Genomic DNA, 57,671 nt, shown 5'->3' with positions numbered 1-57,671 from the left:
ACCGCGAACAGTACCCAGCCGACCACGAGCCCGGACCAGGCGTGCAGCCATGCCATCGACTGCCGGAACGTCGCCTTCATCCAGCCCCTCCGTGCAATGCCCAGACGAGGCCGCCGAGCGCAAGGGCCGGCAGCAGCAGGCCGAGCGCGGCGGTCGCAAGGTGGCGGACTCCGAACGTCCACAGCACCGCCGCGGCATAGACAGCGAAGCTCAGCATCGTCGCTGTCGACGCGGCGTCGGCCCGGCCCATCGGCAGGGCGAGCGCCAGCGCCGCGGTGGCGAGGCCTGCCAGACCATAGCCGCCAAAGACCGCCAGGGCGATCCGGGCCGCGATCGTGAGCCGGGCGCTGACCGTCACCGGAAAGCGGTTCGCCGCGAAGCGGAGACCGACGGGCGCCTCACCACTTGTAGCTCGCGCTCGCGATCACCCGGCGCGCGTCGCCGTAGTAGCACCCGCTGCCGGTCGAGATGCAGGACGCCACGTAGTGCCGATCGGCCACGTTGGTGGCGTTGATCGCGAAGCGCCAGCCGTCGCGCACGTAGTGCACCTGTGCGTCGAACAATACGACCTCCGGGACGGTGAAGTAGTTGTCGACCGAGGCGTAGGACATGCCGATGTAGCGCACGCCGCCGCCGAAGCCGAAGCCGGCCAGAGGTCCGGTCGGGATCGTGTAGTCCGCGAACGCCGAGGCCAGGGTCTGCGGGGTGTTGACCGGGGTCTTGCCGATCCTGGCGGCCGAACCGTCCGCGACCGTCCTCAGGTCGTAGCTCGTGAACGACGCGGTGACGTTGAAGTCGGGCGTGACGTTGGCCTGCAACCCCAGCTCGACGCCGCGCGAGCGCACCGCGCCGATCTGGATCGTGTTGTTGATGTTGGTCGGGTCCGTCGTCGACACGTTCGTGCGGATCAGATCGAACACCGCGGCTGTAGCGAGGAGTTGCGAGCCCGGAGGCTGGTACTTCACGCCGGCCTCGTACTGATCTCCGGTCTCCGGCTTGAACGGCTGGCTGAAGAAGTCCGTCCCGATCACCGGATTGAAGAACGTCGCGTAACTCAGGTAGGGGGCGAGCCCGAAGTCGAAGTCGTAGACGATGCCGTAGCGCTGGGTCGCCGCGTTGGCGCGCTGCTCGGTGGTCCGGCTCGTCAGCTTGTTGAGGACGTCGTTCTCGGTGAAGTCGCCCCGGCCGCTGGCGATGATGCTGAGCTCCGGGGTGATGTGAATCTGATCCTGAGCGTAGATGCCGAGCTGTTGGAAGGAGGTGCCCGTGACGTTGAAGGGCGTCGGGATCGGGGTGGGCACCCCGTAGACCGGTGCGAGGAAGTTGATGCGCAGCGCCGGAAGGTTCGCGGTGGTCGAGCTGCGTGCGCTAGTGCCGTCGAGCTGGGCCTGCTTGTAGTCAAGGCCGAACAGCATCGTGTGGCGGAACAGTCCGGTGTCGAAGTGGGCTTCGAGTTGGTTGTCGACGTTGAACAGGTTCTCGCGGCCGGCGGATTGTGAGCGGTAGCGGTTGAGCACTGTCTGGTTCGTGCCGGCGACGTAGCTGCCGGAGATCAGGGTGTTGTCGTAGCTCTCGGTGAACGAGTAGCGCAGGTTCTGCCGGAAGGTGAACACCTCGTCGAAGACGTGCTCGAACTGGTAGCCGCCGTAGGCCTGCGTGCGTCGGAAGCGGTTGGCCTGCGGATCGTTGATGTTGACGTTGAGCGGGATGCGTAGGCCGAGTGCCTGTGGACGCACCGTGCCGACGTAGGGCAGGAAGCCACCGATGCGGCCGGTCTCGTCGTGCTGGAAGCTCGTCAGGACCGTGAACGTGGTCGCCCCGTCCGGCTTGTAGGTGAACGAAGGGGCGATGTAGCCGCGGTTATCGTCGGTGCCGTCGAGTTGGGTGCCACCGTTGCGGCCGAGGGCGGTGAGCCGATAGAACCAGTGCCCCTCCGCGTCGGCGGGACCGCCGACGTCGAAGGCGAGATACTTCTGCCCGTAGGAGCCGCCGCCTGCCTCGACATAGCGCAGTTCCTCCAACGGCGGCCGCTTGCTGATCAGGTTGACGAGGCCGCCCGGGCCGCCTTGTCCGAATAGGACGGCCGCCGGCCCGCGTAGGACCTCGATCCGCTCAAGCCCAAACGGGTCGACCTGAAACGTCCCGTTGCCGTACTGCAGGAGCTGCAGCCCGTTGAGGTAGAGCCCAGTGTCCTGCGCGGTGAAGCCGCGGATCAGGTAGAAGTCGATCCGGCTGCCTGGGCCGTAGGTGCCACCGTAGACGCCCGGCACATACTTCAGTGCCTCGGGCACGGTGAGGGCCCGCTGCGCGTCGAGCTGCTGGCGCCCGATGACGGTGATCGACTGCGGTGTCTCGATGAGCGGCGTATTGGTCTTGGTGGCGGTCAGTGATCGGGTTGGCACGAAACCGTCGATGGGGCCGAGCGGATCCTCCTGGCGGCGTCCGCCACCGCCTTGGCCGGTGACGCTCAACTCCTCCAGTACGACTCCGGCTTGTGCGGTCTGATCGGCGGGGTTGCGCGCCCGCGGGCGCGGCGGGGTCGCGTCCTGCGCCTGGGCGGCACTGATGGCGATTGGCCTGAACGGAAGGGCTTGGATCAGGATGCCGAGCGAGACGCCCGCGAGGGTGAGAGCACGCACGGTGCCTCGTTGTGCCTGATCTCGACGCATGAACACCGTGTCTCTCTCGCGCTGCGGGCAGCCGCCCGCGTTCGCCGGAAGGACGCCCGGCGGGGATGCAGATCGCAGATTAGAAAGAAGCTAAACTACTGTTTTGCTTGACGTTTCTGTCGCAGGGATAGGCGCGATCAGGAACGCGTGCAAGGCCAGGAATGGCAGGGGGTGTGGGTCGTGGCCGAAACAGCACAGCTGCTTTGCGGCACTCACGCGTGGGAGGTGTTGCCTTAGGGCGCGGCACCGTGCGTCTTACGATCGGCTACGGGTCGAGGAGTCCTGTCGCGACGATGCTGGTGGAGCGATCGTCGCCACGCCGCACCGTCGCGGCGACGCCGTACACCTCCGCCAGCGTCGCCGCAGTGACGGCTCGTTCCGGCGGCCCGTCGGCGGCCACGCCCCCGCCATGGATCAGGACGACGCGATCGGCCCACATCGCAGCGAGGCTGAAGTCGTGCAGCACTGCCACCACGATCAGGCCGTACGCGGCGAGGCTGCGCAGGACCGTGAGGACAGCGTGATGGTGGCGCAGGTCCAGCGTGCTGAGCGGTTCGTCGAGGAGTAGCAGCCGCGGGCGCCGGACGAGCGTCTGGGCCAAGCTCGTCAACTGGCGCTGTCCGCCCAACAGCCGATCGAGCCGGGTCCGGGCGAGCGCCGTGAGGTCGAGCCGATCGAGGACGGCCGCCGCTTGGACGGGCGCTGGCGCGCCGTGCGCCGGCCTGCCCGCCCAGGCGGCGTGGACGACGGCCTCCATCACGGTGATGCGACGCGCGCTTAGCCATCGAGGATCGCACTGACGGCGTCCGCTTCATCTGCACCTGTGCCGGGAAGCGGACCAACTGCTTTCGGCCAGATCTAGAAGTATGAGTATGCGCGACCGTACGGGGTATTAAGAGGCCCTGTAGTCACTTCCACCGCAGAGCCCTTTGGTTGCGAGTTCGAACTCGAAGCCAGGGCTCGCGCTTCATGTATGAACCCGGCTACGACTTGCCGATGCCCGATCGTAGAGGGCGAAGGTAGCTCGCATGCCCGACACCCACCCGCTGATCCAGCGTCCAGGCCTGCGGGGAGCGCGACCGCTCGCCGGGCTGCCCAGTTCGCCGCTCGCCTACGCCCTGCTCGCCCTGGCCTTGACGGCGGTCGGGTGGAACTTCGTGGCTGGCGGCACCGCCCGTCGCGAACGGCTGCACCACAGGGAACTGATCGGCCACAGCGAGCGCCTGCTCTCGACGATGAAGGATCTTGAGACCGGCATGCGCGGCTACGCGCTCACCGGCAAGCCCGAGTACCTCGAGCCCTATGCCGATGCGCTAAATCGCATCCCCGGTGAAAGCGCTTTCCTCGACACCCTCGACGGTGGCTCATTCGATCCTGCGACAGCGGCACTCGCCCCCGTGCGCAAGCTGATCGGCGATGAGACGGTGTTCTCCGACCGGGTCGTGATCGCGCGGCGTGACCAGGGGTTCGACAGCGCAGAAGCCCTGATCGAGACCGGCGCGGGCAAGCGCCTGATGGATGCGATCCGTGCCGCCACCGCGACGGCCAACCGATCCGCCGCGGAGGCGTCGGCGGAGAACGACCGTCGCGACAGCTTGCGCTACACCGCTCTGACGGCGTTCAGCCTGCTTTGCGCGACCCTCGCGATCGTGCTGCTGGTCCGCCTCACGATAGTACGCCGCCGCGAGAGCCAACGCAGCAGCGGGCTGTTCGAGGGCGTGCTCGCCAATGCCCCGGTCGGGCTGGGCTTCCTCGACGGCGGGTTTAACATCCGTCACATGAACCGCGCCCTGGCGACGATGAGCGAGCGCGGCTTCGGTGCGGATCTCGGCGTACCGATCTGGACGCTTCTCCCTAAGCTGGAAGATCAGCTCACCCCGCTGCTGGAGGCGGCGCGCGACCACGGCCTCGTCAGCGCTGACGTGCCGGTCAGCGTGGCGAGCGAGAGCGCGCCGGGCGGGATGCGCCACTTCCGCATGAGCTTCTACCCGCTGTGCCAGGATGAAGGGTCGGCTGTGGCCACCGGCGTCGGCCTCGTCGTGGCGGACGTAACTACGGCCGTCCTGTCCGAGGCCCAGGTCCGAGCGGGCGAAGCGCTGCTGCGGAGCGTTCTCGACACACTGCCGGTGGGCGTGCTCATCGCCGACGCGCCGTCCGGACGGATCACCGGCCACAACGCCCGCGCCGAGACGATCCTCGGGCACGGGGTGCTGCCCGCGCAACCCGGCGAGGAACCGGCCCGCTGGGTCGGCTTCCACGAGAATGGCCGGCCGGTCGAGCCGAGCGAGTGGCCGCTGATCCAGGTGGTGCGCGCCGGCGAGCCACAGTCCGAGCTGGAGGTCGACTATCAGCGCGGCGACGGTGCCCGCGCCTGGGTCGGCTTCGCCGGCGCGCCGATGCGGGATGCCGAAGGCGCGCTCATCGGCGCTGTCGTGGTGGTGTCCGACATCGACGCGCGCAAGCGCTCCGAGCACGTCCTCGCGGCGGCGAAGGACGCCGCCGAGGAGGCCAACCGCGCCAAGTCCGAGTTTCTGGCGAACATGAGCCACGAGCTGCGCACCCCGCTGTCGGCGGTGATCGGCTACTCGGAGATGCTGCAGGAGGAGATGGAGGACGCCGGCCAGGCGGACCTGCTGCCCGATATGAAGAAGATCGAGGCGAACGCGCGCCACTTGCTCGGGCTGATCAACGACGTGCTCGATCTGTCGAAGATCGAGGCCGAGCGCATGGAGGTGTACCCGGAAAGTATCGACGTCGCCGCGACCGTGCGCGACGTCGCCGCCACGGTGGAAGCCCTGGTGGAGAAGAAGGGCAACGCCCTGGTCCTCGACATCGCGGACGGGCTCGGCGGTGCGTACACGGACGCGACCAAGCTGCGCCAGTGCCTGATCAACCTGCTGAGCAACGCGGCAAAGTTCACGGAAGGCGGGGAAATTACGCTGTCGGCACGCCGGCAGACGGACGCCGAGGGTGATCGGCTGGTGTTCGCGGTGGCCGACACCGGCATCGGCATGAGCGAGGAGCAGGCGTCACGCTTGTTCCAGCGCTTCAGTCAGGCCGACGCCTCGACCACGCGGCGCTTCGGCGGCACGGGGCTCGGGTTGGCGATCACCCGGGCGTTCGCGCACATGCTCGGCGGCGACATCGCGGTCGAGAGCCGTCAGGGGGAAGGTACGACCTTCACCCTGACGCTGCTGGCGAGCGTGGTCGAGGGCGAGGAGAGACAGGCGCAGGCGAGATCCCCGCGGGCGCCGCAACCCTCGGCCGAGTCGATAGCCGGCAGCGAGGTCTTGGTCATCGACGACGATCAAGCCACCCGTGACCTGCTCGCCCGCTTCCTGGCCAAGGAAGGCTTCCACGTCGCAACGGCGGCTGATGGAATGGCAGGGCTCGAGCAGGCGCGCACGCGGCGTCCGCGCGCGATCCTGCTGGACGTAACCATGCCGCGCATGGATGGATGGGCCGTGCTGCGCACCCTGCGCGCCGACCCGGAGCTCGGCGATCTGCCGGTGATCATGGTCACGGTGCTCGACGAGCAGAACCTCGCGTTCTCGCTCGGGGCGACCGACTACCTGCAGAAGCCGGTCGACTGGGTACAATTGAAGGAAGCGATGGAGCGGTTCCGGCCGAAGGCCCATGACGGGCCGGTGCTGGTCGTGGACGACGACGGCGACCTGCGCGCGTTGATGGCATCCCAGCTCACCCGGGACGGCTGGCAGGTGGTCACGGCGGCGGACGGCCGAGCGGGCCTGGCGGCGGTCGGCGAGCACCGGCCGCGGTTGATCCTGCTCGATTTGATGATGCCGGAACTCGACGGCTTCGGCTTCCTGCGCCTGCTGCGCACCCGCCCGGAGTGGTACGACATTCCCGTGGTGGTTCTGACGGCCAAGGACGTCACGGCGGACGACTTCCGCCAGCTGGCCGGGCAGGCCGACCGCGTGGTGCAGAAGGCCGGGCTGTCCTTCTCCGACCTCTCGGCGCTCCTGACGACGCTCTACGGAGCCGATCCCGCCGAGCATCAACACGGTGGGCTGGGATCTGATCAGGCCGACGGATCCGGGATGACGACGTCGTCCGAGTGATCAGCCCGTCGACGCATGTGCTAGATCAAAGATGCGGGTCGTCGGCCGCTCGGAGCCTGCCCGCCGCGATGGCCGTCCGGAACGCCTGATAGTCCGCCTCGTTCCGGTCACCGTAGGCCATCGCCCAATCGGCGAGGGCCTCCCGCAGGTCGGCGCGGCCATCGTGGCCGCAATAGCCCGCGATCGCCGCCGCATCCCCGGTCCGCGCATGGGCCTTGGCCAGTAGGGCGCCGTAGGCGTGCGAGAAGTACTGGAGCGACCGGCCGGTCATTCGCACGACCGGGATCTCGCCCTTCATGTTCTTCATCTGGCGCACGTAGAACGGCCGGCCCTGGATCTTCGTCCAGCCCAGCAGCGGATCGCCCACCGCCTGTAGCAGGCGCTGGCCGTAGATCACGCGCTCGCCCTCGTGGTCGGCGTAGGGCTTGGGCATGCCGCGTAGATACGGCGCGTGGGCCGGTCGCACAGCTTCCTTCACCTGGAGGAAGAGCGCGTCCTGGTCCGAGTTGCCGCACAGGAGCGCGACGTAGGCCCGAGTGCCGACGCTGCCGACGCCGACGACGCGATGTGCGACGTCGACCACGTGGTAGCGGCTGAGCATGAACCGCCGCTCGCGTGGCAGCGTCTCGGAATAACGCTCCAGGCCGGTGGTGACGGCCTCGCGCGTCGCCTCGTCGACGCGGACGAGGATCGGCGGCTCCTCGCGGAAGCGCCAGCCGCCGTCCGTGCGCCGCTCGCCCACCCGATCGAGCAAGCTGGTGTTGTTCTTCCGCCGCGCCTTCTCGACGGCCTTGCGCACCACGGCCTGCGAACGCGCGTCGATCTCGATGCCGGCGAAGGCGAGGTCCTCGGCGCGCGCCGCGCGCTGCCAGACGTCGAGCGAACCGCGCGGGGCGAGGTCGTTCATCGTGTGCTGGTAACCAGCCACCGCGCTCAGTACCGCCTGCCGCCGTTCGGCCGGCGGTACGTCGGCATCCCGCGCGGCGACCTCGATGCTCACGCACAGGCGCTTCAGGTCCCACTCCCATGGCCCGACCGTGACCTCGTCGAAGTCGTTGAGGTCGAGCACCACCTCGCCCTGGGGTGAGCCAAACAGGCCGAAGTTGGAGATATGGGCATCGCCGTTCATCACCACGTCGATCGCGCCGCGCGCTCCCTGTGCGAGATCCCAGGCCATGACCTAAGCGGCCCCGCGCAGGAAGGCGAACGGCGAGGACGCCATGCGGGCGACCCGCACCGGGATTAGGTGCGACTGTCGCCCGTCGTGGGCCGCTTCGATCAGCGCGACCGGGTCGGGACGGTCGCGGGCGAGATCGAGCACGGCATGAGCCGAATGCGGTAGATCCAGGCGCAGGATCTTGCCGGCGGCGCGACGTTTCTCCCACGGCTCCACGCCCGAGCGCAGGTCGATGTGCGGGAAGTCCGCCAGGGGCTCTAGGACCGCCTCCTCGGCAGCTCCGATCAGCGCCTCATGCTCATCGGCCGCCGCCGATGAGGTATCCGTGGACTGCGCTGACCGTTCCATCGACCTCGTCCGACCGCCTCAGACGACACCAACGACCTGGCCGAGGAATAAACCCTTCCGCTCAACGTGGACTTAACCGCACACCGCACCCACCGCACCCACCGCACCCACCGCATCCTCAGCCACTATCGCCCAGCACCTCGCCCGCAGGGTTGCAGCCAAGCGGCGTGGCTGGGCGACGAAGGCCCCGCTCTCGTTCGCAACTATGACTATCCCTTCCCCATCATCACCCTGCGGCTCGAACTCAACGCGCGGTCTCAGCGTCGCGTGATCGCGATGGCGCAACGATTCTAGGGCAGCTGCCTAGATGGGATGAATGAAGATAAACTAGTCGCCAGCTGTAACCCTCGGCGGCCGCATAGAATCTTCAGTGGCATCAACCTGCGATGCTTACTATTCGCAACCGAAGCCTCACACGCCGTTGCGCTAAGTTTGCCGATGCGAGGTGTGCGGTGGCCGGTCCGCGGCTGTGACCTCGCTGCAACTGGTCCGCCGTATCCACCGAAGTTGGGGTCTAACCGTCTTGTCCATCCTGTGTCTCAACCGTATCCGTTGAGCAGAAAAGCAAAGTAAAACAGCAGTTTATAACAATTTCAAACAACAAGGCAGCCACGTCGCATCTCTCTGCGGCGAATGAGGGAGGCTGCCTGGATCGGGCTCGGGGCTATGAAGATGATCGGCTTTCACCGCACCATGGTGCGTACACTCGCCCTCGCGGGCGTTTCGCTCGCGGTTCTCAGCCTCGCCGTAGAACAAGCCTCCGCGCAAGAGGCGAACACGCCCCGTCGTGGCGTCTCGGCGAACGCAGGCAGCGTGCAGCTCGACGAGCTGAGCGTCGAGAGCCGCGGCGCCGGTGAGCGCTATGGGCCGGTCTCGTCCGGACAACCGGGACCCGGCCGGCCCGAGAACCCGAACGGGCCGATCGACGGCTTCGTCGCCAAGCGCTCCGTGACCGCTCTAAAAACCAACACGCCGCTGATCGAGACGCCGCAGTCGATCACCGTTGTGGGGCGCCAGCAGCTCGACGCCCAGAACGCGCAGAACCTATCCCAGGCGACGCAGTACGTCGCCGGCACCTACGCCAGCCCGTTCGGCTACGACACGCGCCTGGACTACTTCCTCCTGCGCGGTTTCGTGGCGAGCGACTACGGTCTCTACTTGAACGGCCTGCAGACGCTGAACTATGGTTTCGGCTACTTCCGCTACGACACCTTCGGGCTGGAGCGCGTCGAGGTGCTGCGCGGACCTGCGGCGGTGCTGTTCGGCGCCGGTCCGATCGGCGGCATCATCAACCAGGTCAGCAAGCGCCCGACGGAGGACCCGTTCGGCTACGTCGAGGTCGGCGGCGGCTCGTATGGTCAGAAGTACGCCGCCTTCGACGTCGGCGGCCCGGTCGACAAGGAGGGACACTACTTCTATCGCTTGACCGGCTACGGCCGCAACGGTGGCACGCAGATCGACGGCCTGCAGGACAACAGCTACTTCATCGCGCCCGCCTTCACCTACAAGCCGGACGGGGCGACGACCTTCACGGTCCTGACCGCATTCCAGCATGACACGACCGGCGTGTCGGCGAACTTCCTGCCTTACGCCGGCACGGTTCGCCCCCAGGCGCTCGGTCTGCGTATCCTGCGCTCGACCAACGTAGGGGATCGCGATTTCAACACCTTCCAGCGCGATCAGGCGTTCCTCGGATACCAGTTCGAGCACGTCTTCAACGACACGTGGTCGTTCCGTCAGAACCTGCGCTACTCGTTCGGCGACAGCTATCAGAACTCGTACATCGGCAATGGCTACGCCTTCGGCGACGCAACGCAGACCCAGCTCGCCCGCTACCAGTTTCTCGTGAAGGACCGGGTTAACATCTTCCAGGTCGACAACCAGGCAGAGGCGCGCTTCTTCGACGGCTTCTTCCGCCATGACCTCCTCATGGGCGTGGACTACAAGGATTACCGCCTAAGTGACAATCAGGGCACGAACTTCGGCGCGAACCCGTTCTACTCCGCGCCGGACCTCAACATCCTGGCCCCTGCGTACGGTGGTCCCGCCGGTACGCCAGGGCCCTACCAGGTCAACTTCGACACCTTTAAGCAGCTCGGCCTCTACGGGCAGGATCAGATCAAGCTCACCGACCAACTGACCCTGTTGGTCGGTGTTCGCCAGGACTTCGCCGAGAACCGGATCAACGACAAGCTCACCAATGGCGCTCGGAACGACGGTCGCAATGATACCGCGACCACCTACCGTACGGCGCTGATCTACAACTTCGACTTCGGCCTTGCGCCGTACGTCAGCTACTCGACCTCATTCCAGCCTCTGATCGGCACCGACATCAACAACCGAACCTTCAGGCCCGAGACGGGTGACCAGATCGAGGGTGGCGTCAAGTTCGAGCCGCCGGGCCAGGGCTACTTCGTTACCTTGGCCGGCTTCGACATCCGCCGCCAGAACGTGCTGACGGCGAACCCAACCAACCCACAGTTCCAGTCGCAGCTCGGCGAGGTGCGCTCGACCGGCTTCGAGGCGCAGCTCACCGCCACCGTGTTCAGCGGCCTCAACGTGTCCGCCTCGTACACGATCTACGGTTTGACCAACGAGAAGAACGGTGATCCCACCCTCATCGGCAAGGTCCCGGTGAACACCCCGGAGAACTTCGCCAACGTGTTCTTCGACTACACCTTCCCGACAGGCGAGCTGCGCGGCTTCGGGTTCGGCGGCGGCGCGCGTTACATCGGTCGGTCCTTCGCGGACCAGGCCAATCTCTTCCACGTGCCAGAATACGTGCTGTTCGACGCGCAGGTTCACTACAACTGGGATCGCTGGCGTTTCCAGGTAAACGCGACGAACCTCGCTGATCGGCGCTTCGTCTCGTCATGTCAGACGGTCAACGCCTGCTTCTACGGTCAGGCGAGACAGGTGCTGGCAAGCATCAGTTATAAGTGGTGAGTAGACACGCATGCAGGTCGGCTGCAGTGCGTTGAGCCTGCGGCGCACCACTCAATCGGTGGTGTGTCGGCCGTCAGGTGGTCGCTCCCGGGGGCGCCATTTGCGGTCGATCCTCAGGCCACGCCGGCGTGGGCGTGATCGCGCCATCGCCACGGGATCGAGGGCGCGGGCTTCATCGGTCCATCCGGCATCGGACAGCTCCCTCAGCATGGCCGACCAGAAAGGTCGATGGCGCCATTGACTGAAACGCCGATAGACGGAGCCGCGCGGACCGTACACTGCCGGGCAATCTGGCCAGCGGCATCCTGTCAGCGATACATAGATGATGCCAGACATGGTGTGACGATCGTCGAGGTGCTCGGCGACTGAGTTAGGCATATAGGGGGCAATGACAGCCCACTGCGCGTCGCTGAGCCAGAACAGATTTTCCTGATCGACCATACGACGTAGGCTATCCGCGACGCTCTCCGCCCTTTAGAATGACCCCAATGAGATCGCAAGGCTTTCGGCGACCACTTGACGGGGGAGACACCAGCCGGTCTAATTCAATTTTCTGACGTGCCAGCAAAAGCACTCTCATTAGATATTATTTATCTTCACGTCCTTACGCCCGGTAAATTATTCAACTGGGGCGTATTGGCAGTAAAATTACAATCACTGATCAATTGAGAAATGAAAACAATGGCTGAGTCAGATGAAAAATGTTAAATCAAAATTTCTACCTCAAGTCAAGAATACGTTCCTACTGAAACCGTTGCTTTAAAAAACCGCAAACGTCGATTTGGGCGAATGGGCTGGGTTGGCAAGAAGCCGTCCGCTTTGGTAATGTTCTACTCAGAAGCAGCCATTCTGCTTCCGGCCAAGAGCTACCAAAGCCAGCCCGCCGTACTGCCTGGAAGCAGACCTTTCGGCCTTCTGGAATGGGTCCTGGCTGTGTCAAAACCCCGATAGTGGTAGCTTTCCTCTGCACGAGCGGAGGACGGCATGGGACGGTTTGTTGTCGGTGCCGAGCGCGATCAGACGACGCTGTTTCCGCCTTGCCTGGAAGACTGGATCGCTGAGGACAACCCTGTCCGTGTTGTCGATGCCTTCGTGGAGGCCCTGGAACTCGGCGCGCTCGGCTTTGCGGGCGTCGATGCGGCACGGACGGGTCGACCGGGCTACCATCCGGCCGCCCTGCTGAAGCTCTACGTCTACGGCTATCTCAACCGGGTCCCATCGAGCCGACGGCTGGAGCGCGAGGCGGGCCGCAACGTCGAGGTCATGTGGCTGACCGGCCAGCTGTCGCCCGATCATAAGACCATTGCCGAGTTCCGTCGGCAGAACGGCTCCGCCATCGGACGCGTCTGTGCCCGCTTTGTCGCCTTGTGCCGCACGATGGGCCTTCTGACGGGGACGTGCGTCGCGATCGACGGCTCGAAGTTCAAGGCGGTCAACAATCGCGACCGCAACTTCACGCAAGGCAAGCTCGACCGGCGTCGCCAGCAGATCGAGGAGAGCGTGTCACGCTACCTCTCGCAGCTCGACACGGCCGATCGTCAGGACCCCACGCCGGAACTGGCAGCCAAGGTGGAGCGGCTGAAGGAGAAGATCGCTCGACTCGGGCAGGAGATGGAGCGGCTGGCGGGGTTGGAGGAGCAGATGAAGGCGGCGCCCGACCGGCAGGTCTCGCTGACCGATCCCGATGCGCGATCGATGGCCACCAGCGGGCGTGGCTTGGGCGTGGTGGGCTATAACGTCCAGGTGGCGGTCGAGACCGAGCATCATCTGATCGTCGCACACGCGGTCACCAATGCCGGCTCGGACCGGGCGCAGCTCAGCGGCATGGCCGCACGGGCCAAAGAGGCTCTGGAGGCGGACACGCTCGATGCGGTGGCCGACCGGGGTTACTATTCGAGTGAACAGATCCTGGCCTGCGAACGCGCCGGCATCACCGTGACGCTGCCCCGGCCGATGACCTCGGGCGCGAAGGCGGCCGGGCGCTTCGGTAAGGAAGACTTCTTCTACCGTCGCCAAGACAACACCTACCTGTGTCCAGCGGGTCAGACGCTGTCCTATCGGCACACCTCGGTCGAGAATGGTTTGACGCTGCATCGTTACTGGACGAACGTCTGCCCGACCTGCCCGATGAAGGCGGACTGCACGACGGGCAAGGAGCGCCGGGTGACACGGTGGGAGCACGAGGACGTGCTGGAGGCCGTGCAGCGCCGGTTGGACGGCGATCCGCTGGCCATGCGGGTCCGGCGCGAGACGGTCGAGCACCCCTTTGGCACGCTGAAGGCGCGGATGGGGGCGACGCACTTCCTGACCAAGACCCTGCCGCGCGTCTCGACGGAGATGGCACTCCAGGTCCTGGCCTACAATCTGACGCGTGTTCTCAACATCCTGGGAAGCCGGAAGCTCTTGGCAGCCATCCCCGCCTGAGCAAGAGCCTTGGATCGCTCACTGAGGGACTGAAAAGCCGTCCAACAGCGCCTTCAACGCAAACGGATTGTCGCTCGACCACAAAAGCTCGCTCCAAGCGATGGAACGCCCATTCTCGCAAGAGTGGGGGGCACCCGAGCACAAAGCCCATTCCCGGCGTTTTGACACGGCCTGGGTCGTGAGCAGACTCTGGGCTTCACGCTGGGAAGATATGCAGCATCGTGCCGATCACGCCGAGCACACCCATACCGATCAGTGCCGCCGTGATGTATAGCCGCATCCAGCTCTCACTTTTGGTGGACGCACGACCGTCGTCGTCTGGATCTTCAAACCAATCTGTCACGTAGTTCTATCATATCTGGCAAGTTGATGAGCGGCCTATGTAAGCTGCGCGACGATGAGATGACCTTGGTATCTTCCTTCAACTTGCCTGTGGCCTTCGAGCGATCTGCTCGATCGGCTACGACGAGTTCGTCAGCGACATGACGACGTGCATAAAGCTCGCGAGACCCGCGCTCCGCACCGGGTGGAAGGGCTTGGCCTGAGCTTCGCAGTATCGTTTCAGGTGAAGGCTCGCCTCGTGGCTGACACAGCTCACGGGGAACACCGCTAGATCCGCTTGCCCAACCAGCCCCGCCAGGAGGCACAGGTTGTCCTCGATGCCGCCGTCGTGGTTGAGCAGCCTGCCGCCCTTAGCCTCCACAAAGCGGCGGAGATTGGCCACCTGACGCTGCCGACCGCCAACATAGAGGATGATCCGCCCGTCGAGCCGTCCTGATGCTCGGCCATCGGCAGTATCTATTCTCGGCTCATCCAGCGCCGCTTCGAGGGCAGCCAGTTCCCTTTCTGCGGCTGAGCGGCGGGCTATTTCCGCGGCGAGATCAGCGCTGAGGCGTTCGGCTGCGCCAGCCAGCACTGCAAGCCGCTCCTCCAACGCAGTCGCATGCGCAGTCTCCCGGGCCAGCCGCACCTCAAGGCCGCGCGTGGACGGCGGCTCGACAGCCGTAGTCGCCGGGATGAGGCGCTCAGTTTCGATCGCCTGGGTGCGCTTCCCGAGATCGTCGCGCTCGCGCATGAGCGCCATGATGCGCTCGTCCCGTGCTGCGAGCGCTTCATCACGTCGTCCCAACTCATCTTCGAGATGGCGCAGGCGGCGGATGTCGGCCCGGTTCGACTGACCGACGAGGTGGGAGAGCATATGCACCTCCCCAAAGATATCCTGCACCAGGGGCCAATCGGTCGCTGGATGGGTAATCGCCGCCCAGTAAGCGCCTGGGATCTCGCCGCGCTCCAGGGAGACTTTCCATAAGGCCCGTACCGCATCGGCTGTGCGGGCCTCGTCGAAGCGTTCGATCTCGCGCTCGTGCCGCCGGTCCAGCGTCTTCTGCAGCAGTCGACCACCGCCATCCTTGCGGCCGGCGATCTGGACGATCTCGCCGTGCAGCCGGTGCTCGCTGATCGTCCGCGCGTCAGCACGGCCGAGTTTGGCCAGGATCGCGCGAGCCTCGGCGTTGGTCAGGCAGGTGCCGACGATCGAGCAGTGCAGGTTCTCGGCAAGCTCCCAGATCCGATCGCGCGGCTTGTCAGCCGGGTCGACGGCGGGCGGCACGAATGGTGGGTGGCCGGCTGCCGCGAGAGCGCGCAGGGCAGGACCGTCGAGGTAGGCGTGGGGCGGCATCGGCGTCTCGGCAGGCGCTATATCCGTTCAGATACAGCACTCTGTCCAAAAACAACCGGCTTGCCTAGAGGGAGGCCGTGGGTGGCTCGTCGTTCGCGTTCCGTTCAGAGGCGACAATCCGGTCGAGGAATGGGGCTGCAACTCGATCAGCGGCACGCTCGATCGCGCGGTAGTGCGCGACCAGATCCGCTCCGAGGGTCGACAGGCGCGCGCCGCCTCCCGCCTTGCCACCGATCTGAGCCTCGACCACCGGCCGTCCGAAACCGCTGTTCATCGCCTCGACCAGCATCCAAGCCCGGCGGTAGGACATACCGAGCGCCCGCCCGGCGGCGGATATCGAGCCGTGCTCGGCGATCATCTCCAGGAGCTGCACCTTACCCGGACCGATGCGGTTGCCGGGTGCAACGTCGATACGGATGCTCAGGCTTGCCATCGGACCTTCTCAGACGCTCCAGCTTCGTCACAACGCGGCTTGAACGCGATCGTGCTGGGCAAGATCGAGCCCCTTTCCGACGCTGTATCTGGTTGTATATAGCCGGGTGACGGGACGGGTGCTTGCCCAGCCCCTGTCCATGCGCTCCTCGTTCTTCCAGGTCCAGACTATGTTCCAGTGCACCGGCTACGCTGCCCAGAGCGCCGAAACGCCGCTCGCGCCCTTCAGCTTCGAGCGTCGTGATCCTGGCGCATCCGACATCGAGATCGAGATCGTCTATTGCGGCGTCTGTCACTCAGACCTGCACACGGTCCGCGATGAGTGGGGCGGTACGCTCTACCCAAGCGTGCCCGGTCACGAGATCGTCGGTCGGGTCACCCGGGTCGGTGCCGAGGTCAAGACTTTCAAACCAGGCGATCTGGCGGGCGTCGGATGCATGGTCGCCTCCTGCCGCGAGTGCTCCAGCTGTCGCGAAGGCCTAGAGCAGTACTGCGAGCCGGGCTTTACCGGCACCTACAACGGTCCCGAGTCGCAGACCGGCGGCCATACCTTCGGGGGCTATTCGAGCCACATCGTCGTCGACAGTCACTTCGTCCTGCGCATCCCGGAAAACCTCGATCTCGCCGGCGTCGCCCCGCTGCTGTGTGCCGGCATCACGACCTACTCGCCGCTGCGCCACTGGAAAGTCGGGCCGGGTCAGAAGGTCGGTATCGTGGGTCTTGGCGGACTCGGGCACATGGGCCTGAAGCTCGCTCACGCCATGGGTGCGCAGGTGACGCTGTTCACGACCTCGCCGGGGAAGGAAGCCGACGCCAAGCGGCTCGGGGCCGACGCGGTGGTGATCTCCAAGGATGCCGACGCCATGGCCGCCCAGGGCGAGAGCTTCGACTTCATCCTCGATACGGTCGCGGCCGAGCACGACATCAACGCCTACCTCGCCCTGCTCAAGCGTGACGCCACGCTGGTTCAGGTCGGGGCGCCCGAGAAACCCCTGCCGATGCAGGTGTTCAGCGTGATCTGGCGGCGGCGCAACTTCGCCGGATCCCTGATCGGCGGCATCGCTGAGACGCAGGAAATGCTCGATTTCTGCTCCGAACATGGCATCACCTCGGACATCGAGATGATCCCGATCGACCAGATCGAGACCGCCTACGCCCGCATGCTCAAGAGCGACGTGAAATACCGCTTCGTCATCGATATGGCATCGCTTCCGAAAGCGGCTTGAGCCATCCCCAGCCCGACATCCACCGCAGCCCCCTCAAGGACCGTATCCGCATGCGCAGCCTGATCCGCTCCGGCCTCGTTGCCGCCCTGCTCCTCGCTGCCGGCGTGGCGCAGGCGGCCGACACCGCGACCGTGTTTGCTGCCGCGAGCCTCAAGAATGCCCTGGACGATGCTGGCAAGGCGTTCAGCGCGCAGACCGGCGTCGAACTCAAGGCGAGCTATGCAGCGTCATCGGCGCTCGCCCGCCAGATCGAGGCGGGTGCGCCTGCTGACCTGTTCGCCTCGGCCGACCTCGAATGGATGGACTACCTCGCCAAGAAGAACCTCATCCGTCCGAACACCCGAGTGAGCCTACTCGGCAACCGCCTGGTCCTGATCGCGCCACGCGATGCGAAGGAGAGCGCAGTCGCCTTCACCCCGGAGGCGTTCTCAGCAGCGCTGGGTCCGGATGGTCGGCTCGCCACGGGCGAGGTCAATTCGGTGCCGATCGGCAAGTACGCCAAGGTCGCCTTCGAGAAGCTCGGCCTCTGGAGCGCGGTCCAGCCTCGCCTCGCACCGAGCGACAACGTGCGCGCTGCCCTGTTGCTGGTCTCGCGCGGCGAGGTCCCGCTCGGTGTCGTCTACGAAAGCGATGCCCGCTCCGATCCTGGCGTGAAGGTCGTAGGCGTATTCCCAGCGGACAGCCACCCGCCGGTCGTGTACCCGTTCGCCGTCACCACGGACGCGAAGGGCGAGGGTGCGCAGCGCTTTCTGGACTACCTCCAGAGCGCGGCGGCTAAGCCCTTCTTCGAGGCCCAGGGCTTCAGCGTCATCGAGGGCGGCAAGCAGTGACCGGTCCCGTATCGGGCTCAGTAGGAAGGCGAATCTCGTGAAGATCAGCGCACGCAACGTCATCAAGGGCACGGTGGTCTCGGTCGACAAGGGCGCCACCACGGCGCACGTCAAAATCGAGATCAGCCCCGGCCAAGTGGTCACCTCCTCCATCACCAACGAGGCGGTCGACAGCTTGAAGCTCGTGGTCGGTGGCCAGGCCTACGCGGTGGTGAAGGCCTCCGACGTCATGATCGCGGTCGACTGACGATGATCATCTCCCGCGCTATCCTCACTGCCGGACTGGTAGCCATCTTGGTCACTTCGGCTACGGCCGAGGACGCACCGGCCTGTGCGAGCTTCGCATGGTCGATAGCGCGGGAGCAGACCGCATTCGCTGCGCCGAGCCTGTCCACCCTGGCGTCCGGATCGGCTTTGTCGAGCGAGGCTGGCGCGGCGCAGCTGACCCTGAAGCCTGCTGCGGAGATCGCGCTACCCGTCCCGTCCGAGAGACCGGCGAAGCCCGATACGTTCTCAGGCTTCGTGACGGCCACGGTACCGGCTGCGGGTACCTATCAGGTGACGCTCTCGGACGAGGCCTGGATCGATGTCAGCCAGGATGGCCGGTCGACCCTGAAGCCTGCGGCCCACAGCGGCAAGACGGGCTGCCCGGGCGTGCGTAAGAGCGTGCGTTTCGCTCTCGATGCCGGCCCGGTGACGATCGAGATCAGCCGCGCAGCAGGCCCACAGATCAAGTTCGACCTCCTCAAAGCCGAGTAGCCATGCGATGGCGCAACGAATCCTTCACGGTTCGCTGATCGGTCCGAGTTCGTGGCGGGCGAGGATCGCCTGACCTTTCTCGGAGACGAGGAAAAGCGCGAGCCGCATTGCGTCCGGATTGTCGGTCAGCGGCGCCATGCCGTAGGTCGCCGGCACGGATAGGTTCGGCGGCAGTTGGATTAGGCTGAGGCCTGGAGCCTCCTTCATCGTGCCGCTTTGGCCGCTGCAGTAGTACAACAGGGCGTCGGCGTTGTTGCCCAGAAACACCGTCGCGCTGGGGCTACGCCCGGCCACCGGTACCATCGTGTTCGGCGAACCGAGTAGCTTCAACGCCTTTCTGTCCAGCGTCGCCTTGGCACCGGGGTGGACGGCCTCGGCCAGGTCGAACACGGCTTGAGCGTAGTCGCCGCCTGGATCAGCGCCGGGCGTCGAGGTCGCTAGGCGCAGATTGGGCATGAGCAGGCGGTCGAGGAGATTGTCGGGGGTCAGGCCGAGGTCGGCACGGGCGAGTACGCACAGCTTGTTGCGGGCAAACGGCACGACGGCTTTCGCCTTGCCAGCCTCCGCGAGTCGGCGCGGCCCAGCGAGATCGGCCGAGAGGTAGAGATCCGCCGTCTCGCCACCTTCGAGACGTTGGCGCAGCAGCCCTGCAGGTCCGAAGGTCGGGGCGGCCACCGCTTCGGCAGGCATGCCGGCGGCGGCGATCACGTCCTTGAGCGCAGCCACCAGACTACCGGCGGCGTAGACCCGCACTGGTTCCGCTCGTGCAGCGGACACGTGCACCAGAGCCAGGGCACCGAGGAGTGCAGCGCGGCTGAGGAGGCGGGTGGGAAGCGAATAGCGCGCGAGGGACAACAGCAGCTCCAGATGATGCGGCGTCGTTATGTCCGAACGGATATAGCCGAGATATGACCAACGTCATCCCCGCAGTGAAGGCGCGCGCGCGACCACCGGCTCAGCCCTCAGTTTCGAAATCACCCGGCTGCGGTGGGGCTATCGGCGTGAACAGGGTCCGGTCAGGCTTGAGGTCGAGGAGCGGCGTCCCATCGAGGCAGTCGAGGCCGCGTACCGTCAGGATGTTGCCCTCGATCGCGACGAGCGTGGCAATCGATGTGCCTATCGGGTTCGGTCGCACCGGCGAGCGCAACGCGAAGGTGCCCCGCGTCGTGCAATCGTTGGCCGGGCTCTGGTGCACGAGGTCACGTCGGGACGCATTGAGCCAGTACAACACCTCGATCCGAGCGAAGGCCTCCAGTCCGTCAAGAGCTGCAACCCAAGGCTCGAACACTTCGATGCGGCAGGATGGACCGTCCAGACGACCTTGCCGTGGGCAAGCGAGACGATCGGTCCAGGGCGTGTGGATACGGCCGATGTAGACCAATCCAGCATCATCGGCCGCGGGCGCGGCGACTGCAACTTCGCCGGCTCTGATTTCATTGAGGCGCACCATGGAAAGCCTTCTCCCATGGACGCCCGACCCAGGCCACTGGGCTAACGCCAGCACCGCAACGCCAAACTACACTGGCGGGATGTCCGATTGCGAGATCCTCGGCCATGGGCCGGCGCTCGCGGTGTCCAGCTCCCTCGCAACGCACCGACCCTCACACGACCGCCCCGCCAAGGCTTCACGTGTGGGTGGCAGGGAACTAGCCTGCGCCCGCCTGTCGTCACGTACTCACCCCGCTGCACGCCGTGCAGTGTCGCGAACGCTTCGGGCGCGCAGGCAGGAGAGGTGGCCTTCATAGCCATTCCACGCGGGTGTCATCCACAGGCAGCCATCAGCAAGGCCGGAACTCGCCGATGCCGCCGTCGTTGACCCCTCAGATTGGATCTGTTCTAATTCGCAACAGAGCGGGTCGACCGTCAGATAGGAGCACCGATATGGCCAGCGCGCACTGCGACAGCTGCAAGTTCTTCGACGAGCACCAGGGCAATGGCGCCGCCGCACAGGGCGATGCCGGTCTGTGCCGTTTCAACCCGCCTGTGAGCCAGCCGGCGCCGGAGTCGAAGGGGCTGTGGCCGGTGGTCTCGTCCGAGGACTGGTGTGGACACTTCACCGCAGAGATGACTGCGGCCGAGTAAACCGTTCTCGTCGCATCCCCCAGGGGAAAGCAGGGCCAGCCTCCGGGCTGGCCTTTTTTATTGCCGTATTGTCATGGCTGCGGATCGGCAGAGCCGATCGGAGGCTCAGTACGAGGCGGGATTTCACACCGGCTAGCGTCCATTCAGACCGCCAAGGTCCAGCGCAGCCGTTCCAATAAGCAAGCTCCATTGAAACTCAACGCTAAGTAGCGTGAGCGACCATGTCGGCAATTCGACCGGATTTCCGACGGGTCGTCCCAACCTTCAGGAGCCCGACCAGACCAGCTCACATTTTGTCGTGAAAATATGTCGGACTTTCAAACGCCGGTAAAACGCTCGGTCAGGCGTGTATGTCTTCTTCGAGCCACGGTTTGCCAGAAACCGGACGGGCAGCTTTCGGACGGCATCAGCCGCGTTGGCAGGCGCCGGTGAACGGCCGGGTTGGGTGGTTTTCTGCCGGTCGGCTTTCGAGCGACAACGCATATGAGCGGACCAAGACTGGCGCCCTCTCCAAGGAAAAGCCCTACAAAGACTGATGAGCAAGGCTGCGCCGCTTGCCTCCCCCGAGGCCCGGATCAGGAAGAAGGGAAAGCGTACGGCTTACCTGATCGCCGTCTATCAGAAACGCCAGCCTGTGCGCGTCTACGCCGTCATGGATGTGTCTGCGGCCCTCGCTGTCGCGCAGGTCACCGCCTTCGCGACTGACGCTATAAAGGTCGAGATTGTCGGTAGCCTGTCGCGCAATCTTGCGCGGCAATTCGGTCTCGCGCCCGGTCAGATCCGCTTGGTCTGATCGCCTCGGAGCGTTCTACGAGAGTACAAAGCCGGAAAGAGCGTAGACCAACGCCCCCACGAGGGCCGCGGCGGGCATCGTGATCACCCAGGCCACGACGATGCCCTGCGCTACGTTCCATCGCACCGCCGAGACCCTGCGCGCTGCGCCCACACCGATGATCGCTCCCGTGATGGTGTGAGTGGTCGAGACCGGGATCCCGAATGCCGTCGCGGCGAAGAGAGTGAGCGCTCCCCCGGTTTCGGCGCAGAAGCCCTGCATGGGCGACAGCCGCGTGATCTTCGAACCCATCGTGTGCACGATGCGCCAGCCGCCGAGCAGCGTGCCCAGCGCCATTGCGGACTGGCAGGACAGGACCACCCAGAGCGGCACGTGGAACGCGCCACTCTCCTGCCCATGGGCGTAGAGCAGCACGGCGATGATCCCCATGGTCTTCTGCGCATCGTTGCCGCCATGACCGAGGGAGTAGAGCGAGGCGGAGACGAACTGCAGCTTGCGGAACGTTCCATCGACCGCGGACGGCGTGGACCGGACGAACAGCCAGGACACGATCAGCACGAGAAGCAGCGCCAGCACGAAGCCGAGGGCGGGCGACAGAACGATGGCCGCACTCGTTGTGAGGACCCCCGGCCAGACCACCGCCCCGAGACCCGCCTTGGCGATGCCGGCACCGAGCAACCCGCCGATGAGCGCGTGCGAGCTAGAGGACGGGATGCCGAGATACCACGTCAGCAGGTTCCACGTTATGGCGCCGCCGAGTGCCCCGAGGATGACCCGGTCGTCCACCACCGCGACATCCACGATGCCGGAGCCCACCGTCCCGGCCACGTGCAACCCGAAAACGAGGAAGGCGATGAAGTTGAAGAAGGCCGCCCAGAAGACGGCGTAGCGGGGGGCGAGCACCCGCGTCGAGACGATGGTCGCGATGGAGTTCGCCGCGTCGTGCAGGCCGTTCAGGAAATCGAAGAACAGCGCGACGGCGATGAGACAGATCAGGATTGTCACGGCGGCGGCTCAGACGTGCTCGACCACGATGCTACTGATCTGGTTCGCGACGTCCTCGAACCGGTCCATGACCTTTTCGAGATGGTCGTAGAGTTCGGACCCCACCACGAAGGCCATTGGATCCTGGCGGGAGGCCCGGAACAAGGCCTTGAGGCCCGCTTCCTGCAGATCGTCCGCGCGGTCCTCCAACTGGATGACACGCTCGGTCAGGGCGTTGAGGGCGGTGGCGTTCTCGTTGAGCGAGCGCAGCTTCGGCAAGGCCTCGGCGACCACTGAAGCGGCCTCTTGGATGACGACGCCCATCTCACGCATCTCGGGCTCGAAGCGCGTGACCTCGAAGAGGCGGACCGCCTTGGCCATCTTGAGCATCTGGTCGATGGCGTCGTCGAGGGAGCCGACGAGTTCCTGGATGTCGCTGCGGTCGAACGGCGTGATGAAGGTGCGGCGCACCGCCTGGAGCGCTTCCTGCGTGATGGCGTCGGCCTTGTCCTCATGCGCGGCGATGGCTTCGCAGGCCAGTGCGAGATCCTGTGTGCCGTCCAGCAAACTCCGAAGCGCCGCCGCACCATCGACCAGTGTCACAGCATGTCGTTCGAAGAGATCGAAGAACCGATCCTCCTTCGGCATCAGCGCGCGGAACCAACCCAGCATGCCGCGCTCTCGTCGACGGAGGGAAACGCAAAACCTTAGCCGGAATAATAATTGTGTCCGAGGACAGTTCCGCGACGGTTGCGCTGGCGACGGATTATTCGGCTGGGTCGTACCGTAACGTGCCGGCCCGGCGGGTCGGCTGACCCGTGTCGCTCGTGAGGTTGACGCCGTCCATCACGGGCACCTTAGAGAAATCGAACGGGCTGACGCCGTCCAGGCAGGCCACGTTAACGGCAAAGAGGATCTGGTTCGAGCGCCGTTGGTGATGGGTGTAGATCCCGCAGCGGGAACAGAAGGAGTGCTGCGCGGACCGGGTGTGGAAGTGATAGCTCGTCAGCGCCTCCTCGCCCTCACAGATCGAGATCCCGCCCGCCTCCGCCATGGCGACGACGGCGCCGCGCATCCGGCAGTAGGAGCAGGTACAGCGCCAGATCGAGCGGAAGCCGTCGATGAGGGTCACGTTGAAGCGCACCGCGCCGCAATGGCAGCGCCCGGTCGACTGGGTCATGGCGTCGGCCTCGTGGCGGTGTGGAGCTTGCCCGGCAGCCGGGGTGCGAGGGCGAGCATCAGCGGGACGACCGCCACCGCCGTGGCGGCAGCAGCCATCGAGGCCCAGTGCGGCCCGACGGCATCGCCGAGGGGACCGTACAGCAGCGGCGTCGCGACGGCGCTGCCCCCAAGAGTACACGTATAGAAGACTGCGAAGGCCCGCTCGACTTGTCCGTTGGGCGCGAGTTCCGGCACCGTCCCGTAGAGGACAGACGAGGTGCCGTTCAGCATCAGGCCGAGCAGCGGCAGCACGACGAGGGCGGGGGTCAGCGGCAGGGCGACGACGGCCAGGATCGCCGCTGCCGTGCCTATCTCGGTCGCGATCACGCAGCGCGTCACGCCGATCCGCTCGCCGAGCCGGCCGAAGACGGCCTTGCCCAGCGCGCCGCCGACGGCGACCAAGGCGAAGGCGACACCCACAAGCGACAGCCCCGCCCCCTTCGCCTGGAGCAGGAAGGGCAGGAAGATGAGGAAGGCCGGGCGTGCGGCATTGTCGAGCATGCCGATGGCCACGAGGAGGCCGAAGCCCGTTCCCCCGGTTTGATCCCTCGCCCCCGCTGCAGCGAGCGCCTTCACCGGGCGGTCGGCCTGCGCGGCGGGCACACGCGGGAGCAGGACGGCTACGACGAGCGCGACGACGAAGCCGCCGCCGGCCATCAACCACAAGACCGGCCGCCAATCGGCGCGGGCGAGGAGGAAGCCGACGAGTGGCGGCAGGGCCGCCTTCCCGAGATCGCCCGTGAAGTTGTAGGTGCCGAGTGGGCCGCGGGCGGCGGTCCCGTAGGCGCGGGCAATGACCGCGGAGGCGAGAGGGTGCTGCGTGCTGCTGCCGGCTCCCGACAGAACAAGGGCGATGCACAGGCCGACAAGCCCGCCCGAGGCACCGGCAAGGCCGTAGCCCCCTGCGCCGAGCAGCGTACCAAGGGTGAGCACGGTGCGCACGCCGAACCGGTGAGCGAGCGCGGCCGCAGGCATTTGCAGCCCGGCCAGTGCCCCAACATAGAGCGAGCGCAGCACCGCGAGGGCGATGTAGCCGAGCCCGAACTCCGCCTGCCAGACCGGCAGGAGCACGTAGATCATGTCGGTGTAGCCGTCGTGGAGGGCGTGGTTGAAGCCGACTACGAAGAGAGAGCGCTTGGCCTCTCGCGCTGTCTGGATAGAGCCGGTCTCCGGGTCGAAGGTCGCAACCGAGGATGTCTGAGGGTGGGTGAGCATGGCCGGGAGGATGATCCCCTCACCGCGTCGCGACAAATGCCTTATGCTGACGCTCACGTGAGGAAAGCTGACGCATGCATCGCCGTCTGCCGCCGCTCAACGCGGTGAAGGCCTTCGAGGCTGCCGGCCGGCATGCCAGCTTCACCCTGGCGGCGGAGGAGCTGCGCGTCACCCACGGGGCGGTCAGCCGACACGTGAAGACGCTGGAGGCGTGGCTCGGAACTCCGCTGTTCGAGCGGCACAACCGGCGCGTGGTCCTGACCGAGGCGGGACGGAGCTACCTTCCCGAGATCGGCGCAGCCCTCGACCGCATGGCCCTCGCCACCGCCCGACAGGTGGAGCGTGGACAAGCGCAGATTTTGCACGTGAACGCCTTGGCGACCTTCACGTTGCGCTGGCTGATCCCGCGTCTTTCCGTCTTCCAGCGCACCAATCCCGCCGTCGAAATCCGGCTCACGACCTCCAACGTGCCGCTCACCCAGATCATCGAGCCCTTCGACATTGCGATCCGGGGGGGACCGGACGCCCGGCCGGGCTTCGTCGGACGTCCGTTCCTGGCCGAGCGGCGCATTCCCGTCTGTAGCCCGGCTCTGCGGCAGCACGGGCCGCTGGCGGAGCCTACCGACCTTACCAGACATACGCTCCTGCACTCAGCGACCCTGCCCGACGTGTGGCCGCACTGGTTGCAGGCGGCTGGCGTCCCGCACTTGAAGCCACGGGCGTCGGTGACGCTGGAGCACTTCTACCTGACGCTTCAGGCGGCGCTGGATGGGCTCGGTGTGGCGATGGGGCCGGAACGCTTGATCGCCGACGACGTCGCAGCGGGCCGGTTAATCCTGCCGTTCGACGGCCCCGCTTTACCAGCCCGCAGCTACCACACCTATGTCCCGGAGGCGCGCGCCGACCAAGCCGTAATCCGTGCCTTCTGCGACTGGCTCTCGGTTGCCGCCTGAGTGGCGTGACCATCTCCATTCTTTAGAGGCCTGCAAGGGATGTCCGCTTACGGGCGCGATAGATCTCGATCTAAACGACAGATTTGGGTCGGTAGGAGCCTATCCGCATTTCCGGCGCTGCTTCCCCGAAGCGGGCCGGCGGCTTTCGGTCATGACAAGACATTGAATGTGTGTCGGACATTTTGTCCGAAACACCCTGACCAGTGCGATTTTGTCCGCGGGTCCGGCGAGGGCTGACGCATTGCCGTGCGGGTATACCCGGGGGGCGGCTACCCCGAGATGCAGATGCCCCTTAACTCGAGCATGCTCATTCGATCAGAGTTGACCTCGATCGTTGGTGTATCATTATAAGCAACGTCCGATGCATAGTGCGATACAGTTCAAGCATGATCTCCGGCCGCTTCATCTCTTACCTGCGTGTCAGTACCGATCGGCAGGGTCGATCTGGGCTCGGCCTGGAAGCGCAACGCTCGGCCGTCACAGACTTTCTGAACGGAGGGGCTTGGACCCTGATCGCCGAGGTGGTCGAGATCGAAAGCGGTGCAAACAGTGAGCGGCCGGAGCTGGCCCGCGCGCTGGCCTTGTGCCGTGCGCACCGCGCAACGCTCGTGGTCGCCAAGCTCGATCGGCTGGCCCGCGACGCTCATTTCCTTCTGGGCCTAAGCAAGGCGGGCGTCGATTTCGTCGCCTGTGACATGCCGTCGGCGAACCGGATGACCGTCGGCATCATGGCTGTGGTCGCCGAGGAAGAGCGTCGGATGATCTCCGCCCGTACGAAGGCTGCTCTCGCTGCCGCTAAAGCGAGAGGGCAAAAACTCGGCGGCTTCCGGGGCCGGGCAGGCACGGCTGCGGACACCGCTAAGGCTCGTGCTGTCCGCGGACGCAATGCCAACGCTCAAGCTGAGGCTCTCGCGCCAATCCTAATACGCCTCGATCCAACAGGTGCAGCGTCACTGCGCGCTGTTGCCGTCTTATTGGAGTGCGAAGGGGTTCCGACGCCCAGCGGAAGCGGTAAATGGACGCCAACGGCCGTAAGGAGGCTGCGAAGCCGCCTTGAGCTCAATAGAGGATTAGGCGCCTCAGCCAGCCAAGTCGTATAGCCGGCTGATCACAGCGGCCCCCCTCCCCTCACCTATTCGACATTTTGCGGGAGTGCTGCCCAACTCCTTGCTTTTTGACGCAGTACATCTGCTTGATGCCGCCCAGTTTCTCGCAAACACCTACTATACAGATCTTCTTGTGTTTAGTCTGTCTGATCTGTCTGATGACTAAACATCAATATCAGACAGCGTGTCTTATTTGACTTGACGTGCGATTTGTTTTATTTGTTGGGCGTTCGGAAAATTGGTCTTGTTAGTTTAAAGGGAGCGAGCAATGATGCCATTTCTTAAGAGGCATAGTAATGGAACATTCTACATACATTGGGTCGAGGGCAGGCGTAGCCGTAGAAAAACAACTAAGCTGCGGGATGACCGCCGTGCCGTGATCTATTTCGCTAATTGGGTGCTGGACGAATGGGCGGCTCTGCCATTCGTTCCACCGAAAAGTCGATTCGCGCGTATGAGCGCTATCTGGGCAAGCCTACAGCCGAGGTTTGACGAGGAGCGCCGAGCTGAGTGCCGTACGATCGCACAGCGTCAGGCCGAACGTCGTGCTGGCCAGACGATCGCGCTTTAACACCGCACTTGCGCGAAGCGCCTAAAGGTTGCCGGTAGGATTTGTGCGGCTCCGGCGCTTTTCGGACGAGGGCGCGCAAGACATTTTGTCTGATAATCAGTTTCCTGGGCCAAGCTATCTAGCTAGCAATTGATTCAGTCGAATAGACCGCTGCTTGGAAATTCATTTTCGGCGTCGAGACGTTCGAGGAGCGCCTGGGCTTTCGCCCGAAGTGCAGCTAGCTCGGCCTGCTGCGGGGTCGACGGGCGCGGCGCCTCGTTCATCAAGCCCTTGAGCCATCGGCGCGCCTCACGGTTGCGGTGCGTACGCGCTCGCTCGCTCGCGCTGCCAGGCTTGTGGGTCCGATGCCAGTCCTCATGGCTAGCACGTTCCGCCGGCGTCATAGTCGCCCACCGTGCGCGCTTCTCGCGCCGCTTCCAGGCCTTGTAGGCGTCGCTGCGCGGCTTGCCGGTCGGTAAGCCAGCAGGATACCCGGGCGTATGCCAGCCGGCCGCGCCGTCGCCGCGCGGCGTGGCTCCTCCGTGCAGCTTGCAACGCGTGCGACCTTTGGCAGGCATCTGCCGGCAGGGCTCGCCGGTGGACTTAGCGATCGCACCGCAGATCGGGTGCAGGTGCCGTTCGGCGTTAAACCGCCGCAGCGCGGCGTTCGCGATCGCGCGGAACTCGGCTGAGTATGACCAAGCGGTTGCCTTCCTCGGCTTGCCGCTTGTGGTTGGCGAACGTCGCTTCATGGCACGACCTCATGAGGTATGGCGGTAACCCCGCCGACTCGCCGGCAAGTGGATATTTTGTCCGCTGGTCCCCGGAGCGCCCCATAGTTCGCGGCGGCCCACCGCTTCCGCATGGCCCTGCTCCTTCGAATCGAGGTGACCGCTATGGCGTCGACCTAGCGCCGGGTCTCAAAGGCGAAGTTGCACAGACCAACAGATAGGTTGGCGCTTGTGCGCCGGCAGCCCAAATGGGCCATGCACACGGTGTGTTCGAAATCAGGGACAAACAGGCTCTAAGCATTGACCGCGGCGATCATGGCCGACCATACCCTCGCCAAATGGGGGTTTGGGGTGTTTGGGGGGGTGATTTTAACCCTGTACGAGAAACTGTCGCTGCCTCTTTCCGCGTGATGATCATAGTAGACCCCCAAAACCCCCATAACCCCCATGGTTAGGATGCCGCCCGTCATTGTGGAGCGCTCGTGGCAGGATTGATCGTGCAGAGCGAGAAGCGGTTGCCGTGGCTACCGTCGATCTTCATCTCGATGCGCAAGCTGTCGACCACGCGCCCACTGATGCGTGCCAGCCATTTGCCGAGGCGCCGGCTACAGATCGCGCCGCCGTCGCCGGCCTGTCGCAGCAGCAGGTCGCGGAATTCTGGCCTCAGAAATTCCTGCTGATTGGGATGGAGGCTGCTGGAGGGCGCCTTCTCGCACGCGGACTTAATGATGGCGTTCGTAGTGAAGCCGCTCGACAGTTCCAAGTGCTCCTGCCAGTGACCGAATAGTTCGCGGATGGCGGACAGTTCGGGGTCCTCCTCGCGCGCCGTATCCATGCTCGCGCACGGGTCCTGCTGGCCGAGCCAGATCAGCGGCGCGCGCACCGCCTCGGTCCAGGCCTCGTAGCTGCCGACCGGGCCGCACACCTTTGGTGCGCCCGCGGCACGGTAGGCCCTGATGATCGTGAGCACCGCCGCGACGTACCGGCCGCGATCGATCATCACCCTGTCTATCGGGTCGAAGTCAAAATCGCGCAGCTCGGGGCGCTCGGCCTTGGTGTCCAGGGTGCAGAGCACAGTGCGCCGGGTCATGTCGCCGACCAGGATCAGGCCGTTGCCGGTGGCGAACACCGTCGCGCGGCACTCCAGCTCGGGCGCCTCGCTCTTGCCGAGGATCCGGACCCGCACGAGCGGCCGTTCGGTGAGCTGGCACAACATGTCGCCACCAAGCTCACCGTTGACGTTATCGATCGACACGATCGGCACCGCCTCGCGCAGGAGCGCGCCGAGCCGCTTCTCGGTCTCCTCCTCGGTTTTGCCGGCTGCGATCACCGGGCAGCGCCGTCCGGTGGCGATGGTGCTGGCGAGGTCTACAAGGTAGCTCTTGCCCGTGCCCGGCGTGGAGGCGCGGATCGCGTGGAGGGGGGCGGTGGGCAGCACGCTGCGCACCAGCGCCGTGAGGATGCAGGAAAGCGCCACGGCGCGGTCGATCAGCCCGACGAACGGGAAGCCGATCAACAAGTCTTCCAGGAGCTTCAGCGCCTGCTCGGCCTCCTCCCGGCTCGGACGCTCTGGCACCGCTGGCATCCGAAAGCTCGGATCGAGAAAGAGGAACAGCCGGGTCTCAGGATCGTAGCCCGGTTTGTCGAGGATCGTGCCGTCCGCGCGCAGGGTCGGCGTGTTGATGACGCCCGCGATCGGGTACAGCTGCCAATCGCCGTCGCGCGCGAGCAGCGCGTTCATTACCTCAGCGGGTGGGTTGATCGTCACCCAGTCCTTGGACCGCCTGTCGAAGCGCTGGTAGCGCGCGACCTGCGCGACCTTGTCGGCGAGGCTGGCCACGCACATCAGCTTGAGGCGCGCCACCGTCGTCCGGCGTCCCTTCGCTGCGGGAATGGTCTCAATCACCGGCCGGACGAGGCTGCCGGAGCGGGTGAAGATAGGCACGTCCGCCGAGTGGATCGCCTGCTCGGTTTCGGTGACGACGCGCGGCACTTCGCCGTTGACGACATCGATCGTAGGGAGGTCGTCGAGCCCATCTTCTCCGTCTGCGGTAGAAGGTCCGCTGCGGCGCCCCTCACGGCTCTGCATGGGCGCCCCGGAGCGTGCTTTGCTCTCAGAAAACACGCGCGGCTTGGCGGCGCCGGAGGTCAGCCCGCTCTCGATCGTCGCGAGGGCAGCGCGCTGGCCGTCGCCCTGGACGAGGCCGCTAGCAACCGCGGCGTCGTAGAGGCGACGCGTGGCCGTGCCGGCGTCGAAGCGACCGGCGCCGACGAGGGTGCCGAGCTTGAACGCAGCAGTGTTCAACGCCTCGTTGCGCTGGCCCCGCGGCGCCTGGGCGACGGCGGCGCACTCTTCCTCGACAGCACGAAGGATGTAGCTGTCGGGCACGTCGCCGTTGATTGCGCGGGAGCGACCTCCGTTCGATCGCGCGTCGGGCTCATGCTCAGGCGCGACTTCGGCGCGGGTCGCTTCTTTCGGTGCAGATGTCGGCTCCACCTTCCTGAGCAGGTCGAGCAGCCAGTCTGGGCTACACGCGAACTGGAATTCGTGCTCGAGCTGCGCGAGGCGGTACCCCCGGCCGTCCGCCCTCCGGCTCGGTGCAGCGATGATGTAGCCGCCACTTCCGCGCACGTCGATGCCAGGTGGCAGGGCGCCGCGGCTGTTGGTGATGGTGAAGCCCTCCGGGTACGCGAAAAGTAGGTGGAGGCCCCCGCTGGGGGTGGTGTGCGTATGGGTCGTGGGCACATCGCCGTGCGCCGCGGTTACCCACTCCCAGGCCGCGACCCCGTCCGGGTCACCCGGCTCCTTCGGCAGGTCTAGGTCGATGGCGAACACGCCGGACTCAGGACCCGTGCGCAGGCCGATCATGGCGTGCGGGTGCTTAACCCACCACGTCCGGATCTGCGCCTCGTCGCGCGTCGCCTTGTAGAGGCCGCCGGTCTTGGGGATCGGGTTGCCGTTCGCGTCCTTGTCCTGCGGGACCAGCGGCCGCTTAGTCGCTGGGTTGCAGGGGAGCACCGGGATCCCGTGGCGGGCATAGACGAGGGCGTGCTCGACCATGCTGACGCTATGATCGGAGGGGCGGGCATTCACTGCGCCGTCTCCCTCACGCTGACGAGGAGGAGCGCGGCGTTCGGGTTCTCAGCCCTCACCATTCCGACCCATTCGAGTTCGCGCTCGGGGCGGGTCTCGATGACGAGGCCGTTCGATCCGAACGCGATAGGGGCCTTAACCGCCTCCTCATAGGCAATCTTCAGGGGGGCGGCGGCAACGATCACGATGACTCGAGATCGGGCGATCAGGCGGCGGACCGATTTCCGATGGAAGCCGGCCGGCCCCATCGCTGTGTGCATGTCGTCCCCGATGATCGCGATGAAGGGCTTGGTTTTGGGAACTTCAAACCGGCCGGCCCGCTGGGGTATCGTCGCCCAGGCGACGCCGTGGTCGCGCACGGCCAGTAGGATCGGGCGCATGTGGTCCGGCGCGAGCGCGAGCGCGGTGTTGAGCCGGAAGCGCGGCAAATCGGCGTGGAAGGCGCCGCTCATCGGTCGCCCCTAACCTGCTGCAGTCGCAGGGGCAGCGTGACGTGGCTGGCCGTCACAATGGCGTCCTCATCAAGGCTGCGGACCACTCCGGCGGCCTCGACGATCTCGTCGCAAATCCCCTCCCCGACGTGGTTCGCGCTGCCGCGGAGGAAGTTGGCAAAGCCCAGAACGGACACGTTCTGTCTGGCGCGCCTGTGCTTGAGGAGGCGCATACGGTCAGCGGCCTCGCCGCAAGCGGAGGTGGGCACCTGCCCAGGCGTTTCATTCTTCATCATCGGAGGGCCATGCGCGCTGCATTGGATCGCTTCGCCCGTGCAGCGGCGCCGCGGTTACCTGGCCTCCAAGACTCAGCATTTTCGACGAGGCTTAAGACACCCGCAGTCTCGACGACGACCCGGCCGGCGAGGCGCTTGAGCTTCAGCCGACCTTCCGATGCCAGGCGATAAATCGTCGTGCGAGAAAGCCCTGTGACATCGCCGGCTACATCCATGCGTAGGTGCGGCCGCTTCTGCCACGGGATGGTGTCAAGGCGTTCCGAAGGCTTTTTTGTCAGGCTGGTCATAGTGATCTGCCATGTCTGATCTGTCGGACGACATGACCATAAGCGGCAGACGCGAACGCCGGGAGCTGACAAAAATTAAGTTATTGTGCGGTAAGCAAAAATCGGGAAAATCAAGATTTGGGACTGTCCTCTGCGCGGCGCTTTATGCCCCTCCGGGCACGCGTGTATTCCTGTTTGACCGCGAGCACATCGCGGTGCCCCTCTTGAGCTGCGATGCTTTGCGCAAATCCGCGTTGTCCCGTGCATTGGTGGAGAACGACGATGCGTTTCAGGGCAACGCCATCCTTCACAGGTGGCCGACCACGCTTGACCTCTCGCCACTCGTAGACCGGCTTCGGCGGCCCGAAGAGTTCGACGATTTCACCAGTGATCGGGCTAATGATCCGACCAGGTTCCCTGAGGCGCTTGATGTAGCGCTTCAGCCGGATCGGCTTCGGCTCGATCAGCGGTAACGGCAAAGCCTTCGAACGCCCGACGGGCCGACCGAGGATCTTCCCGTTGGTGGTTATCTTGGTCTTCGCGCGTTTCCGCTGTTGATTCATGCCGCGGCGCCATCGACGGAGCGCAGCGCAGCGGCAGTGCTCGGTGCCAGGGGCGTGACGGCTCGGCGTGCGATCTCCTCGGTCGCCTCGACGATGTAGGCGGAGTAGTGGTCCTCGATCATCTGCACGCTGGTGTCGTGCAGCGCCGCGACGAGCCTCACCGGCACGCCGGCGCTCAGCGCCCGTACGATCGAGCTATGGCGCAGGCACAGCATGACTGTCCCAGGAGGCGCCCCTGCGCGGGTCCGGGCCCTGTCCCATAGGCGCAGAGCTGCCGAGGCCGTGGCCCACGGCCCTCGATCGACACGCTCCCAGGTGACGGGCCCGACTTGTCGATGCCGCCAGTGCAACAAGAGCGGCTCGTGCCCCCGACGGCCGGCAATGGCGACTTGGAGCCGCTCGATTACGTCGGCCCCGACCGGCACGGCGATCGGCGTCGGGCGCTTGCCGGCGCGTCCCTTGTTCGAGGGTGGCACCATGATCCGACCACGCGCGGTCTGCACGTCGCCGACAGTGATTCGCGCGACCTGCGAGTGGCGAGCGCCCGTGGCCGCCATGACCAGTACGAGCCGCCCGAAATCACAGGTCTCGTCGACGATGAAGGCCGCGTCGATAAGGCGGCGGATCTCGGCATCAGGCAGGACCTGCTTGCGCGCGCTCGATCCTGCTGAATTCGCCTTCGTGCCAGCACGTATCTCGGCGGCGAGCGTGGCCGGCAGCACGCGACGGTGGTGTTCCGCAGCTGCATTGAGCGCGGCGCGCAAGTCGTTCAGCAGCCGGTTGACGGTGGTGGGTTGCAACTCGCCCGATAGGCGCTGTCGCCAAGCCCGGACGGTCCCCGCATTGAGCTTCGCTAGGTCCGTATCGGCGAAGACCTGATCATAGAGGACGTGCTTGCCGAGGCGCTTCTCGGCGTCCCTCCCCGCCGCTGGAGCACGCGCTGAGCGGGCGGCGACATAAGCTTCGACTGCGGTGCGGACGCTTGGGACCTGGGTATCATCCCCCTCCCCTTCGCCGTCGAGACGACGTACCTGAGCGCGCGCCCATTCGATGGCTGCCGTCACCGCAGCCGGGTACGAGAGGGCGTCTGGATCCGATCCAGGGTCGTCAGCCTGGGCGAGGCGTTGCTCGACGCGGTTCCCATCAATCACCAGCTTGACGATCCAAGCGCCAGGTCCTCGCGCAGGCTTGCGGTAGCCCAGGCTGACCCCACCCCGCCCTCCTGAAACACCCTGCCAGCGTGGATTCTTAGCAGGCGGAAGCCGGACCCGCTTAGCGACACTGTCGAAGCTGCTAGGTTTTGCCATCGATCGGTCTCACACAGCGTCTCACACAGACGAGCAGACCAACTATGATAGCGGGAGACAGAAAATGCCAGTATGCAGAGCTGATTACCGCGTTCGCTTCTATCATCCCTGTCTCGTGGCGGCCCTTTCACGGCGAAAACACGGGTTCGATTCCCGTAGGGCGCGCCACTTCGCTACAGAGCGACCCCCCGGCATGGCTCATGAGCCGGCGGTGGCCGCCTCGAGGCTGGCCGTGTCGCCGACCTGAGGATCAGGTCCGCCCCCGACGTCCCCCGGTCGACGATCGCCGCATCCGAGCGCTGTACAGGCTTGGCCATACTCTCGACGTAATAGCCGCGCTTCCAGGCGGGACAGGTGTTGTCAAGCTCAGCTGAGCAGGACGCACGATTGGTATCGGCCGCGGGCGTGACCGTATCGGGCCGCGGCTCATGGGAAGTCCGGGATCATGATCATGGACGGTCGGGGCGCCGAGGGCGGCGACGGGGATGCGGTCGGCCTGCGCGGGCGTCAGACGGGAGTTCTCAGCCGCCGGTCGTTTCTGGCTGGCTCGGCCGTCGGCCTGGGCGCGCTCGGGCTCGGTGGCTGCGCGACATCCGATGGCCTGATCCTGGCCGAGGCGGCGAAGATCTACGGGCCGATGCCCGACGAGAAATTCCCGATCCCGGCCGCCGACGTCAGCAAGGTCAATCCGAAATACTTCCGCCAGACGGTCCGCTACGACACCAAGGAGGCGGCCGGCACGATCGTCGTCGATCCCCGCAACTTCTACGTCTACCGCGTCGAGGGTGACGGATCCGCCACCCGCTACGGGGCCAATGTCGGCCGCGATGGGTTCCTGTGGAGCGGCGACGCCTACGTCGGCCGTAAATCCGAATGGGCGACCTGGACGCCGCCCCGGGAGATGATCAAGCGCCAGCCCGAGGCCGCCAAGTATGCCCGCGGCATGCCGGGCGGCCTCGACAACCCGCTCGGCGCCCGCACGCTCCATCTCTACCAGAACGGCGCCTACACGCTCTATACGATCTACGCGAGCAGCGATCCCGAGACGATCGGCTCCGGCATCACGAGCGGCTGCGTCGGCCTGCTCAGCCAGGACATGATCCACCTCTACGCGCGCACGCCGGTCAAGACGAAGGTGGTGGTCCTGCCGGCCTAAGAGGCTTGTCGGCCCCCCGGGCCGATCCAGCCGGATGCCCCGGCCCTGCCGGCGGCGCTCCTCGCCGCGGCCGGTCGCCCCCGCGTGGCGGCCGTGAAGGGGCGCAAGCCCGTCAGGAGCAGGCCGCCCGGAGGGGCGGGGTTGCGGCGGATCCATGCCGCGGCGCGGAGAGGCGGATTGGCAGGTCGGTGAGGCGCAGGGACCGGCGCAGGGCCCTGGACAGCGCATCCACCAGCATCGTCAGGACGGCGGTCGCCACGATCAGCAGCACGGCGACGTCGAGGCGCAGCTCCGAGATCGCGGCATCGACGTAGAAGCCGAGCGTCGCCACGCCGAGGATGCCGAAGATCGCGCTCTCGCGCAGGATCAGCTCCCAGCGGTACAGCAGGTAGGCGAGGAACTGCCCGTAGAGCCGCGGCACCGTCTCGTAGCTGTAGAGGTTCAGGCCCGTCGGGGCGTCGGCACGGTAGGCGAGGTCGTCGGCGTGGCGCCCCATCAGGTAGCCGACGATGCCCGCGTTGTGGATCGTTAGCGCCAGGATCGCCGGCAGCATCGACGGCCCGAGCAGCTGCAGCAGCACGTAGGCCAGCATGTATTCCGGCGTCGAGCGCACGATCACGAGCAGGACGCGCCCGAAGGGCTGGCCGATCGGCCCCGCGAACCGGCGCGAGGCCAGGGGGAACAGCAGCAGCGCGCCGAGGGCGGTGGCTACCAGCGCGATCTGCGCGAGCACCAGGGTCTGGACGGCGCCCGGCAGGATCTGCTGGGTGAGGATCGGCTGGAACCAGAGCCCGAGCCGGCTCCAGGTCGCCGGGTCGAGGAGCGCGCCGGACCGGAGCGGGCTCGGGACGATGTCGTGCGTCACGAAGCGGTCCAGGCTGGAGAGCCAGTGCGTCGTCCCGACGGTGCGCGGAAGGGCGAGCACGCTGACGATGAGAAGGAGGGGCAGGGTCGAGAGCCGCATCCAGAGACGGCGCGAGCCGATCAGGGCGTAGAACACGAGGAGCAGGGCGCCGGCCTCGGCGTAGCGGCCCTGCCGGAAGGCGGATTCGAGGTAGAAGCCCATGGTCGGCAGGCCGATGAAGCCGAGCACCAGGGTCGAGCGCATGGCGCACTCGAACCGATAGAGCGTGTAGTGTCGGAAGGCCGCGGCGACATCCGGAAGACGGCCGTACGCGAAGGCCGAGAGGGCACCGGTCCCCTCGGGCAGCACCCGCAGGGCCGACAGGTCGGCCTCCTCCATGATCTCGGAATAGACCTTGGCGCAGATCCCGGCATAGGGCAGCGCGATGGCGAGGATGCCGGTGAGGGCCGATAAGCCGAACACCTGCATCAGGAGCAGCGCCCAGAACAGCTCGTGCACGGAGCGCAGGCCGGCGCAGACGAGGCGCACGCCCCGGATTCTGGCGAACGGAATGGCGAGGACGAAGCCGGCCCCGGCCCCCGCCGTCACCCCGAGGATCGCGAACGCGACGGTGTACACGACGCTCCAGATGTCCACCGCCAGCAAGTCCGGATGGATCAGGCCGCCGAGCAGGCGCTGGAGGTCGGCCCAGGGATGCAGGCTGCTGACTGCGAGGTCGGCTGCCAGGAGCGCGGCCAGCGCACCCGCTGCAAACCAGCGCGTCACCGCCGCGTAGCCCCAGCCGGGAATCCGGCGCAGGGCGCTCACGAGGCTTGACCGTAGAACGGGGCGAGGGCCGCCTCGTCGAGGTCGCGGGCGGGCGCGTCGAGCACGATGCGCCCGGCATCGAGGACCACGATCCGGTCCGTGTGCGCGAGGGCCAGGGCGATGTCGTGGAGCGCCAGCACCAGGGTCCGGTGGCGCCTGGCCAGCCGCTCCAGGACGAGGCCGCCCTGCGTACGGTCCAGAGCCGAGACCGGCTCGTCCCCGATCAGGATCGGGCGCCCGTTGTAGAGCGCGCGCGCCACCGAGACGCGCTGCTGCTGCCCGCCCGACAGGGCGCCGGCCTTGGCGTGGAGTTCGCCGGCGAGCCCGATCTCCCCGAGGATGTCCCGGATCTCGTCCAGGTCGGCGCGGGCCGGAAACGCCAGCGTGCGCAGGTTGTGCAGGGTCGAGCGCCGGTCGAGCCGGCCCATGTAGACGTTGTGGAAGACCGACAGGGTCCGCACCAGGGCCGCCGCCTGCGGGATCAGCGCGGTGCGGGCGCGCGCTTGGGCGTGGATGAGCCCGAGCAGGGTGGACTTGCCCGCCCCCGAGCGGCCCATCAGGGCGACCCGCTCGCCGGCCCGGATGGTCAGGTCCACCTCGAACAGGACCGGCTTGCCGCCATAGGCCGCCTGGGCGCCAGACAGCACGATCTCCGGCTCGGGTCGGGATCCGGCGTTCACCGCGCTGCGCTCGTCTCAGTCCAGCAAGCCCGTGGATTTCGCCACGCGCTCGATCGGCTCATAGGCGGCATTGGTGACCGGGATGAACTTCGAGCGGGCGAAGGGCGCCAGGATCGCCGGATCGGTGATGCCGACGAGGGCCGCCTTCAGCGTCTCGGTGAAGCCGGCGCCGTAGATCGCGTCGACATCGCCCCGCACGGTCCACTGGTAGTCGGGAAACGGCGGGCTCTCCCAGATGATGCCGACGGTCGTGTGGTCGACCTTGCCGGCCTTGTCGTCCAAGTCCCACACCGAGTAGTCGACCGCCCCGACCTCGAAAGCTCCGGACTGGACGAGCTGGATCGTGCGGGTGTGGTCCCCGGAGAAGCCGACGCGGGAGAACACCTCCTCGGGCGTCTTGCCCGGGAACGCCGCGCGGATGAAATACTCCGGCATCAGGCGACCCGAGGTCGAGGCGCGCGAGCCGAACGTGAACGTCTTGCCGGCGACCGCCTTCGGGAAGTCGGCCGACTTCGCCAGGCCGGTCTTCGTGTTGGCGATGAGGTAGGTCTTGAAGGCCGCGTCCTCGGCGCCTTGCGCGATCGCCTGCGCACCGGGCGAGGCCTTGCGCGCCTGCACCCCGGTGAAGCCTCCGAACCACGCGAGTTGCACCTGGCCGTTGGTGAAGGCCGTCACCGCCGCCGGGTAGTTCTTCACGGGGATGTACGTCACGGGGACGCCGAGCTTGCCCTCGAGATAGCGCGCGACCTTGCCGAAGCGCTCCACGAGACGACTCTCGTCTTGGTCGGGAATGCCGGTGAAGACGAAGGCCGGTTTCGCGCGCTCCTGCGCGCCCGCGGGGCCGGATGCGACGAGACATCCCAGTCCCGCCAGCAACGCCCCGTTCAACGTCCGTCTCAGCATCGCCGTCCCCACCCGTGTTCCGACACTCTACACCCTCAAGCGCACGCCGATGTCCAATCAATTGACGGCTCATGCGGGCGTTAAAGCGCGCGCCGCCGAAGTGGATACCGGTTCGGCGTCAGCGAGAGCCTTGAATCGAGGACTGGGAGCCGCTCCCGGTCACCGGATCGGGGCCCCTTCTGTCGATGATGGATCCTGCGGGACGATGCCGTGCGCCTACGGGCCGCCCGGAGGCGGTGGCCGCAATGCGGTCCTGCACCGCGCGCTTCGGCCCGGCCGCCGCCTGCGCTGCACCGATCCGGGCACGAGGCGGGCACGAGCCGGGTGGTGGTGCGACGCGCCCGCGCTGTGCCGGCCTGATGGCGGTCTGTACCGGATGCCCGCTTTTGTCTGGTAGGACCCGTTCCGAACCGTCAGTTGTCACAGCTCTCGATGCCACAGGATTCAGCCATGGATACGCCTCCGGTCCGCCTCACCAGCCTCGCCCATGGCGGAGGCTGCGGCTGCAAGCTCGATCCGGCGGTGCTGCGCACGCTCCTCGCCGACCAGCCGGTGGCCGGCCCATTCGAGCGCCTGCTCGTGGGCAACGAGACGGCCGACGACGCGGCGGTCTGGGCCCTGGATGACGGGACCTGCCTCATCGCCACGACGGACTTCTTCACGCCGATGGTGGACGATCCCCACGATTTCGGTCGGATCGCCGCCACCAACGCGATCTCCGACGTCTACGCCATGGGCGGCAAGCCGATCCTCGCGCTCGCCATCCTGGGCATGCCGGTGGGCAAGATCGCCCCCGAGATCGTCGCCCGGATCCTGAAGGGCGGGGCCGCCACCTGCGCCGAGGCGGGCATCCCGATCGCGGGCGGCCACTCGATCGATACCCCGGAGCCGATCTACGGCCTGGCGGTGATCGGATTGTGCGACCGTGCCCGCATCCGGCGCAACGCCGACGCGCGAGCCGGCGACGTGGCCATCCTGACCAAGCCGCTCGGCGTCGGCATCTACTCCGCCGCGATCAAGCGCGAGGCCCTCGACGCCGCGGGCTATGCCGACTTCGTCGCCACCACGACGCGTCTCAACAGGGTCGGGGCAGATCTGGCGGGCGATGCGGAGGTCCATGCCATCACCGACATCACCGGTTTCGGCCTCCTCGGGCATGGGCTCGAACTCGCCCGCGGCGCCGGCCTGACCTTCGTCGTCGCGGCCGGCGCGATCCCGCTCCTGCCCCGGGCCGAAGCGCTGGCGCGGGACGGCTTCGTCACCGGCGCCTCGCACCGCAACTGGGCGAGTTTCGGCGGCCAGGTCACCCTGCCCGAGGATCTGCCGGACTGGCGCCGCCACATCCTCACCGATCCCCAGACCTCGGGCGGCCTCCTCGTGACCTGTTCGCCCGGGCGTGCCGAGGCGATCCTGGCCCAGGTCCGCGCCGCGGGTTTCGCGCAGGCCGCCATCGTGGGGCGGTTCGAGGCCGGCGCCCCCGGGATCCGCGTCGAGGCCTGAGGGGGCACGGGGCGGCCTCGACCTCGTCTGGGCCGCTTGCACCGAACCGGTATCCAGTTCGGCGGCATGCGCCCTAAAGCGCCACCGTGCGGAAGCCGGCGAACACGTCCCGGCGCTCCGGGCCGAAGAAGTTGCGATAGCCGGTGTCGACCATGCGCGAGCGGGTCGCCCAGGCGCCCCCGCGCAGGACCTTGCGCGTCCCGAAGGCCGGCTCCGAATACTCCTTGTAGGCGTCGGGCGCGAAGCCGGGATAGGGCAGGAAGGGACTCGCGGTCCATTCCCAGACGTTGCCGAGCATCTGCCGGCAACCCCAGGCGCTGTCGCCCGCGGGGTAGGCGGCGACGTCGACGCAGCCGAGATGGCCGCCGTCGAGATTGGCGCGGTCGGCCGTGGGCGGGGCATCGCCCCAGGGATAGCCGCGCTTGGTGCCACCGAGCGTCCCATCGTGCGCCGGCGCTCCGGCGGCGGCGACCTCCCATTCCGCCTCCGTGGGCAGGCGCCGGCCGGCCCAGCGGCAATAGGCGTTGGCCTCGTGCCAGTTGACGTGGACGACCGGCTCGTCGGGCGCCAGCGGCGCGTCCCGGTCGAACCTGCGGACGGTCCAGTCCCGCGCGCCGTGAGGCGTCCAGTAGGCCGGGTGCGCGGCCCCGCAGCCGTCGCGCCAACCCGCCCCGTCCGCGTCCCAGTGGGCGTCCGCGCGGTAGCCGCCATCCGCGACGAAGGCCGCGAACTCTGCATTGGTCACCGGCGCGCGGGCGATGCGGAACGGCGCGACCGGTACCGGATGCGCCCATTTCTCATTGTCGAACACGAAGCCCCCGGGCTCGGATCCGAGCCGCCAGGTTCCGCCGCCCACGGTGGCGTCGCCCGGCCACGGGCCGGTTCCCGCGGACCGGGCGCTGGCCGATACGGCGAAGGCCGGCGCGGGATAGCCCAGCGTCTGGCGCGTGTACGTGAAGGCCTCGTCGTGCATGTCCTCGTGGAAGGTGACGAGCTGGTAGAGGTCGGCCTCCTCGCCTGTCGGCTCGCGGTCGGCCAGACGCCGGATCAGGGCCTCGTGGACCCGCGCCATGTAGCCCAGGGTCTCCGGCAGCGCCGGCAGCGGGATCGACCAGCGCGTCGCGTGCGGCACCCGGGCGGAATCGTAGAGCGCGTCGGCCTCGGCCATCAGCGGCGGCTGCCCGTCGAGCGCTCTCAGGATGAAATGTTCGTGAAACCAGGCGAGATGCCCGATTTCCCACAGGAGCGGGTTCACGAGATCAGATTTCGGCCCCATGAGGCGGTCACGATCGAGGCCTGCCACCAGTTCGAGCGTTCGCGCCCGGGCATCCTGCAGCATGGCCACGAGGTCGGCAGCGGAAACCGGTGTGCGCATCAAACGTCCTGGAAGCCTGTCGAGACCATGAAGATCAGTCTCATCACGCCGGCTGCGCGAATGTCCCGCGCCGGAAATCGGACAACGGCGACCCGCTGGGCGCGCATCCTCGGCGATCTCGGACACCAAGTCGAGGTGACGACGGCCTACGGGGAGGATGCGGACGCCGATCTGATGCTCGCCCTGCACGCCTGGCGCAGCGCCGGGTCCATCGCGCGCTTCAAGGCCCGCCACCCCGACCGGCCGCTGGTGGTCGCCCTGACCGGCACGGACGTCTACCACTATCTCGCGGCGGACCCCGGGCCGACGCTGCACGCGTTGGATCTGGCCGACCGCCTGATCGGCCTCCACGACCTGATCCCCGCCGCGCTTCCGGAGCGCCACCGCGGCAAGCTCGACGTCGTGTTCCAGTCCGCCCTGCCGCGGCGACAGCGCTGGCCGGTATCGGCGGCGGCTTTCGAGGTCCTCGTCGTCGGGCACCTGCGCACCGAGAAGGACCCGTTCTGCGCCGCCCGCGCCGCCCGGCGGCTTCCGGCCCGGTCCCGCACGCGCATCGTCCATCTCGGCGGCGCCTCCTCGGAGGTCTGGGCGGACCGGGCGCGCGCCGAGATGGCCGACAATCCGCGCTACCTGTGGCTCGGTGACCGGCCGGGCTCCCTGGTTCGGCGGTGGCTGACCCGGGGGCGCGTCATGGTCCTCAGTTCTCAGCAGGAGGGCGGTGCCAACGTGGTGTCGGAAGCCCTCGTGTCCGGCCTGCCGGTGATCGCCTCCGACATCCCCGGCACGCGCGGCCTGCTGGGGCCGGCCTATCCCGGCTATTTCCCGGTCTTCGACGAGGCCGCCCTGGCCTCCCTGCTCCTGCGCGCCGAGGAAGAGCCCGGGTTCCTGGACACCCTGGCCGCGTGCGGCGCGGCCCGGCAGACCTGTTCGCGCCGGCCCGGGAGCGCGAGTCCCTCCGGCGCGTCGTCGCGCGCTGCCGCCCGTAGCGCCCCGCTCCGGCGCCCCCGGCTTCCCAACGCGGCGCAGAAGCCATCCCGGCCCGGTCAGTCCGCGGCGGCGTGGCGGCGCAGGTCCGCGATCGTCGCCCGGGCGGTGTCGAGGGCGATGGCGACGGCCGACATCGTGGCCGCGTCGGGGCACGCTCGCGGGCGTAGCGGACGGCGTCGCCGGCCAGGCGGTCGACCTCGCGGGTCAGCCCGGCGGTCGCCGCCGGGTCCTGGGCCGCGCGGGCCTGTTCGGTGATCTCCAGGAGCCGCTCCACGATCTCGTCGATGTGCTCGCGGCGCAGGCCGGCCAGGCGCTGCCGGATCCAGGCCAGGACCGAGACCAGGCCGCCCGCGAGCGCGCCGAGCAGGTAGAGCGTGTCGCCGTAGCGCTCGACGAAGCCGTGCTGCTCGCGCTCGTAATAGTCGATCGCCCCCGGGTGGATCGGGATCCGGGCGCTCGTGGCCGCCACCGTGGTCTCGTAGGACGGGGCCTGGACGTAATCGGCCGCCTCCGTGGCGTTGGCTGCCTGCGTGCGCTTCTCGAACAGCTGCTGGGTCAGGTCGGCCGCCACGGCACGGCTGAGGGATGCGCGGGCCATCAGCCGGTAGGAGGCGCCCACCGTCTTCACGTCGTCGGCCGGAAGCTTGGGCCGGCCGCCGAACAGGCCGCCCGGGATGGCCACCGCCTGGAGCTTGGGGAAGCGCTCAATCACGGCGTCGTCGTCCGCCACGGCGACGAACGCGACCTTGCCGCCGCGCGCCACCGAGCGGACCGCCGCGACCAGATCGAGCGCCTTGGGCGCGGAGGGCGCGATGATGCTGATGAAGGCGTCAATCCGCTTCTCGCGCAGCGCGCCGGCCACGCCATCCTCGGCGACCGGCACGAGCACGACCGCGCGGTCGCCCGGTCCGGTGCCCGCCGCCGGCTCCAGCGTCAGGCCGTAATAGCCGAGGAGGCTCTTGAGCAGTCCGATATCGGCGTCCCGGTGCGTGCCGATGCCGATCCGCTTGCCGGCCAGGTGCGGGAAATCCGTGATGCCGGCCTGCTCGGGCGAGGCGATGATCATCGCCTGGTCGCGCAGGATCGCCAGGGTGAGCCCGTTGGTCGGCAGCAGCACGTCGGGCCGGACCACCGCCAGGTCGGCCCGACCGTCCTGCAGGGCGGCGGCGCTCTCGCGCACGTCCTCGAAAGCGAGGATCTTGAGGCGCAGGCCCGTGCGGCCCGATTCCAGCGCGTCCGCGTAGGCTTTGATCAGGGCGGGCTCGGTGCCGTCCCGGGGCGCCACCGCGACGGTGAGCACGGTCGCCTGCAGGAGATACCAGGCGGCCAGGGCCGCGACACCGAGGAGCAGGACGGCGCCGGCCAGCAGGGTCTCGCGGCGCAGCAGCCAGGACAGATCGCTCGGCATCGGCCTCTCGGTGGGTCGCGTCCGCGCCGCTTGCCGGCGCGGCTCGAAAGCGCGGCTACAGCGCCAGTTCCGGGAGCGGATCGACGTCGCGCAGGCGGGCCGGTGCGGGCTCGGCGTGGCCTGGCGGCTCGACGGAAAAATAGGCCATCGGCTCCCGGCGGCCGCGCAGGGGCTCGCGGCTGACCTCCCGCCAGACCGCGGTGGCCGGGCCTGCGGCCCGCCGGACCGCCTCCGAGGCCAGGATCGGCACGCCGTGGACCTTGGTCGCCTGCTCAAGGCGCGCGGCGACGTTCACGGTGTCGCCCAGCACGGTGAACTCGTAGCGGGCCTCCTCGCCGATGATCCCGCTGAACACCTCGCCGCAATGGAGGCCGATCCCGATGCGCACCGTGGCGTCGTGCTCGCCCTTGCGGTTCCAGCGGGCGATGGCCTCGACCAGGTCCCCCGCGAAGGCCACCGCCCGGGCGGCGTCGTCGCCCTGCGCCTCGGGCAGGCCGAACACCACCAGGGCGCCGTCGCCCAGGAACTTGTCGACCACGCCGTTGTGCAGCTTGGCCGTCCACATCACCCGGCGCCGGAACGCGGACAGGAACGCGGAGAGCTGCTGCGGGTCGAGGCGCTCGGCCAGGGCGGTGGAGCCGCGCATGTCGACGAAGGCGATGACCGCCTGCTGTCGCCGGCCTGCCCGCAGGCTGCCGTCGTCGTCGGCCAGGCGCGAGACCAGCTCCTGCGGCAGGAAGCGCGACAGCCGGCGGCGGCGCCCCGCCTCGCGCATGACCGACACGGCGAACAGGATCAGCACCAGGACGAGCGCGGCCAGGGCCGCCCAGATCAGCAGCGCGATCCGGGAGACCGCCGCCTGGCGCTGCTCCATCAGGGCCGTCTCCTGGGCCTCCATGCGGCGCACGACCGTGCGAATCTCGTCCATCAGGCGGCGCCCGCTCCCCTCCCGGACGAGGGTCCGGCTCGCCTCGGCGTCGCCGCCCCGGTACAGGTCGATGGTGGTGGCGAGTTCGCCGAGCTTCTCGCGGATCAGCAGGATCAGGCCGTCGAGTTCGGCGCGCTGGCCGTCGTCGTCCCGCAGCAGGTCGCCCAGGCGGGCGAGTTCGCCGTTGACCTTGGAGCGGCCGGCCCGGAACGGCGGCAGGAAATCCTCGTCCCCGGTGAGCAGGTAGCCGCGCTGCCCGGTCTCGGCGTCCTGCACCGCCGACAGCACCCGGCCGAGGCGCCCCTCCACCGCCAGGGCGTGGCGCACGGCCTCGCTGCCGCGCTGCTGGTAGACCGAGGCGCCCACGGCGATGCCCAGCATGGTCAGGATCACCGCGAGGCCCGCGACCATCCGGTCGACGGTCTTCGAGCGCCGGGGCAGCTGCCCGATCACGTCCAGGGCGGTCCGGGCGGTCATGCCGTTGTCGCGCGGGCGAGGAATACGCAGGATCTGGCCACGCAGGATCGGACCATGCAGGATCGGGTCGCGCGGAATCGGCCCAGGCAGGAGCGTGCCGCGCGTGCGTCGGCGATCCCGCCGGCCGGAGCGGCCGGCCGGATGGGCTCGCGCATGGTCGCGCTTCGCGCCGCGGGCACAGCGATCTCCTGTCTCGATGGGGTCGGCGGGCGATCCGGACCGGGCCGACGGGTGGGACCGCCAGCACAAAAGGCGGCCCCGGCGATTGTTCCCGCCGCATCGGGCAAACATAACGGACGACGGCGGTTTCCGGCCCCTGCTGCCGCAATCGTGATCCGATCCGGGTCGTCCCCCTCCCCCACCCCGGCCGCTACAGGCCGAACATGCTCTGGGTCGGGGCGTGGAGCGTGAAGGCGTGGCCCTCGTCGATCCAGCCGGTGCCGGCGTGGCCCTTCTCGATATAGGTGATCTCCGCGGCGCTCGACGCGTAGTAGTGGCGGCCGCTCTCGGTGTTGACGAACCGCTCGATGTTCATCGCGGCCGATCCGGGCGCGGACGGATCCGTGTAGGCCTCGAAGGCGACGCCGTCGTAGCGGTAGCCCGAGCCGGACCCGATCAGGCCGTCCCGCTCGGCGGCGCTGGCCGTGTAGAAATGGTCGCCGGTTGCCGCGTTGGTGAAGTGGAACACGTCCGCGGTGCCGGCCGTGTCGGTGGGCGCCGCCCAGCCGACCCCCTGATACGCGTAGGCCGTCTGGGAACCCGTCAGGGTGTCCCGTTCCGCCGTGCTGGCCGTGTAGAGGTGCTGTCCGGTGGACGCGTCGTAGAAGTGGAAGACCGGCTCCAGGCTCGCGCCCGCACTGCTCGGGTTGGCCTGGTAGGCGCGCAGGTAGTCGATGTTCATGTGGGCCGGGAACGGCGTCGTCGCGTCGGCATCGCCCGGCCACGTGCCGCCGACCGCCAGGTTGGCGATCATGTACATCGGCTTGTCCAGGCTGGCCGGCGTCGGCGTGCGGTAGACCTCCTGGCCGTCGAAGTAGAAGGCCAGGCTGTCGGGCCCCCAGTCGACCCCGTAGGTGTGGAAGCCCCCGCTCATGTCGGCGACGTGCGCGGTGCCCTGGCTCAGGGTGTGGTCGCCGGCGGTCTGGCCGGGCGCCAGGCTGTGGACGCTGGTGTAGAGCGTGTCGGAGTCGTGCCCGAGCATCTCCATCACGTCGATCTCGGGGGGCCAGGAGCCGTCCTTCGACAGCAGCCAGAAGGCCGGCCACATCCCCTGCCCGGCCGGCAGCTCGGCCCGCATCTCGAAGTAGCCGTAGGTCTGGCTGAAGCTGTGGGACGTGTTGATCATCCCGGACGTGTAGGGCTGGCCGCCGAGGTCCGGGAGCAGCGCCGGGTCGGACGGCGCGGCCGTGATGGTCAGGATGCCGTCATGGACGCCGAACGGGTTCGGCAAAGCCGCGCCGCTTCCGCCGACGAGATGGTCGGCGCGGAGGTACCATTCCTGCTCCTGGTTGAACGGACGCGTCCCGGTCGCCGTGACGTAGCTGCCCCATTGCGGCCCGCCCGCCGTGTCGAGGCCCGAGGTCCCGTTCCAGAGCTGCAGCGTGTCGAACTCGGCGCTGTAGGTCAGGGTCGCGGTCTGCGCGAGGTTCTTTGGGTCGATCGGCATGGTGGCTGGCCTGTCGGTTGTGCCGGATCCCGGCGGCCCGGTTCCATTATGCAATCAAGAGTTGCAATATCCTTGCCGGCCCGGCGAACAGGCGCCCGGCCCTACTTCTCGCGAAACGCCCGGCGCGCCTGATCGACCAGGGGCTTGGTCAGGTACGACAGCACCGTCCGGTCGGCGGTCCGGATGAAGGCCTCCACGGGCATGCCGGGCATCAGCTTGGCGCCATCGAGCCGGCCGAGCTCGTCCTTGGTCACGCCCAGGCGCACCAGGTAGTAGAAGCTGCCGGTCCGCTTGTCCTCGCTGACGTCGGCGGCGATCCGGATGACGCGGCCGTTGAGCTCCGGGGTCGTCCGCTGGTCGAAGCTCGGGAAGCGCAGGCCGGCGGCCTGCCCGGTCTGCAGCCGGTCGATGTCCTGGGGCGCGACCCGGACCTCGGCCACCAGGGAATCGGCGTTCGGCACGATCAGCATGATCGGTTCGCCCGGGGAGATCACGCCCCCACGGGTATGGACCGCCAGCTCGTGGACGTAGCCGGTCTGCGGCGAGCGGATCTCGATGCGCTGGAGCTGGTCGAAGGCGGCGATCCGCTGCTCGGTCAGGGTCGCGGCCTTGGCGCGGTTCTCGGCCAGCTCCTTGGCGACGTCGCTGCGCAGGTTCTGCTCGAGCTGGATGATCTGCAGCTCGGTCTCCGAGACCTTGCCCTTGGTCTGGGCGATGTTGGCCACCAGGACCCCGCGCTCGCCCTTGAGGCGGGACATGTCGCGCTGCAGGCTCGTGAGCCGGGTCAGCTGGATCAGGTTCTTCTTCCAGAGATCCTCGACGCCCTCGTATTCCCGGCCGATGATCGTGGTCTCCTGCTCCTTGGCGGCGGCCTGCTCGACCAAGCCCTTGATCTCCTCGCGCAGCTGGCCGATCCGCTCGCGCAGCTGCGCCTTCTGGCCCTGGAGCGCGTCGCGGCGGAAGCGGAACAGCTTGCGCTCGCCGTCGACGATCCGGGCGACATCGGATCCGGCTCCGCCGAGTTCGGCCGGGAACGCGACCTCCTCGCGGCCGTCGCGCTCGGCCTCCAGCCGGGCATTGCGGGCGGCGATCTCCCACAGGCTCTTGGTGACGCTGTCGTAGGTCGCCCGGGTGGTGGTGGCGTCGAGGCGGACCAGCAGGTCGCCGGCCAGGACCCGGGCGCCCTCCTGGATCGGCAGTTCGGCGACCACGCCGCCGGTGGGGTGCTGGACCTTCTTGATGTTGCTCTCGACCACCAGGGAGCCCGTGGCGATGATCGCCCCGGACAGTTCCGTGGCGGCCGTCCAGGCGCCGGTCCCGGTGGCCAGCACGATCACCGCGGCGACGCCGACGACGTGCCGCCGCAGCGAGCGCCGGGTCTCGCGGGTCGGGTCGGCGGAGGCCTGGTCCCGCGTCATGCGACCCTCGTGGGTGTCTGCCGGGTCAGGGCGCCCAGCTGCGCCAACACCTCGTCGCGGGGCCCGTGCAGGCGCACGCGGCCCTCGCCCAGGACCAGGATGCGGTCCACCGCCGCCAGCGCGCTCGGCCGGTGGGCGATCACCACGACGATGCCGCCCCGGGCGCGCACGCCCTGCACGGCGGCCGACAGGGCGCGGTCGCCGTCGACGTCGAGGTTGGAGTTCGGCTCGTCCAGCACCACCAGGAACGGGTCGCCGTAGAGCGCCCGCGCCAGCGCGATCCGCTGGCGCTGGCCCCCCGACAGGCCGAGCCCGCCGGCGCCGACCCGGGCGTCATAGCCGCCCGGAAGCCGCAGCACGACCTCGTGGACGCCCGCCGCCTTCGCGGCCGATTGCAGGGCCTCCGGGTCCGGCGCCGGGTCGAACCGGGTGATGTTCTCCGCGATGGTGCCGTCGAACATCTCGATGTCCTGCGGCAGGTAGCCGACGGCGCGCCCGAGGGCGTCGGGATCCCACTGGTCGATCGCCGCGCCGTCGAGGCGGATCACCCCGCGGACCGGACGGGCCAGGCCGACGAGCGCGCGGGCGAAGGTGGACTTGCCCGAGCCGCTGGCGCCGATCACCCCGAGCGCGCTGCCGGGGGCCAAGGCGACGTTGACGTCGTGCAGGATCAGGCTGTCGGTCCCGGGGGCGGCGATCGACAGGGCGGTCACGCGCACGCTCTCCCGGGGCGCCGGCAGGGGTGTCAGGGTCTCCGGCTCCCGCCGGGGCAGGAACGCCACGAGCCGGCTCCAGGCCTGCCGGGCGGCCGAGAACGACTTCCAGTTGGCGATGGCGAGGTCCACCGGCGCGAGCGCCCGGGCCGACAGGATCGTGGCGGCCAGCATGACGCCGGCGGTGGCCTCTTCGCGCACCACCAGGTAGGCGCCGAGCCCCAGGATCCCGGATTGCAGCACCGTGCGCAGCAAGCGCGCGACCGCACCGAAGCCGATGGCCAGGTCGTTGCCGGAGGTGGCGACGTCGAGGTTCCGGCGGGTCCGGACCTGCCAGAGGTCGGCCACCCGCGACCGCATCCCCAGCGCGCAGAGCAGCGGCGCCGTCCGGTGCGCCATGTCGGTGAAGGACCGGCGCTCGCCGGCGACCCGCACGGTCTCCCGGGTGGTCTCGGCGGAGGCCCAGTCGGTCAGGACCGTCAGCACGCACAGGAACAGGGCGCCGGCCGCGATCGCCGCCCCGAGCCAGGGATGGAACAGGAAGCAGACCGCAATGTAGAGCGGCACCCAGGGCAGGTCGAAGAAGGCGGTGAGCGCCATACTCGACACGAAGCCCCGCACGGTGTCGAGGTCGCGCAGGGCCTGGGGGCCGTCGTCGCCGCGGGGCGTCTCGGAGCCGCGCGCCAGCAGGGTCCGGAAGATCCGCGGACCGAGGCGCTCGTCCACCAGGCGGCCGAACCGCGACAGGATCCGGGCGCGGAAGACCTCGAACACGCTCTGGATCACGAACAGCATCAGGGCGATGCCGGCGAGCCCGACCAGGGTGGCGATGCTGCGGCTCGGCAGCACCCGGTCGTAGACCTGCAGCATGAAGATCGGGGCGGTCAGCATCAGCAGGTTGATCAGGCCGCTGACGATCATCACGGTGATCAGGGCGGTGCGCCCGGCCCCGATCGCGGCCCAGAATTCCCGGCGCTTGGCAGCACGCAACACGCGTTCGTCGGTCAACGGACTGTCCCCCGGAGCCTCGGCTCCACATCCTCCCAAAAAAAGCCCCCGCCGCGTGGGCGGCGGGGGCTCCGGTCGTCAGAGGCCGAGCAGGTGCAGGCCGCCCGCGGCCGAGTGCGGAGTCGGGTCGGTGTGGTGGATGTCGGCATGGCTGCCGAGGTCGATCGTGACGGTCCCGAGATCGAGGCTCGCCCCGTGGGAGCCGCCGGCTTCCCCGGCACCCGCCGGCGCCGTCGAGGCCGGGCTCAGGATCTGCCCGACGAGGGAATCCACGCCGCCGCCGCTGCCTTGCGGCAGCAGGATGCTGTCGCCGGAGAGCAGGCTGGCGGTGGCCAGGCTCGGCTGGTCGGCACCCACCGCGATGGCGCTCGCCTGCACGGTGTGGGACGGATCCGCGGCGGGGTGAGCACGGCCGCGTTGGCCAGGGCGTCGCGGTGGTCGGGCCCGCGGCCACGTCGATCAGCGGGTGGGTCCCGGGGCCGGCATCGCCCGAGCCGCCGCCGGTCAGGCCGCCCAGCAGGCCGCCGACCGGGTTGCCGCCCGCGCCGCCCTCCGTGTCGCCCGAACGACTCGATCCCGAATGCCCGCAGTTTCGCCTGTGCCACGGCGACCCGCGCCGCCCTGGCCGCCGGCGGCGCCGGAGAGGGCCCCGGTCACCGACCCCAGGACGCCGCCGGCCGCACCGGCGACATGCCCGACATCGCCGGCGACCTGCCCGATCGCGGGGGCCGCGTTGCCGCTCAGAACCGCGCCGGGCAGGTTGACCACGTCGGTCAGGAGGTTGGTCGACTCCCCGAGCTCGCCCAAGCCCACATCGGTGCCGAGGTCGATCACGGCGTGGAGCGGCGCGTTCAGGATCGCCACGTCGTGGCCGGCTTGTTCCAGCACGCCGTGGATGGCGTCGATCGCCCCGTTGGCGAGCCCGGCCACGGGCTGCAGCGGCGCGTTCGGTCCGAGCAGGGTGCCGATCCCATCCGCCTGGCCTCCACCGGCGAGGCCGCCGAGCAACCCGTCGAGGGGCGTTCCGCCGTGCCCGCCGAGCAGGCCATCCACCGCCGAGGTCACGGGGGCGAGCAGGCTGCCGCCTGGCGCTCCGGTATCGCCGCCGAGCCCGCCGAGGAGGCCGGTGACGCCGCCCAGCAGGCCGCCGGCCGCGTGGGTCACGGCGCCGACATCGCCGAGGATCGGCGACAGCGCCCCGAGGCCCTGGCCGCCCAGCAAGTCCCCGGGCAGGGCCGCGACGTCGGTCAGGAGGTTGCCGCCCTGCCCCAGATGGCCGAGGCCGAGGGTCTCGCCGAGATGGGTCAGGCCGTGCAGGGCGTCGTTCAGGAGCGGAACCGCGTGCCCGAGATTCTCGAGGGTCGCGTGTATGTCGAGCACCGCGGTGTTCGCCAGGTTGGTGACGGGGGCCAGCAGCCCGTCCGACGAGAGCAGGCCGCCGGCATTGGCGACCCCGGTCACCGAGCCGACCAGGGTGTCGGCCGAGCCGAGGACGTGGCCGAGATCGGACAGGACCGGGTTGGCCGACGCCAGGCCGCCGCCGGTCAGGAGCGATCCGGGCAGGGCCAGCGTGTCGGTCAGGAGGTTGCCGCTCTGACCCAGATAGCCGAGGCCGAGTGTCTCGCCGAGAGCCGTGACCGCGTGGACCGGCGCGTTCAGCACCGGGATCTGGTGGCCGGCATCCTCCAGCGTGGTGTGCAGATCGAGGACGGCCTGGTTGAGGATGCTGGTCGCCGGGCTGAGGATGCCGTCGGCCCCGACCAGGCCGTTGCCGTTCGCCGGCGCTGCCGTGACCGATCCGAGCAGGGCGCCGGCGGCCGCGGCGACGGCCCCGGCATCGCTCGGCAGCGACGGGATCGCGCCGGACCCGGCCGGGTCGGCGCCAGCGCTCGTGAGGTCGGTGATCAGGTTGCCGCCCGCGCCGATATGGCCGAGGCCCACGGTCTCGCCGAGATTGGTCAGCCCGTGCAGCGGCCCGTTCAGCGGGGCGACCGCGTGGCCGAGCCCCTCCAGCTGCGCATGGGTGTCGAGCACGATCTGGTTCGCCGTCGCGCTGACCGCGTCGGGCAGCACCGATCCGCGCGCATCCGTGGAGCCGGTATCGACGGTGCCCTCGATGAGCGAGGCGATCGGGCCGAGGCTCGCGAGCTGGCCGGTGGAGAGGGCGGTCGTGGATAGGAGTGCGTCGGGGCCGACGAGCCATGCGAGGGAGCGCGACGCGGGGCTGAGGATTGCGGCGGGAGAGAGCGACATGAACACCTCCTGGTTCATCAAGTAACCAGTATTGCAACTGTGAGTTGCAAATTGCGGCGTCGGTAGGGAATACCGAGGCCACCTTGATTCGGTGGATCGCGTCTGTTGCGAGAATACGCTTGCGGGGGTGGCCGGTCCGGCCGATCGCGTCGATCCGCTGATCGAGGACCGCGATCGTGTTCGGGTAAAGCCCGGCGGACAGATGAAAGCGGGTCTTCGCCAACCCGACCAGCTCGCCGGTGGCGGCCCGCGCGGTGGGCGGCGGCTCCTTCGCCGCGGGACGGCCTGCGCGCAGCCCCGGTTTGTCGGTGCTGGAACGAGGGCCTAACGCCGCCCCTGCGCCTCGGCCGGACGCCAGCGGTCGAGTTCCCGGTCGATCGCGCCCTCGGTGCCGCGCAGGAACTCCGCGGCCGGCAGGCCGGGCGCGAGGGCGGCGAGGTAGCTCACCACGATCGTGCCGGCTCGCGTGGCCATGCCCCGGGGCCAGAACAATCCGGAATTCACCGCGACCGGCACCACCGGCAGGCGCAGCCGGCCGTACAGCAGCTCCACGCCACGCTTGAACTGCAGCGGGTCGCCGGCCCGGCCCCGCGTGCCCTCCGGAAAGATCAGCACCGAGCGGCCCGCCGCGACGGCGGCCTGGCTGCCCTCGATGATCGCCCGCAGGGCCTGCGTGCCGTTGGCGCGGTCGATCACGATCATCGGCGAGCGCCGCAGGAACCAGCCGACCACCGGGATCGCCAGCAATTCCCGCTTGGCCACGATGGCGACGTCGGGGACCAGCACCAGGAAGGCCAGGGTCTCCCAGGTCGACTGGTGGTTGGCCACGAGCAGGCAGGGCTCAGCCGGGAGGTGTTCGCGCCCCTCCTCGACGTAGCGCAGGCCGACGATGCCGTGCAGGCCCGCCAGGACCCCGCGGGCCCAGAGCCGCGCCGCCGTGCGGACCGGCCGCGCCGGCGCCCCGGCGAGCGCCAGGACGACCAGCGGCGCGACGAACAGGGCCGTCCAGACGGTCCAGTAGGCGACGAACAGAAGGGAACGGGCGTGCTGCGCCAAGGTCGGGCCTCACCTAGGGCCCGGGGCGGGGCTGGGGTGGTTCAGGGGGGAATAGCGCCTCGCGGAACGGGGCGCACGGCAATTCAGACGGGCTCGAAAGCCGCAGGCACCCGCGAGTGCCGGCCAGGGCCAGTATTTCCCCCTCGCCGCGCGCGCAAGTCCGTCGATCCGGATCCGGGTTCCGGATGGAGACTTGGCGGCGCCCTTCGCAGGGGCGACAAGGGCTGGGCCCGGCAGCCTTCCGCGCCGGTGCCGAGAACGGCCGCCGCCGAGCGGCGTTGTTGCTACGGTTCAGACGGGCGCGGGCGCGCGTGTTGAAGGAGACCGGGTTGGCGAGGGTGACGGGGCGTGCGGAGGACGGGGGGGCCGGTTGGGACGGTCCGGCCCTGGTCGCGGGCGGCGGCGCGGCGGGCGCCGTCATGCGCGCGTTCGACTGGTCCTCCTCGCCGCTGGGCCCGCCCGAGCGCTGGCCCCAGTGGCTGTCGGCTGCCGTGAGCTTGATCCATGGGTCGGGATTCCCGATGTTCGTGGCCGTCGGGCCGGCGCTGGGCCTCCTCTACAACGACGCCTACGCGGATGTGCTGGGCAGCAAGCATCCGGCCGCCATGGGCGCGCGCCTCCGGGACGTCTGGGCGGAGATCTGGGCCGACCTTGCGCCCCTCGTCGAGGCGGCGATGGCCGGCGAGGCGACCTGGGTCGAGAACCGGCCGCTGGTCATGAACCGCCACGGCTACGACGAGGAGACCTGGTTCACCCTCTCCTGCGCGCCGCTCCGGGACGCGGCCGGCGCGGTGGCCGGGGTGTTCTGCACCTGCACGGAGACCACCGCCCGGATGCGGGCCGAGACCGCGCTCCGGGAGAGCGAGGCGCGGTTCCGCAACATGGCCGACCATGCCCCGGTGATGATGTGGGTGACCGGCGCCGACGGGGCCTGCACCTACCTCAACCGCCGCTGGTACGCGTATACCGGCCAGACCGAGGCGGAGAGCCTTGGCCTCGGCTGGCTCGACGCGGTCCACCCGGACGACCGGGATGCCTCGGCCCGGGCGTTCCTGGACGCCAACGCCCGGCACGGGCCGTTCCAGGTCGAGTACCGCCTGCGCGGCGCCGACGGCCGCTATCGCTGGTTCATCGACGCGGCCCAGCCCCGTCGCGGCGAGGATGGCGGCTTCCGCGGCTATATCGGCTCGGTCACCGACATCCACGACCGCAAGGCCGCCGAGGAGCGCCTGGTCGAGACCACGCGCCGGCTCGACGCCATCCTCAACAACACCTCGCAGGCGATCTTCCTGATGGATGAGCGCCAGCACTGCAGCTACATGAACCGCGCCGCCGAGACGCTCACCGGCTACGCCCTGGAGGAGACCGAGGGCCGCGCCCTGCACGACGTCGTGCACCATACGCGGCCGGACGGATCGCCCTACCCGCTCTGCGAATGCCCGATCGACCAGGCCTTCCCGGAGAACGAGCGCGAGCAGGGCGAGGAGGTCTTCGTCCACAAGGACGGCTCGTTCTATCCCGTAGGCTTCACCGCAAGCCCGATCCGCAACGAGCGCGGCGAGCCGATCGGCACGGTCATCGAGGCCCGCAACATCGAGGGGGAGCTGCGCGCCAAGGCCGCCCTGGAGGCGTTCAACGCCACCCTGGAGCGGCGCGTCGAGGAGGAGGCCGCCCGGCGCGAGAAGGTCGAGGAGGCCCTGCGGCAATCGCAGAAGATGGAGGCGGTCGGTCAACTGACCGGCGGCATCGCCCACGACTTCAACAACCTGCTCACCGGCATCTCGGGCAGCCTGGAGCTGCTGCAGACGCGGATGAGCCAAGGCCGGCTGACCGACCTCGACCGCTACATGACCGCCGCCCAGGGCGCGGCCAAGCGGGCGGCGGCGCTGACCCACCGCCTGCTCGCCTTCTCGCGCCGCCAGACCCTCGACCCCAAGCCCACCGACGTGAACGCCCTGGTCCACGGCATGGAGGAGCTGGTGCGCCGGACCGTCGGCCCGTCGATCCACATCGAGGTGGTGGGCTCGGCCGGCCTGTGGCCCGCCCTGGTCGATCCCGGCCAGCTCGAGAACGGGCTCCTGAACCTGTGCATCAACGCCCGGGACGCCATGCCGGAGGGCGGGCGCATCACCATCGAGACCGCCAACCGCTGGCTCGACGACCGCGCCGCCCGGGAGCGCGACCTGCCGCACGGCCAGTACCTGTCGCTCTGCGTGTCCGATACCGGGACCGGCATGCCCCCGGAGGTGATCGCCAAGGCCTTCGACCCGTTCTTCACCACCAAGCCCATCGGGCAGGGCACCGGGCTCGGCCTGTCGATGATCTACGGCTTCGCCCGGCAATCCGGCGGGCAGGTGCGGATCTACTCCGAGGTCGGTCAGGGCACGACCGTGTGCCTCTACCTGCCGCGCTTCCACGGCGACATCTCCGCCGCGGTGGCCGTGCCGGATGCCGGCGCGGTGCCCCGGGCCGAGCAGGGCGAGACGGTCCTGCTCATCGACGACGAGCCCTCCGTGCGGATGCTGGTGACCGAGGTCCTGGAGGATCTCGGCTACATGGCGATCGAGGCCGCCGACGGCCCGTCCGGGCTGAAGGTCCTGCAATCGGACGTGCGGATCGACCTGCTAATCACCGATGTCGGCCTGCCGGGCGGCATGAACGGCCGGCAGGTGGCCGATGCCGCCCGCGAGACCCGTCCCGGGCTCAAGGTGCTGTTCATCACCGGCTATGCCGAGAACGCCGCGGTGGGCAACGGCTACCTGGACGACGGCATGCAGGTGCTCACCAAGCCCTTCGTGATCGAGGCGCTGGCCGCGCGCATCCGGGATATGATCGAGCCGTGAGGCCCCGCGCTGTCCCGCGGCGCACGGGCGCCTCACGGCTGCGGCGCGGGCGGCACTGACAAGGCATGGCACTGACAAGGCATGGCACTGACAAGGCATGGCGCGGCCGCTACCGTGCGCGCGGCACCGGGGGGTGCGTGGGACCGTGGGGGAAGCGTAGGGCAAGCCGATGATCGATACCGAAACGGCGTTCCCGGCCTGTCCGGCGCCGCGAATCTCGACGGGCGTTCCAGGCCTGGACGACATCCTCTGCGGCGGCCTGACCCCGAGCCGCCTCTACCTGCTCGAGGGCACGCCCGGAACCGGCAAGACCACCCTGGCGCTCCAGTTCCTGCGCGCGGGCGCGGCCCGGGGCGAGCCGACGCTCTACGTCACCCTGTCGGAGACCGGCCAGGAGCTCCGCGCGTCCGCCGCGACCCACGGCTGGTCTCTCGACGGCATCGAGCTCTACGAGCTCGTCAACGAGATGGGGCTCGACCCCGACAGCGAGCAGTCGATCCTCCACCCGTCCGAGATCGAACTCGGCGAGACCGTCCGGGAGGTCATCGCCCGGGTCGAGGCGCTGAAGCCCGAGCGGGTCGTGTTCGACTCGCTGTCGGAGCTGCGCCTGCTGGCCCAGAACCCACTGCGCTACCGCCGCCAGATCCTGGCGCTCAAGCAGTTCTTCGCCAAGCGGGCCTGCACCGTGCTGATGCTCGACGACCGCACGTCGGAGACGGGCGACCTGCAGCTCCACAGCATCGCCCACGGGGTCGTCTCGCTGGAGCAGGCCCCGCGCGAGTTCGGCTCCGAGCGCCGGCGCCTGCGCATCGTCAAGATGCGTGGCATCAAGTACCGGGGCGGCTACCACGACTTCCTGCTGGAGACCGGCGGCATCCTGGCGTTCCCGCGCCTGATCGCGGCCGAGCACCACACGCCGTTCGACGCGACGGCGCGCTCCACGGGCTCGGACGCGCTCGACCTGCTGCTCGGCGGCGGATTGGTGCCCGGCACCAACACCCTGTTGCTCGGCCCGTCCGGGGTGGGCAAGACCACCATGGCCATCCGCTGCATGCTGACCGCCCTGGAGCGCGGCGAGCGGGGCACCTACTACCTGTTCGACGAGGGCCTCGCGACCCTGCTCGCGCGGTCGGCGACCCTTGGCATGGACCTGAGCCCGCATATCGCGGCCGGGCGCCTGACCATCACGCAGATCGACCCGGCCGAACTCTCCCCCGGGGAGTTCTCCAGCATGGTCCGGCAGAGCGTGGAGGAGCACGGCTCCAGCGTCGTCGCGATCGACAGCCTGAACGCCTACCTGCACGCGATGCCGGGCGAGGAGTACCTCATCCTGCAGATGCACGAGATGCTGAGCTACCTGAACCAGCAGGGCGTCACGACGCTGCTGGTCCTGGGGCAGCACGGGGTCATCGGCGAGGTCCGCACCGACATCGATCTCAGCTATCTCAGCGATTCGATCCTGCTG

The 57,671-nt window shown here is 68.1% G+C and carries 47 protein-coding genes and 1 pseudogene (2 of these 48 running past the window's edge); 15 read left to right on the top strand and 33 right to left on the bottom strand.

What is annotated here, in order from left to right:
* The 4 genes from FVA80_RS07255 to FVA80_RS07240 form a co-directional block, all read right to left on the bottom strand.
* Positions 1-80 carry the beginning of a PepSY-associated TM helix domain-containing protein gene (locus FVA80_RS07255; protein ID WP_147907668.1) on the bottom strand. 1,489 nt of this gene lie to the left of the window's left edge, so 80 of the gene's 1,569 nt are visible here — the first part of the coding sequence; the start codon lies at positions 78-80; the stop codon falls past the left edge of the window.
* A complete protein-coding gene (locus FVA80_RS07250; RefSeq protein ID WP_147907667.1) occupies positions 77-358 on the bottom strand; it encodes an iron transporter in 282 nt (93 codons plus the stop codon). Before FVA80_RS07250 ends, FVA80_RS07255 begins: the two co-directional genes overlap by 4 nt.
* A 40-nt stretch (positions 359-398) precedes the next feature.
* Complete coding sequence (locus FVA80_RS07245) at positions 399-2,639, bottom strand: TonB-dependent siderophore receptor (protein WP_246692302.1); 2,241 nt, start codon at positions 2,637-2,639, stop codon at positions 399-401.
* Positions 2,640-2,934: 295 nt separating this feature from the next.
* Positions 2,935-3,426 carry an ABC transporter ATP-binding protein gene (locus FVA80_RS07240; protein WP_147907665.1) on the bottom strand — a complete coding sequence of 164 codons (492 nt, stop codon included), beginning with the start codon at positions 3,424-3,426 and terminating at the stop codon, positions 2,935-2,937.
* A gap of 271 nt (positions 3,427-3,697) precedes the next feature.
* Here FVA80_RS07240 and FVA80_RS07235 point away from each other — a divergent pair, with 271 nt between their 5' ends.
* Complete coding sequence (locus FVA80_RS07235) at positions 3,698-6,751, top strand: response regulator (protein ID WP_147907664.1); 3,054 nt, start codon at positions 3,698-3,700, stop codon at positions 6,749-6,751.
* 25 nt (positions 6,752-6,776) lie between these two features.
* Here FVA80_RS07235 and FVA80_RS07230 read toward each other — a convergent pair.
* A pseudogene (locus tag FVA80_RS07230) lies at positions 6,777-7,973 on the bottom strand (DUF2252 domain-containing protein).
* A gap of 969 nt (positions 7,974-8,942) precedes the next feature.
* Here FVA80_RS07230 and FVA80_RS07220 point away from each other — a divergent pair.
* Positions 8,943-11,222: a TonB-dependent siderophore receptor gene (locus tag FVA80_RS07220; protein ID WP_147907663.1), complete on the top strand. Its 2,280-nt coding sequence runs from the start codon at positions 8,943-8,945 to the stop codon at positions 11,220-11,222.
* Between the two features lie 51 nt (positions 11,223-11,273).
* Here FVA80_RS07220 and FVA80_RS07215 read toward each other — a convergent pair whose 3' ends face one another.
* Positions 11,274-11,663: a transposase gene (locus FVA80_RS07215; protein ID WP_147907662.1), complete on the bottom strand. Its 390-nt coding sequence runs from the start codon at positions 11,661-11,663 to the stop codon at positions 11,274-11,276.
* 543 nt (positions 11,664-12,206) lie between these two features.
* Between FVA80_RS07215 and FVA80_RS07210 the strand changes: the two genes are divergently transcribed.
* Entirely contained in the window at positions 12,207-13,646 is a 1,440-nt protein-coding gene (locus FVA80_RS07210; protein WP_147907661.1) for an IS1182 family transposase, read from the top strand.
* A gap of 196 nt (positions 13,647-13,842) precedes the next feature.
* Here the strand turns inward: FVA80_RS07210 and FVA80_RS30345 are convergent, their stop codons facing one another.
* From FVA80_RS30345 to FVA80_RS07200, 3 genes are all read right to left on the bottom strand, one after another.
* Positions 13,843-13,989 (bottom strand): hypothetical protein, encoded by a 147-nt coding sequence (locus FVA80_RS30345; RefSeq protein ID WP_187193609.1) that lies wholly within the window; start codon positions 13,987-13,989, stop codon positions 13,843-13,845.
* Positions 13,990-14,106: 117 nt separating this feature from the next.
* The gene (locus tag FVA80_RS07205; protein ID WP_147907660.1) at positions 14,107-15,324 is read right to left on the bottom strand and encodes a DUF2325 domain-containing protein; all 1,218 of its coding nucleotides are present in this window, start codon (positions 15,322-15,324) and stop codon (positions 14,107-14,109) included.
* 64 nt (positions 15,325-15,388) lie between these two features.
* Positions 15,389-15,757, bottom strand: coding sequence for a winged helix-turn-helix domain-containing protein (locus FVA80_RS07200; RefSeq protein ID WP_147907659.1), 369 nt, complete (start codon positions 15,755-15,757; stop codon positions 15,389-15,391).
* A gap of 169 nt (positions 15,758-15,926) precedes the next feature.
* On the opposite strand from FVA80_RS07200, the gene FVA80_RS07195 reads away from it, so the two are divergent.
* Genes FVA80_RS07195 through FVA80_RS07180 form a run of 4 tightly spaced genes read left to right on the top strand, consistent with a single transcriptional unit; the run spans position 15,927 to position 18,571 of the window.
* On the top strand, positions 15,927-16,982 hold the full coding sequence (locus FVA80_RS07195; protein ID WP_147907682.1) for an NAD(P)-dependent alcohol dehydrogenase: 1,056 nt from the start codon (positions 15,927-15,929) through the stop codon (positions 16,980-16,982).
* Positions 16,983-17,032: 50 nt separating this feature from the next.
* On the top strand, positions 17,033-17,812 hold the full coding sequence (modA, locus tag FVA80_RS07190) for a molybdate ABC transporter substrate-binding protein (protein WP_147907681.1): 780 nt from the start codon (positions 17,033-17,035) through the stop codon (positions 17,810-17,812).
* A 37-nt stretch (positions 17,813-17,849) separates the two neighbouring features.
* The gene (locus FVA80_RS07185; protein WP_147907658.1) at positions 17,850-18,059 is read left to right on the top strand and encodes a molybdopterin-binding protein; all 210 of its coding nucleotides are present in this window, start codon (positions 17,850-17,852) and stop codon (positions 18,057-18,059) included.
* A 47-nt stretch (positions 18,060-18,106) separates the two neighbouring features.
* Positions 18,107-18,571, top strand: a complete 465-nt coding sequence (locus FVA80_RS07180; RefSeq protein WP_147907657.1) for a hypothetical protein — start codon at positions 18,107-18,109, stop codon at positions 18,569-18,571.
* Positions 18,572-18,595: 24 nt separating this feature from the next.
* On the opposite strand, the gene FVA80_RS07175 is transcribed toward FVA80_RS07180, so the two are convergent.
* Positions 18,596-19,426: a substrate-binding domain-containing protein gene (locus tag FVA80_RS07175; RefSeq protein WP_187193608.1), complete on the bottom strand. Its 831-nt coding sequence runs from the start codon at positions 19,424-19,426 to the stop codon at positions 18,596-18,598.
* Positions 19,427-19,526: 100 nt separating this feature from the next.
* Entirely contained in the window at positions 19,527-20,021 is a 495-nt protein-coding gene (gene tsaA, locus FVA80_RS07170) for a tRNA (N6-threonylcarbamoyladenosine(37)-N6)-methyltransferase TrmO (protein ID WP_147907655.1), read from the bottom strand.
* A 431-nt stretch (positions 20,022-20,452) separates the two neighbouring features.
* On the opposite strand from tsaA, the gene FVA80_RS07165 reads away from it, so the two are divergent.
* On the top strand, positions 20,453-20,653 hold the full coding sequence (locus FVA80_RS07165) for a hypothetical protein (RefSeq protein ID WP_147907654.1): 201 nt from the start codon (positions 20,453-20,455) through the stop codon (positions 20,651-20,653).
* Positions 20,654-21,188: 535 nt separating this feature from the next.
* Positions 21,189-21,446, top strand: coding sequence for a hypothetical protein (locus tag FVA80_RS07160; RefSeq protein WP_147907653.1), 258 nt, complete (start codon positions 21,189-21,191; stop codon positions 21,444-21,446).
* Between the two features lie 15 nt (positions 21,447-21,461).
* On the opposite strand, the gene FVA80_RS07155 is transcribed toward FVA80_RS07160, so the two are convergent.
* The 4 genes from FVA80_RS07155 to FVA80_RS07140 form a co-directional block, all read right to left on the bottom strand.
* On the bottom strand, positions 21,462-22,451 hold the full coding sequence (locus tag FVA80_RS07155; RefSeq protein ID WP_147907652.1) for an inorganic phosphate transporter: 990 nt from the start codon (positions 22,449-22,451) through the stop codon (positions 21,462-21,464).
* A gap of 9 nt (positions 22,452-22,460) precedes the next feature.
* Positions 22,461-23,102, bottom strand: a complete 642-nt coding sequence (locus FVA80_RS07150) for a DUF47 domain-containing protein (RefSeq protein ID WP_147907651.1) — start codon at positions 23,100-23,102, stop codon at positions 22,461-22,463.
* A gap of 94 nt (positions 23,103-23,196) precedes the next feature.
* The gene (locus FVA80_RS07145) at positions 23,197-23,610 is read right to left on the bottom strand and encodes a GFA family protein (RefSeq protein WP_147907650.1); all 414 of its coding nucleotides are present in this window, start codon (positions 23,608-23,610) and stop codon (positions 23,197-23,199) included.
* Entirely contained in the window at positions 23,607-24,866 is a 1,260-nt protein-coding gene (locus tag FVA80_RS07140) for an MFS transporter (RefSeq protein ID WP_147907649.1), read from the bottom strand. Before FVA80_RS07140 ends, FVA80_RS07145 begins: the two co-directional genes overlap by 4 nt.
* A gap of 74 nt (positions 24,867-24,940) precedes the next feature.
* Between FVA80_RS07140 and gcvA the strand changes: the two genes are divergently transcribed.
* Positions 24,941-25,819, top strand: coding sequence for a transcriptional regulator GcvA (gene gcvA / locus FVA80_RS07135; RefSeq protein WP_147907648.1), 879 nt, complete (start codon positions 24,941-24,943; stop codon positions 25,817-25,819).
* Between the two features lie 386 nt (positions 25,820-26,205).
* Entirely contained in the window at positions 26,206-26,919 is a 714-nt protein-coding gene (locus FVA80_RS07130; protein WP_147907647.1) for a recombinase family protein, read from the top strand.
* Positions 26,920-27,630: 711 nt separating this feature from the next.
* Here FVA80_RS07130 and FVA80_RS07125 read toward each other — a convergent pair.
* The 6 genes from FVA80_RS07125 to FVA80_RS07100 all read right to left on the bottom strand — a co-directional run bounded on the left by FVA80_RS07125 (position 27,631) and on the right by FVA80_RS07100 (position 33,920).
* A complete protein-coding gene (locus FVA80_RS07125) occupies positions 27,631-28,227 on the bottom strand; it encodes an HGGxSTG domain-containing protein (RefSeq protein WP_147907646.1) in 597 nt (198 codons plus the stop codon).
* 445 nt (positions 28,228-28,672) lie between these two features.
* Positions 28,673-31,267, bottom strand: a complete 2,595-nt coding sequence (locus FVA80_RS31070) for a bifunctional DNA primase/polymerase (protein ID WP_246692301.1) — start codon at positions 31,265-31,267, stop codon at positions 28,673-28,675.
* 29 nt (positions 31,268-31,296) lie between these two features.
* Positions 31,297-31,752 (bottom strand): hypothetical protein, encoded by a 456-nt coding sequence (locus FVA80_RS07115; RefSeq protein ID WP_147907645.1) that lies wholly within the window; start codon positions 31,750-31,752, stop codon positions 31,297-31,299.
* Positions 31,749-31,964 (bottom strand): hypothetical protein, encoded by a 216-nt coding sequence (locus FVA80_RS07110; protein WP_147907644.1) that lies wholly within the window; start codon positions 31,962-31,964, stop codon positions 31,749-31,751. The genes FVA80_RS07115 and FVA80_RS07110 overlap by 4 nt, the downstream gene beginning before the upstream one ends.
* A gap of 460 nt (positions 31,965-32,424) precedes the next feature.
* Positions 32,425-32,856, bottom strand: coding sequence for a hypothetical protein (locus FVA80_RS07105; RefSeq protein WP_147907643.1), 432 nt, complete (start codon positions 32,854-32,856; stop codon positions 32,425-32,427).
* Entirely contained in the window at positions 32,853-33,920 is a 1,068-nt protein-coding gene (locus FVA80_RS07100; protein WP_246692300.1) for a tyrosine-type recombinase/integrase, read from the bottom strand. Before FVA80_RS07100 ends, FVA80_RS07105 begins: the two co-directional genes overlap by 4 nt.
* 688 nt (positions 33,921-34,608) lie before the next feature.
* Here FVA80_RS07100 and FVA80_RS07095 point away from each other — a divergent pair.
* Positions 34,609-35,319 carry a L,D-transpeptidase gene (locus FVA80_RS07095; RefSeq protein WP_147907641.1) on the top strand — a complete coding sequence of 237 codons (711 nt, stop codon included), beginning with the start codon at positions 34,609-34,611 and terminating at the stop codon, positions 35,317-35,319.
* A 112-nt stretch (positions 35,320-35,431) separates the two neighbouring features.
* Here the strand turns inward: FVA80_RS07095 and FVA80_RS07090 are convergent, their stop codons facing one another.
* From FVA80_RS07090 to FVA80_RS07080, 3 genes are read right to left on the bottom strand one after another with little or no spacing between them, the layout of a single operon-like run.
* On the bottom strand, positions 35,432-36,991 hold the full coding sequence (locus tag FVA80_RS07090; RefSeq protein ID WP_246692299.1) for an ABC transporter permease: 1,560 nt from the start codon (positions 36,989-36,991) through the stop codon (positions 35,432-35,434).
* Positions 36,988-37,671 carry an ATP-binding cassette domain-containing protein gene (locus tag FVA80_RS07085; RefSeq protein WP_147907640.1) on the bottom strand — a complete coding sequence of 228 codons (684 nt, stop codon included), beginning with the start codon at positions 37,669-37,671 and terminating at the stop codon, positions 36,988-36,990. Before FVA80_RS07085 ends, FVA80_RS07090 begins: the two co-directional genes overlap by 4 nt.
* 15 nt (positions 37,672-37,686) lie before the next feature.
* Entirely contained in the window at positions 37,687-38,574 is an 888-nt protein-coding gene (locus tag FVA80_RS07080; RefSeq protein ID WP_147907639.1) for a putative selenate ABC transporter substrate-binding protein, read from the bottom strand.
* 450 nt (positions 38,575-39,024) lie between these two features.
* On the opposite strand from FVA80_RS07080, the gene selD reads away from it, so the two are divergent.
* A complete protein-coding gene (gene selD / locus FVA80_RS07075; protein WP_147907638.1) occupies positions 39,025-40,074 on the top strand; it encodes a selenide, water dikinase SelD in 1,050 nt (349 codons plus the stop codon).
* A 73-nt stretch (positions 40,075-40,147) separates the two neighbouring features.
* Here selD and senA read toward each other — a convergent pair whose 3' ends face one another.
* The 9 genes from senA to FVA80_RS07030 all read right to left on the bottom strand — a co-directional run bounded on the left by senA (position 40,148) and on the right by FVA80_RS07030 (position 53,363).
* On the bottom strand, positions 40,148-41,449 hold the full coding sequence (gene senA / locus FVA80_RS07070; RefSeq protein ID WP_147907637.1) for a selenoneine synthase SenA: 1,302 nt from the start codon (positions 41,447-41,449) through the stop codon (positions 40,148-40,150).
* A gap of 697 nt (positions 41,450-42,146) precedes the next feature.
* On the bottom strand, positions 42,147-43,844 hold the full coding sequence (locus FVA80_RS07060) for a TAXI family TRAP transporter solute-binding subunit (protein WP_246692298.1): 1,698 nt from the start codon (positions 43,842-43,844) through the stop codon (positions 42,147-42,149).
* Positions 43,845-43,899: 55 nt separating this feature from the next.
* A complete protein-coding gene (locus FVA80_RS07055) occupies positions 43,900-45,249 on the bottom strand; it encodes a CHASE3 domain-containing protein (RefSeq protein WP_147907634.1) in 1,350 nt (449 codons plus the stop codon).
* A 370-nt stretch (positions 45,250-45,619) separates the two neighbouring features.
* Complete coding sequence (locus FVA80_RS07050; RefSeq protein ID WP_147907633.1) at positions 45,620-46,915, bottom strand: family 16 glycosylhydrolase; 1,296 nt, start codon at positions 46,913-46,915, stop codon at positions 45,620-45,622.
* A gap of 101 nt (positions 46,916-47,016) precedes the next feature.
* Positions 47,017-48,333 (bottom strand): HlyD family type I secretion periplasmic adaptor subunit, encoded by a 1,317-nt coding sequence (locus tag FVA80_RS07045; protein WP_147907632.1) that lies wholly within the window; start codon positions 48,331-48,333, stop codon positions 47,017-47,019.
* Positions 48,330-50,054, bottom strand: coding sequence for a type I secretion system permease/ATPase (locus tag FVA80_RS07040; RefSeq protein WP_147907631.1), 1,725 nt, complete (start codon positions 50,052-50,054; stop codon positions 48,330-48,332). The genes FVA80_RS07045 and FVA80_RS07040 overlap by 4 nt, the downstream gene beginning before the upstream one ends.
* A 78-nt stretch (positions 50,055-50,132) precedes the next feature.
* Positions 50,133-50,432, bottom strand: coding sequence for a hypothetical protein (locus tag FVA80_RS31065; RefSeq protein ID WP_246692297.1), 300 nt, complete (start codon positions 50,430-50,432; stop codon positions 50,133-50,135).
* A gap of 126 nt (positions 50,433-50,558) precedes the next feature.
* Complete coding sequence (locus tag FVA80_RS07035; protein ID WP_246692296.1) at positions 50,559-52,307, bottom strand: hypothetical protein; 1,749 nt, start codon at positions 52,305-52,307, stop codon at positions 50,559-50,561.
* Between the two features lie 324 nt (positions 52,308-52,631).
* Complete coding sequence (locus FVA80_RS07030; RefSeq protein WP_147907629.1) at positions 52,632-53,363, bottom strand: lysophospholipid acyltransferase family protein; 732 nt, start codon at positions 53,361-53,363, stop codon at positions 52,632-52,634.
* A gap of 419 nt (positions 53,364-53,782) precedes the next feature.
* Here FVA80_RS07030 and FVA80_RS07025 point away from each other — a divergent pair, with 419 nt between their 5' ends.
* Both FVA80_RS07025 and FVA80_RS07020 read left to right on the top strand, forming a co-directional pair.
* Positions 53,783-56,206, top strand: a complete 2,424-nt coding sequence (locus tag FVA80_RS07025) for a PAS domain S-box protein (RefSeq protein WP_147910751.1) — start codon at positions 53,783-53,785, stop codon at positions 56,204-56,206.
* 169 nt (positions 56,207-56,375) lie between these two features.
* Positions 56,376-57,671: the 5' portion of an ATPase domain-containing protein gene (locus tag FVA80_RS07020; RefSeq protein WP_147910750.1), read on the top strand. The gene runs 228 nt beyond the window's last position; only the first 1,296 of its 1,524 coding nucleotides appear in the window; the start codon lies at positions 56,376-56,378; its stop codon lies off the right edge, out of view.

Source organism: Methylobacterium sp. WL1 (genome assembly GCF_008000895.1).
In the GTDB taxonomy this organism is placed as follows: Bacteria; Pseudomonadota; Alphaproteobacteria; order Rhizobiales; family Beijerinckiaceae; genus Methylobacterium.
The sequence above is the reverse complement of the archived record's forward strand: the minus strand, read 5'-3'. Positions and strand labels throughout refer to the sequence as shown.

Excerpts from the sequence above, each read along its gene's own strand:
- FVA80_RS07240 (WP_147907665.1), bottom strand. The coding sequence starts at position 3,426 with ATGGAGGCCGTCGTCCACGCCGCCTGGGCGGGCAGGCCGGCGCACGGC.
- FVA80_RS07235 (WP_147907664.1), top strand. The coding sequence starts at position 3,698 with ATGCCCGACACCCACCCGCTGATCCAGCGTCCAGGCCTGCGGGGAGCG.
- FVA80_RS07220 (WP_147907663.1), top strand. The coding sequence starts at position 8,943 with ATGAAGATGATCGGCTTTCACCGCACCATGGTGCGTACACTCGCCCTC.
- FVA80_RS07215 (WP_147907662.1), bottom strand. The coding sequence starts at position 11,663 with ATGGTCGATCAGGAAAATCTGTTCTGGCTCAGCGACGCGCAGTGGGCT.
- FVA80_RS07210 (WP_147907661.1), top strand. The coding sequence starts at position 12,207 with ATGGGACGGTTTGTTGTCGGTGCCGAGCGCGATCAGACGACGCTGTTT.
- FVA80_RS07205 (WP_147907660.1), bottom strand. The coding sequence starts at position 15,324 with ATGCCGCCCCACGCCTACCTCGACGGTCCTGCCCTGCGCGCTCTCGCG.
- FVA80_RS07200 (WP_147907659.1), bottom strand. The coding sequence starts at position 15,757 with ATGGCAAGCCTGAGCATCCGTATCGACGTTGCACCCGGCAACCGCATC.
- FVA80_RS07195 (WP_147907682.1), top strand. The coding sequence starts at position 15,927 with ATGTTCCAGTGCACCGGCTACGCTGCCCAGAGCGCCGAAACGCCGCTC.
- modA (WP_147907681.1), top strand. The coding sequence starts at position 17,033 with ATGCGCAGCCTGATCCGCTCCGGCCTCGTTGCCGCCCTGCTCCTCGCT.
- tsaA (WP_147907655.1), bottom strand. The coding sequence starts at position 20,021 with ATGGTGCGCCTCAATGAAATCAGAGCCGGCGAAGTTGCAGTCGCCGCG.
- FVA80_RS07165 (WP_147907654.1), top strand. The coding sequence starts at position 20,453 with ATGGCCAGCGCGCACTGCGACAGCTGCAAGTTCTTCGACGAGCACCAG.
- FVA80_RS07160 (WP_147907653.1), top strand. The coding sequence starts at position 21,189 with ATGAGCAAGGCTGCGCCGCTTGCCTCCCCCGAGGCCCGGATCAGGAAG.
- FVA80_RS07150 (WP_147907651.1), bottom strand. The coding sequence starts at position 23,102 with ATGCTGGGTTGGTTCCGCGCGCTGATGCCGAAGGAGGATCGGTTCTTC.
- FVA80_RS07145 (WP_147907650.1), bottom strand. The coding sequence starts at position 23,610 with ATGACCCAGTCGACCGGGCGCTGCCATTGCGGCGCGGTGCGCTTCAAC.
- FVA80_RS07140 (WP_147907649.1), bottom strand. The coding sequence starts at position 24,866 with ATGCTCACCCACCCTCAGACATCCTCGGTTGCGACCTTCGACCCGGAG.
- gcvA (WP_147907648.1), top strand. The coding sequence starts at position 24,941 with ATGCATCGCCGTCTGCCGCCGCTCAACGCGGTGAAGGCCTTCGAGGCT.
- FVA80_RS07130 (WP_147907647.1), top strand. The coding sequence starts at position 26,206 with ATGATCTCCGGCCGCTTCATCTCTTACCTGCGTGTCAGTACCGATCGG.
- FVA80_RS07125 (WP_147907646.1), bottom strand. The coding sequence starts at position 28,227 with ATGAAGCGACGTTCGCCAACCACAAGCGGCAAGCCGAGGAAGGCAACC.
- FVA80_RS31070 (WP_246692301.1), bottom strand. The coding sequence starts at position 31,267 with ATGGTCGAGCACGCCCTCGTCTATGCCCGCCACGGGATCCCGGTGCTC.
- FVA80_RS07115 (WP_147907645.1), bottom strand. The coding sequence starts at position 31,752 with ATGAGCGGCGCCTTCCACGCCGATTTGCCGCGCTTCCGGCTCAACACC.
- FVA80_RS07110 (WP_147907644.1), bottom strand. The coding sequence starts at position 31,964 with ATGCGCCTCCTCAAGCACAGGCGCGCCAGACAGAACGTGTCCGTTCTG.
- FVA80_RS07105 (WP_147907643.1), bottom strand. The coding sequence starts at position 32,856 with ATGAATCAACAGCGGAAACGCGCGAAGACCAAGATAACCACCAACGGG.
- FVA80_RS07095 (WP_147907641.1), top strand. The coding sequence starts at position 34,609 with ATGATCATGGACGGTCGGGGCGCCGAGGGCGGCGACGGGGATGCGGTC.
- FVA80_RS07080 (WP_147907639.1), bottom strand. The coding sequence starts at position 38,574 with ATGCTGAGACGGACGTTGAACGGGGCGTTGCTGGCGGGACTGGGATGT.
- selD (WP_147907638.1), top strand. The coding sequence starts at position 39,025 with ATGGATACGCCTCCGGTCCGCCTCACCAGCCTCGCCCATGGCGGAGGC.
- senA (WP_147907637.1), bottom strand. The coding sequence starts at position 41,449 with ATGCGCACACCGGTTTCCGCTGCCGACCTCGTGGCCATGCTGCAGGAT.
- FVA80_RS07060 (WP_246692298.1), bottom strand. The coding sequence starts at position 43,844 with ATGCCGAGCGATCTGTCCTGGCTGCTGCGCCGCGAGACCCTGCTGGCC.
- FVA80_RS07055 (WP_147907634.1), bottom strand. The coding sequence starts at position 45,249 with ATGACCGCCCGGACCGCCCTGGACGTGATCGGGCAGCTGCCCCGGCGC.
- FVA80_RS07050 (WP_147907633.1), bottom strand. The coding sequence starts at position 46,915 with ATGCCGATCGACCCAAAGAACCTCGCGCAGACCGCGACCCTGACCTAC.
- FVA80_RS07045 (WP_147907632.1), bottom strand. The coding sequence starts at position 48,333 with ATGACGCGGGACCAGGCCTCCGCCGACCCGACCCGCGAGACCCGGCGC.
- FVA80_RS07035 (WP_246692296.1), bottom strand. The coding sequence starts at position 52,307 with ATGTCGCTCTCTCCCGCCGCAATCCTCAGCCCCGCGTCGCGCTCCCTC.
- FVA80_RS07025 (WP_147910751.1), top strand. The coding sequence starts at position 53,783 with ATGCGCGCGTTCGACTGGTCCTCCTCGCCGCTGGGCCCGCCCGAGCGC.